Here is a 57,451-nt window from a genome sequence, read left to right on the forward strand (position 1 = left end):
CTCGCCGGCGGCGTCCACCGCCTCGACGGCCAGCTCATGGTCGTCCTCGATGTCGATCGCGTGCTCGAACTGATGCCAAAGACAGCCGCCGCGGCGTAAGCGACCGCGGCGATTAATAAGGAGGCCAACACATGAAGACGTGCCTTGTTGTCGACGACTCCGGCGTGGTGCGGAAGATCGCCCGGCGTATCGTTGAGGGAATGGGGTTCGCCGTCGTCGAAGCGGAGGACGGTGAGAAGGCGCTGGAAGCCTGCAAGCGCGCCATGCCGGAAGCCGTGCTGCTCGACTGGAACATGCCGGTGATGGACGGTTACGATTTCCTCGTCCATCTGCGCCGCATGCCCGGTGGCGATCAGCCCAAGGTGGTGTTCTGCACCACCGAGAACGGCATCGACCACATCTCGCGCGCGCTGAATGCCGGCGCCAACGAGTACATCATGAAGCCGTTCGACAAGGACATCGTCGCCGCCAAGTTCCAGGAAGTGGGCCTCGTCGCGCTCGATGCGCCGAGCGAAGCCTGAAGCCATTTCGAATCCTTGCTGCTGAGAGGCTCCCGTGACGCCCCCCGACTACGAGTATCTGCGTAAGCTGCTGAAGGACCATTCCGGTCTCGATCTGTCTGCGGACAAACAGTATCTGATCGAAAGTCGCCTGCTGCCACTGGCGCGCAAATGCGGCCTCAACGGCATCCCCGACCTGGTGGCGAAGGCGAAGGCCGGTTCGTCCTCGCATATCGTCCAGGTGGTCGAAGCGATGACCACCAACGAGACCTTCTTCTTCCGCGACAAGGTGCCGTTCGATCACTTCCGCGATACGATGATGCCGGAGATCCTGAAGGCCCGCGCCGCGCGCAAGAGCCTGCGGATCTGGTGCGCCGCCGGTTCGACCGGCCAGGAGCCGTATTCGCTCGCGATGTGCCTCAAGGAAATGAGCGCGGCGCTCACGGGCTGGCGGGTCGAGATCGTCGCCACCGATCTGTCCCAGGAGGTGCTGGAGAAATCGAAGGCCGGCATCTACAGCCAGTTCGAGGTGCAGCGCGGACTGCCGATCCAGATGCTGGTCAAGTACTTCAAGCAGTCGGGCGAATTGTGGCAGATCAATCCTGAGTTGCGGGCGATGGTGCAGCACCGCCAGCTCAATCTGCTGCACGACTTCTCGCAGCTCGGTGCGTTCGACGTGATCTTCTGCCGCAACGTGTTGATCTATTTCGATCAGGACACCAAGATCGCCATCTTCAACCGCCTCGCCCGATCGATGGAGGCCGACGGTTTCCTGGTGCTGGGCGCCGCGGAAACGGTTGTCGGGCTGACCGACACGTTCAAGCCGGTCCCCGAACGGCGCGGCCTGTACCGGCCGAGCGGCGTTCGTTCACCCGCGACCGCGATCGCCATGCCCAAGCTCGCGGCAATGGCGGCGGGACGGTGAGTAATGGTGGAAGACGGCAAACTCGTCGAGCGCGTGACGTTCAGCCGAGGCATTGACGTCTGCATCATGGCCATCGATGGCACCTGGCGGCGGGATTGCGTGCTCAACGCGATCTCCGACAATGATGCGGAGCTCACGGTGGAGGGGTCGATCCAGGGACTCAATCTGAAGGAGTTCTTTCTGCTGCTGTCATCGACCGGTCTTGCCTACCGCCGCTGCGAGCTGGTCCGCGTCAACGGTACCGAGATGGACATCAGCTTCCTGAAGGCCCGGCCAGGCAAGAAGCGACCAGCATCGGCCGACGTGGAGCGGATGGCCTGACCGGGCCGCGCGCTGCGATCGCCTTTTTTTGTTCCGCGGCAGCGAGGTCTTCGCACGATGTCGGAGAAGCGGCGGAACCGATCGTCATCTGGTGGGTTGGGCGTGATCGGCGCTGAGCCGATCGACCCCTGAAGGCTGGTCCTGCCTGTTGCGGATCAGTTGAGGGTACGCGCCGGTGCCTCCGAATCCAGCAACCGGCCGAGCGCGGTGTCGAGGCCGGCGTCGCAGGCCTTCAGGGCGCCCGACGCCGCGACGTAGCGCGGCGTGACGTCGTCCAGCACGACAACGTTGTTGGCGGCGTCCTGCTCGGCGAGCAGGGCTTCGCGCGCGATCGCGGCCTCGATCAGTCGCAGGCTCGCCCGGACGTGCCCGATCAACGCAACCAGGTCGCTCACGATTATGGTATAGGGATCATTGCCGTCGTCCGAGCCCACCGCAGCGCTATGGGCCGCTGCATTTACCATGCATGTTTCTCCACTGGCTCCCACTTTTAGGGAATGCGTTGCTACTTGTGCGTTAAGCTGACCTCCCGTACAAATACGGGTCCATTGATCGATACGGTCGAGATGTCTTGTTGTGCGGTCAGGCGTGACGCTTCACCAGTGATGGACGATGCATATGGCTGAGAATGGCTCTTCCCGCGGGGAGATTTTCGTAGTCGACGACGATCCTGCCGTTCGCGATACGCTATCGATGGTGCTCTCGGCGGCCGGCTACAAGGTGATCTGCTTCGCCGATGGCGCAGCACTGCTGTCGGTCGCGCGGACCAGAACGCCGGCCTGCATCCTGCTCGACGTGCATATCCCCGGCAAGTCCGGCCTCGACATCCTGCGGGAGCTGCACGGCGAGGACTATCCGGCGCCGATCTTCATGATCTCGGGTCAGGGCGATATCGCGATGGCGGTCAGCGCCATCAAGAACGGCGCGCTGGATTTCATCGAGAAGCCGTTCCGCGGCAGCGAGATCGTGAACCGGCTCAATGAAGCGATCGATGCCTATACGCGGCGCCAGGCCGAGAACTCGGCCTCGCGCGTCGCCTCGCTGCACTTCCCCGGGCGCGAGCCGCTGACGCGCCGGGAGCGCGAGGTGCTTGAGCAGTTCACCTCCGGCGCCTCCAACAAGGAGGCCGGGCGCCAACTCGGCATCAGCCCGCGGACGATCGAGGACCATCGCGCCAACATCATGAAGAAGCTCGGAGCGCGCAACGCCGCCGACCTCGTCCGCATCGTGATGACGGCGCAGCGCCAGGCCTGATCTTCTCGGTTACGCGGATTTTCGAGCTTCGCGCCGTCATCCCCGGGGTGACGGTGATGAAGCCGAATGCGTTCTCTCCGCCGTCATTGCGAGCAATGTGAGCAATCCATCTCGCCGCAAGTGGAGGGATGGATTGCTTCGTCGCCTCGGCGCAAAATTGCTTTGCGATTTGGTCGCGAGCTGCTCGCAAGGAGAGACCATGGCGCAACGCTCTAATCCGCGAGTGCCTTGCGGATCATCGCGGCCAGCTCCGATTTGCGATAAGGCTTGGGCAGCAGCAGCACGCCCTCGTCGAGCCGGCCGTGATGGATGATCGCATTCTCGGTATAGCCCGAGGTGTACAGCACCCTCAGCTCGGGCTTCATCGTGAAGATGCGCTCGGCCAGCTGGCGGCCGTTCAACCCGGGCATGATCACATCGGTGAACAGCAGGTCGAACGGCGTGCCGGCCTCGACGATCGCCAGTGCTTCCTTGGCATTGGCCGCCTCCAGCGTGACGTAGCCTAGCCCGTGCAGCTGCGCGAGCACGTAGTCGCGGACCAGCTTGTCATCCTCGACCACCAGGATCGTCTCGTGGCCGCCCTCGAGGTCCGACGGTGCTGCGGCCTCGGCGACGGTCGCCGCGCCTGAGGCGGGTGGCAGATACAGCCGGATCGTGGTGCCGTGTCCCTCCTCGCTGTAGATCTTGATGTGTCCGGCGGACTGCTTGACGAAGCCGTAGACCATGCTTAGCCCGAGGCCGGTGCCCTTGCCGGGCCCCTTCGAGGTGACAAACGGATCGAACACCTTGTCGAGCATGTCGGAGGCGATTCCGACCCCGGTGTCGCTGACCGCGATCATGGCATAGGGGCCGGGCCGCACATCGCCGTGCAGGCCGGTATAGCTCTCGTCGAGCAGGACGGACGCAGTCTCGACCGTGAGACGGCCGCCGTGCGGCATCGCATCACGGGCGTTGAGCGCGAGGTTGAGCAGGGCGTTGGCGAGCCGGTTCGGATCGACCACAGCGAGGCACTTCTCGTCCTCGAACGAGGTACGGATGTCGACCTGTTCGCCGAGCGTTCGCCGCAGCAGCTTGGCGGTGTCGACGATCAGCGTATTGATATCGATCTCGCGCGGCTCCAGCGGCTGCTTGCGGGCGAACGCCAGGAGCTGCTGGGTCAGGTCGGCGCCGCGCGAGGCGGCCTCGTCGATCATCCGCGTGATCGCCGCGAGCTGCGGTTCGTTCTTCACGGCGTCGGCCAGGATCTCGATCGTGCCGGTGATGACGGTCAGGATATTGTTGAAGTCGTGCGCGATGCCGCCGGTGAGCAGGCCCACGGCCTCCATTTTCTCCGATTGCCGAATCCGGTCCTCGGCGGCGATCTTGTCGGTGAGATCGCGGATGAAGCCGTTGAACACGAAGCCGTCGCGGGTCTTCAGCGCCGTGATGCTGAGCTCGGCGGTGAACTCGGTGCCGTCGCGCCGCCAGATCTGCACCTCGCGGCGTGGTTGGCGCACCTGCTCGCCGCCGGACTGCAGGAAGCCCGCGAGCGCGGTGCGCAGCGGTCCGCCCGGCCGGCCCATCAGTTCAAAGACGTTGCGGCCGATCGCCTCGTCGCGGCTCCAGCCGAACATCGTCTCGGCCTGCGTGTTCCAGTCGCGGATCACACCGTTCTGGCTGATCTGCACGAAGGCATCGAGCGCGCCGTTGATGATGCCGCGCGCGAGCTGCGCGCTTTCGCGCAGCCTTTCCTGCGACTTGCGGCTCTCGGTCATGTCGCGGCCGACCAGGTAGAAGCGCTTGACCGGTTCGGACCAGACACCGAGCCAGGACAGCCACACCTCGCGGCCGCTCCTGTGAACGCAGCGCGCATCGGAGATCTTTGGTTGCTGTCCGCGCCGCAGCGCACGTATATCGGCCTGCGAACGTTCCAGATCGTCGGGATGGATGAAGTTCGCGCCGCTCCGGCCGATCAGGTCCTCGGGCCGATAGTCCAGGATGTTCTTGCAGCTCGGGCTGATCTGGACTACCTCGCCGCGGGAGTTCAGCACCATGATCAGGTCCTGCGACGTTTCGAAGATGCGCCGCCGCTCCTCGGCCTGTTGCCATAGCGCCTGTTCGTTGCGGTTGCGCTCGCTGATGTCGCGGGCGGTCTTGGAGATCCCGATGATGGCACCCGACATCGCCTTGATCGGCGATACACTGAGCGAGACCTCGACCGGCGCGCCATCCTTGCGCATCAGCACGGTCTCGTTTTGCTCGATCCGCTCGCCCCAGCCGATACGGCGCATGATGTCGCCGATCTCGGCCCGCCGGTCTGGCGGCACGATCAGCGCAACGTTCTGGCCGACGGCCTCCGCTTCGCTGTAGCCGAACAGTCGTCCGGCGGCCGGGTTCCAGCCGCTGATGGTGCCGTCGAGCTGTTCGGTGATGATGGCATCGTTGGAGGATTCCACCGCCGCCGTGAACAGGCGCTCGCGCTCGGCATGGTGGTCGCGCGCTACCTCGGTGCGGCGGTGCTCGGCGACCTCGCGCTCGAGCGCCACGGTCTTGGCATTGGCCTCGTCCATCACGCGCGCGAATGCACGGGCCAGGACGCCGGTCTCGCCGAGAGCGTTGACCGGAATGGCCGCCGTGCCCTTCTCGGTGACGCGCTCGACGGCGGCGGTCAACCGCGTGATCGGCCGGGTCAGCGATCGCGCGATCAGCCAGGCCAGTGCTGCCGCACCGAGCACCGCCAGCGACCCGACCAGGATCGTGCTGTTGCGGATCGCGGTTGCCGGCGCCATGAACACGTTGTTCGGCACGACGTCGATCACGGCGACCCATTCGCGTCCGGCCAGCAGCGTCGGCGCAAGCGCGACAACGCAATCCTCCCGTCCGGCCTGACCGTCCACGATCTTCGCGACGCCTTGCGTGGTGCCGAGCGCCCCGGCCAGATTGGGCATGTCGTGCCGCCAGTCGGTCGGGGTGCCGAGTTGCGCTCCGAATTCGCGCGCGCGGTCTGGGTTGACGAGATAATTGCCGCCGGCGTCGACGACATAAACGCGTTCGCCAGGACGCGCCGATTCGCGGACGCTTTCGAGCGTCGATCGCATGTCGGCATTGATGATGACGATCCCGAACGGCTTGCCGTCGGGAGTCCTGACCGGCTTCGCGACCATCATGGTCGCGACATGCGGTGTCTCGACGACGCCGTTCTCTTCGTTCAGGCCGATCGGCGAGACGTAGATACCCTCGGGCGGCAGATTGATCGTGTTGCGGAAATAGGCCGCGTCGCCGACCTGCTTCAGCTCCTGCTCGGGCACGATCCGCACCGCGCCACCGGGGCCGAAGCGGTCGACCCGCGCAATTTCGCGATGATTGTCGGCGATACCGACGAAGCGCAGCGAATAGGCCGGCTTGAGTGCCAGTTGCGCGGCGAGCTGGGTCTCCAGCCGCTGGCGCCAGACGGCTTCCGTGAGGCCGTCAACGGGGTCGACCCCGTTATTGAGCCGCGCCCGCATCAGGCCGCTGACCGCCGGCAGGGCCTGGAGGATCGTGATGTCGCCGGGCGTGGTCCGGGCGCGGGCCTCTAGGGCGGAGGCGGCGAAGCGAACCTGCGTTTCGATCCGGTCGAGCACGCGCGGGGCGAGCGCCTGTTCGAGGCTGCGATAGCTGAGCCATCCGACCGCGGAAACCACGATGGCGACGAGGGCGATCATCGCGAGGGCAAGCCTGGTCGTCAGCGTCATCGATCTGTTCGCAGCTTTCCGCCTGCCCTGAAGGGTTCCGGCACGCGGGGGGATGGGGCCGAGCTTGACTGCCATGGTCAAGCGATCCAGAAACGGAAACACCGGCGTATGCAAGCAATTTCGACAGCGATGGGGCCTCCATGACCACCCAGAAGTCCAAGACCCCCGATCAGTTGCGCAGCGCTCGCTGGTTCGCGCCCGACGATCTGCGCGCCTTCGGACATCGCTCACGCGCGATGCAGATGGGCTACGCCCCGGAGGAATGGCGCGACCGCCCGGTGATCGCGATCATCAACACCTGGTCCGACGCGCAGCCCTGTCACATGCATTTCAAGAGCCGGGTCGACGACGTCAAACGCGGCGTGCTGATGGCCGGCGGGTTCCCGATGGAGCTCCCGGCGCTGTCGCTGTCGGAATCGCTGCTGAAGCCGACCACGATGCTCTACCGCAACATGCTGGCGATGGACGCGGAGGAACTGCTGCGCGGCCATCCGGTCGACGGCGTGGTGCTGATGGGCGGCTGCGACAAGACCACGCCGGGGCTGCTGCTCGGGGCCACCAGCATGAACCTGCCCGCGATCTATCTGCCGGCCGGCCCGATGCTGCGCGGCAACTGGAAGGGCCGTACGCTCGGGTCGGGTTCGGATGCCTGGAAATACTGGGACGAGCGGCGCGCCGGAAAGATCTCCGACAAGGACTGGGTCGACATGGAGGCCGGCATCGCCCGCAGCTACGGCACCTGCATGACCATGGGCACGGCCTCGACCATGACCGCGATCGCGGAAGCGATCGGCATGACGCTTCCCGGCGCCTCCTCGATCCCCGCCGCCGACGCCAGCCATATCCGCATGAGTTCGGAAGCCGGCCGCCGCATCGTCGAGATGGTCTGGGAGGATCTCACTCCGCAGAAGATCCAGACGCGACGTGCGTTCGAGAACGCGATCACGGTCGCGATGGCGATGGGCTGCTCGACCAACGCCATCATCCACCTGATCGCGCAGGCGCGCCGGGCCGGGCAGGACATTTCGCTTGATGATTTCGAGGAGGCAAGCCGCAAGGTGCCCGTCATCGCCAATGTGCGGCCGAGCGGCGACCTCTATCTGATGGAGGATTTCTTCTATGCCGGCGGGCTGCCCGGCCTGATGGGCCGCATCAAGCAGCATCTGCATCTCGATTGCATGACCGTCACGGGCCAGACGCTCGGCCAGAACATCGCCGGCGCCGAGGTCTACAACGACGACGTCATCCGATCAGTCGCGAATCCGATCTACAAGGAGGGGGCGCTCGCCGTGCTGAAGGGCAACCTCGCGCCCGACGGCTGCGTGATCAAGCCGTCGGCCTGCGATCCGCGCTTCCTCAGGCACACGGGACCCGCGCTGGTGTTCGACGATTATCCCGCGATGAAGAAGGCGGTCGACGATCCCGATCTCGACGTCACTGCCGATCACGTGCTGATCCTGCGCAATGCCGGCCCGCAGGGCGGTCCGGGCATGCCGGAATGGGGCATGCTGCCGATCCCCACAAAACTCGTGAAGCAGGGCGTGCGCGACATGGTGCGGCTGTCGGATGCACGCATGAGCGGCACCTCCTACGGCGCCTGCATCCTGCACGTCTCGCCGGAATCCTTCGTCGGCGGCCCGCTCGCGCTGGTCAGGAACGGCGACCGCATCACGCTCGACGTTGCCGCGCGCAGCATCAATCTCGACGTGCCGGAGGCTGAGCTCGCCAGGCGCCGCGCCGAATGGAAGCAGCCCGAACGGCGCTTCGAGCGCGGCTATGGCTGGATGTTCTCAAAGCACATCAAGCAGGCCAATGAGGGCTGCGACTTCGATTTCCTCGAGACCGGCTTCGGCAAGCCGGTGGGCGAGCCGTCGATCTACTAGTCACTGCACCGTCGTTCCGGTTTGCTCGCTGCCGCGAGCGCCGCGGAATTGCAATCGGGATGAATCACATGTCCAGGCTCAGCGACACCACCCGCAACAGGCTCAAGACCGTCTCCACCGCCACCGTCGCAACCGCGCTGTTCAAGCGCGGCTTGCGCATTCAGTGCATCCAGGACGTTCATCCGTTGAGCCCCGGTCAGCCCACCATGGTCGGCGAGGCCTTCACGCTGCGCTACATGCCGGCGCGCGAGGACCTCAACACCATCGACGTGTTCCGCGACCGCGCGCATCCGCAGCGCAAGGCGGTCGAGGAATGCCCGGCAGGCAGCGTGCTGGTGATGGACAGTCGCAAGGATGCGCGCGCGGCGTCCGCCGGCGCGATCCTGGTGACGCGGCTGATGAAGCGCGGCTGCGCCGGCGTCGTCACCGACGGCGGCTTCCGCGACGCCGCCGAAATCGCAAGGCTCGGCTTTCCGGCGTTTCATCACCGGCCGAGCGCGCCGACCAACCTGACCCTGCACCAGGCGATCGAGATCAACGTTCCGATCGGCTGCGGCGACGCACCGGTGTTTCCCGGCGACGTGATCCTCGGCGACAGCGACGGCGTCATCGTGATCCCCGCCCATCTCGCGGACGAGATCGCCAACGAAACCTTCGAGATGACCGCCTTCGAGGACTTCGTCACCGAGGAGGTCCACAAGGGGCGCAGCATCCTGGGGCTCTATCCCGCCACGGATGAGCAGACGCTGAAGGATTTCGCCGTGTGGCGGAAGGCGAAGGGGAGATAGCCTCTTCGCTTCGCTTCCTCCGGGCTAGCCGATCGCTACACGTCGGCCTTCTCGGCCATCCCGACCGCCCACAACGCAAATGCGTAGACGATCGCGACTTCGTCGAGCCGGTTGAAGCGGCCCGAGGCGCCACCGTGACCGGCGCCCATGTTGGTGCGCAGCAGGACCGGGCCGCCGCCGGCCATGGTGGCGCGCAGCCGCGCGATCCATTTTGCGGGCTCCCAATAGGTGACGCGAGGATCCGTAAGCCCGCCCATCGCAAGGATCGGCGGATAATCCTTTGCGGCGACGTTATCGTACGGCGAATAGGACAGGATGGTGCGGAAGTCCTTCCCGCTCTCGATCGGGTTGCCCCATTCCGGCCATTCCGGCGGGGTCAGCGGCAGCGTGTCGTCGAGCATGGTATTGAGCACGTCGACGAACGGCACCTCGGCGACGATGCCGCCGAACAATTCGCCGGCGCGGTTGGCCACCGCGCCCATCAGCATGCCGCCGGCCGAGCCGCCATGCCCGACGATGCGCTTCTGGCTGGTGTATTTCGCCTCGATCAGCGCGCGCCCGGCGGCGGCGAAATCGTCGAACGTGTTGGTCTTCTTCTCGCGCTTGCCGTCGAGATACCAGCCCCAGCCCTTGTCGGCGCCGCCGCGGATATGCGCGATCGCGTAGACGAAGCCGCGGTCGACCAGCGACAACCGGTTCGCGGCGAAGGAAGCCGGCATCGCCATGCCGTAGGAACCGTAGCCATAGAGCAGGAGCGGCGCCTTGCCGTCACGGACGAGGCCCTTGCGATGCAGGATCGAGACCGGCACCTGGGCGCCGTCGTGCGAGGTCGCCATGATGCGCGTGGTGACGTAGTCGGCCGGGTCGTGGCCGGACGGAATCTCCTGCCGCTTGCGCAATACCCGGGTGCGGGTCGCCATGTCGTAGTCGTAGACCTCCGACGGAGTGGTCATCGACGAATAGGCGAAGCGCAGATTTGTCGTCTCGAACTCGTAGCCGCCCATGGTGTCGAGCGAGTAGGCGGCCTCGTCGAAGGCGATCGGGTGTTCTTCGCCCGTCTTGAGGTCGCGGATGATAATTGCCGGCAGCGCATTCGATCGCTCCAGCCTCACCATGTGACCGGCGAACAGCTCGACGTCGAGCACATAGATGCCCTCGCGATACGGGATGAAGTCGCGCCAGCTGGCGCGCCCGGGCGAGGCGAGCGGCGCAGTCATCACCTTGAAGTCAATGGCGTCGTCGGCATTGGTGAGGATGTAGAGCTCATCGCCGCGATCGGCGATCGAGTATTGCACGCCCTCCTCGCGCGCCGCGACCAGGCGCGGCGGTGCGTCCGGGTTGGCGAGGTCGATCAGCCGCTGCTCCGAGGTCTCGTGGTCGCCGCCCGCGATCACGCAGAAACGGCCGCTTGCGCTTTCATGCAGATGGGTGAACCAGCCGGAATCCTGTTCTTCATAGATCAGGATGTCGTCCGCCTGCCTGGTGCCGAGCTTGTGCCGCCATACCTGCATCGGGCGGTGGTTGTCGTCGAGCTTGATGTAGAAGAAGCTCCTGGAGTCCGCGGCCCAGACCACGCCGCCGTCGGTCTCCTCGACGCAGTCGTCGAGATCGCCGCCCGTTGCCCAGTCGCGCACGCGGATCGAGAAATATTCCGAGCCCTTGGTGTCGGCGCTCCAGGCGTGCAGGCGGTGATCGTTCGAGTGCCGGCTGCCCCCGAACTTGAAATACTCATGGTTCTTCGCGAGCTCGTCGCCATCAAGCACGACATGCGCCTCGCCGCCGCCGCGCGGCGTGCGGCAGAACTGCTCATGCTGGCCGTCCTCGCGGAACCTGCGGAAATAGGCGAACGGGCCGTCCGGCGACGGCACGCTGGAATCGTCCTCCTTGATCCGCCCGCGCATCTCCCTGACGAGTTGCTTCTGCAACGTGTCGGTGTGGCCGAGCAGGCTCTCGGTGTAGCCGTTCTCTGCTTCCAGATATTTGCGGATATCGGGATCGAGGATCGCGGGATCGCGCAGCACCTCCTGCCATTTCGGATCCTTGATCCACGCATAGTCGTCCGTCACCGTGATGCCGTGCCTGGTGAACGAATGCGCCCGGCGCGGCGCTACGGGCGGGGATGTCCTGGTGGCGGAATTGGTCACACGATCCTCATTGTGCAGGGTGCACCGCTTATATCGGGATCAATGTGGCGATTGCCAGACGGGAATGCCCGTCGTTTCCGTTCGATCCCCGTCGTTGCGAGGAGCTCGCGCCGCAAAATTGCAAAGCAATTCCGCGCTGAAGCGACGAAGCAATCCATGGCTCCGCATATGCCGGAGCATGGTTTGCCTCGCTTTCGCTCCAATGACACGGCTGGCCCAGCGCGAACCGGTCGAAAGCCGTCGCGCAGGCGCTTTGCCTACGCCTTCACATTCTCGCCGAGCCACTGCACCGCGGCGTCGACGCCGCCCCTGCCGTGCGGGATCTTCAGCGCGTTGAGCGCGACCTCGACGACGCCCAGCGTGCCGAGCACCATCGGCGCGTTGACGTGGCCCATATGCGCGATGCGGAAGGCCTGGCCCTGCAAATCGCCGATGCCGGTGCCGAGCACCACGCCGCACTTCTCCTTGCAGTAATGCTGGATCGCGGCGGGATCGGCGCCCTTCACGGTCACGGTCGTCACCGTATTGCAGCGCTCGGTCGGCTCGACGATGTTGAAGCCGATCACCTGGCCTTCGGCCCAGACGGCAACGGCGCGGCGCACGGTCTCGCCGAGCAGCCGATGACGCTCGAAGGCGTTCTCGAGCCCTTCGGCCTGGATCATGTTGATCGCCTCGCGCAGCGCGAACAGCAGATGCACCGGCGCGGTGCCGGCGTATTTGCGGTAATGCTCGCTGCCCTCGCGCTCGGTCCAGTCCCAATAGGGCGTGCGCAGATCGGCCTTCTTGTGCGCCTCCCAGGCGCGGTCATTGGCGGCGACGAAGCCGAGGCCGGGCGGCGTCATCAGCCCCTTCTGCGAGCCGCTCATCGCGACGTCGATGTACCATTTGTCCATCTCGAACTGCGTGCAGGCGAGCGAGGCCACGGTGTCGACCATGAACAACGCCGGATGGCCGGCCGACTTGATCGCCTTGCCGATCGCCTCGATGTCATTGTAGACGCCGGAGGCGGTGTCGACCTGCACGGCGAGGATCGCCTTGATCTTGTGTTCCTTGTCGCGCCGCAGCCGCTCCTCGACTTCGGCCGGTCGGATGGCGCGGCGCCAGTCGCCCTTCAGGATCTCGACGTCGGCGCCCATTGCAGCCGCCGCCTGCCCCCACCCCAACGCGAAACGGCCGCTCTCCAGCACCAGCACCTTGTCGCCGCGCGACAGCACGTTGGAGAGCGTCGCCTCCCAGGCGCCATGGCCGTTGGAGATGTAGATGTAGGATTTGCCCTGGGTGGCGAACAGTTTCGAGAGGTCGCGCAGCAGGCTCTCGGTCAGTTCAACCATCTCGCTGGAATAGATGTCGAGCGCCGGGCGATGCATCGCCTGCAGCACCTGATCAGGCATCGTGGTGGGCCCGGGGATGGCCAGAAACTCCCGGCCCGCGCGAACGGTCATCTTCTTGTTCCTTATGGGTAAAACGCGGAATCAAGCGTGTGAGGGATCAAGCGCGCAACATAAGCGATTACGCCCGTGATTGCGAGCATTGCAGAGCAATCCAGAGCTTCAAAAACTGCGGAGCAGTTGCCTTATTTGCCGATTGCCTCGACCACTGCGTGCCACACCTGGTCCTTGAATTCGGTCGCAGCCGGGCTTGCGATCTGCTCGACCGCGCCCTCATGCTTGCGGCAGGCCTCGACCAGCCGCAGCACCCAGATCTCGCCGTCGGTGAAATAGGGATCGCCGCCTCCATTGCGCCCCGACAGCGTCGGGCCGACGCCGGTCACCTGATATTTTGCGGTGACCATGCCTGACGTCTCCAGATCGCCGGCGAGCACGGCGCGTTCCGCATCGAGGTCGGCTGCGATGTGGTGGGTCACGGCACCGGTGTAGTGGCTGATGCCGACGCTGCGGTCGAGTGTCGCGGCACCGAGCCACACCGGGCGCTTCTCCTCGCCGGAATCGAGCACTTTCCAGAGCCGCACATGGTTGCGGCGATCGGCGCTCGATCCGACCGGCTTCTCGAAGGCGAGGTCCTCGCGCCGACCGAGATAGAACAAATTGCTGACCGGCGCATCCTTGTAGGGACGGTCGAGCAGCACGCTGCCGACGATCGCGATCGAGGATCGCAGCGTGATCGGGTCGGCCGGATACCAGCCGGCTTCATGCATCGCGCAGACCACGTCCTTCTCGTTGCCGATCAGGCCGACGTTCATGGGATCACCGGGAATGCCCTGCGCCGTGCGCGTCACCATCGGCAAATCGGCGAGGCCCTTCTGGTGCTCGTAATGCTTCCAGATCTCCGGGAGCAAAAGATAGGCCGCCAGCAGATAGGTCGTCAGCACGAACAGCAGCAGCAATTCGACGCGCCTGATGCGGTCGCGCCGTCGCGCCATACGCGGATTGATCCCGATGTCGGTCACGGCACGTCCTGATGCGAAGATTGACCGGACTTAGCGCCGCGTCTCGCGGCAGCCGGCGGCCTCGGCTTCCTCGACCGAGCAGAACCAGCGCGTGCCCTTGGAAATCTTCATCTCGATTCGCGCATACCAGCGGCTGGTCGGCTGGTGAAAGATGCATTCGCCGGAGCGGTTGACGTTGCCCTTTATGGTGCAGTCGGGCGAGGGCGCGACCGGGCCGGAGGCCGATGCGAGCAGGATGGCGTGAGCGCCCTCCGGCGGCTTCACGGCGCCGAGCACCGGCGTCTTCTTGTTGCGCACGCGCCAGTCCCACGGCGCGATGAAGGCGCCCTGCCACATCCCGGCCTTGGCTTCCTTCGCGGCCTTCTCGTCCGCCTCGTAGTCGTGCGAGATGCGGGTGAAGGCGAGCGCCCAGCCGTTCTGCACCATCCATTTCTGGATGTCCTCGCCATCGACCTCGCAGCGCGCGATGGTGCGGCCGCGGCGATCGACCGAGCGGGCGTGGCAGGTCCAGCTCCTGTTGCCGGCGTGCTTGACGAGTTCGTCGCGCGCGGCAGCGCCGCAGGTCCAGCGTTCGCCCTTGGTGTTGAGGCAGAGCTGGTCGGTCGACGGCGCGTCGATGCCGCCGAGCCGGATGCGGGTCGAGCCGATCATGACCTGGTCGCCGTCGCGGATCTTCGGCACGCCGGTGATGTCTGCCGCGAACGCCAGCGTCGGCAGCGAGAGCATGAGGCCAGCGGTGAGCAGCGTCTTCAACATCGGTGATCCCGGCTAAGGGTTATACGTGCGAGTATAAAGGCTGACGGATCGTACGGGCAACGTGTCATTGGGAGATCCGAATAGCGGGTAGCGAATGGCGAATAGGGAACGATAGCGGTTGCGCGGTCTCCTTCCCCATTCGCTACTCGCTACTCGCTACTCGCCATTCGCCGCCTCGCCAGCGTCAGCGCCATCAGCACGAAAGCAGATGTCACCTCCGGGCCGCCGACCAGGATGCGCGTCGGGGTCTTCATCTTGTTCCACTCATAGGCATTGTAGGGGCCGTTGCGGCCGCCTTCGCCGATGCTGTGCACGATGCAATGCAGCGCCGGCGTGAAGGTCGCGACGTCGGCGTTCAGATGCGCCAGCGCCATCAACGCCAGCGCGGCGTCGAAGGCGTTCATCTCATGGGTGATCAATTCGCCGGTGACGTAGCCGAGCACGCGGGAGCGGATCAGCGCGAACACGTTGCCGGGATCGATGATGCGCTGGGCCGCCAGCGGCAGCGCGACGAAGGCAGCGTAGCATCGTCCGAAATAGGCGGAATAGAGCTCCGGCAGATAGTAGATATGCGAGCGGGGATTCCTGAACGCGCCGCTTTCGACGAGGTTCATCTGGAAGGCGATGATGCGATGCACCGTCTCCAGACGCTGCGGTGTCTCGATCACCTTCCAGCGCTTGAGGTTGCGGAACGTGACCTCGAGGATGTCGAGGTTCAGGGTCGGATCGAGATCGTTGCCATAGGGCCGGTCGCCGTTGAGATTGTCGATCCAGGTGACGACGCCGCCGTCGTAGTCGACGTGGTCGTTGAGCGGCACGGTGACGACCGGCTCGTTGGCGCCCGATCGCACCTGGTAGCCGCGGTAGAAGTCGAGCAGTGGCTGGTCGAGGATCGGATCATCGGATCCGGCCTGGGTCGCGGCCGAGAACGCACAGGCCGTGGTATCGCAATCGGGCACATAGATGCCGAAGCCGAGGTTCTGCCTGATCTGGGCGAAGAAGCGCGAGAAGCGCGGGTGCGGCCCCGGCGCCAGCGCGGTGATCACCTTCACGATGGAACCGTCATGCGAAGGCACTTCCTCGGCGCTGGTCCTGAGACAAAACGCGACCATGTCGGAGATCGCCCGCTGCGCCGCGGCGGCTTCGTCCACCGAGGCGAGCCCGGTCTCGGCGAAAGAGAGCAGCGCCTCGGTGAAGAACGCATCATAGTAGGCCGAGCGGTGACGGATCTGCACCGGCTCCCACATCGGCTCGGCGATCCCGCGCCATGGCGGGTTGATCAGCGCGCGCGCCGGCGAGCGCGCGATGAAGATCCGCGCCAGGCTGAAAAGCAAGGTCGAGTTCTTGTAAGCGCGGGCGTTCAGCCCGGTCAGCGCCATCAGCAGCTCGCGCCCGCGCATATCGGCATCGCCGAGCAGGTTGAAGGCGGCATAGGTCGGGATGAAGCCGTTGGTCGCGAACGAGCGCAGCAGGTGCGCCGCCGTGGTGCGGATTGTCTGGTCGATCTCGGCCATCGCAGGCGCACGCACCGGGGCGGTCGCCGGCGGCGGCTGCGGGTGGCGGACGTCGATATCATCCATCAGTTCGGCGATGGGGGCGCCGACCGCGGCCCAGTCCGGGGTCGTCTCGTCGCGCGCTGATATCAGCGCGGCGCGGAGGCGAGCGAGGCGGTCTGCGTCCTTCAGCGCCGGCAGGCCGGTACGGCGGAGCAGCGGCCGCAGCGCCGGATTACCGAGCGCGGTCCGGTAGAATTGTCCGAGATGGGCATTGCCGCCGCGATAGCCCAGCAGCACGCCGTCGCAGACGTCGTAGAGCGACGGGCCGTCCTTTTTGGCCGTCAGCGCACGGCACACCGCGCCGGCGATCCCGTGAAGACCCATAAATCCCCTTCCGCAGGAGAAACTCTTGTCCATGGAACCGGTTAACGCGTCAGTGCGACGTCGTTTCCTGGAGATCGCCCAATTCCTGCAAGCCGTTGGAAAGCTACATAAAACCGTGGGAAATACAAATGTGACATAGGTCACGTAACTGGATCTTAACGCAGTCAATAGTCTTTGCCGCCCGGACGCATGCATCAGGCCGGGTTGCCTCGGGGGCTCCATCGGGTTAAGGGAATGTTTGTTGCGGTGCCGCAAATTGAGGTCGATCGAACCGGCACCCCATTGGACAACTCCATTACCTGACCGTCTCTGACACGACGAACCGGCGCGGCCGTGATTGTTCGCCCCGGGGAAAACGATTGGGACAAGGAACGTTATGAACCTGAGGCAGCTTCGCATTTCCCGCCGCACGATTGCGGTCGCCGTGGCGGTGACCGGCACGGTGTCGCTGGCGATCGGCGCCCATGCCGCGCTCAACAAGCGTTCGCTCGACGCCGCCAAGGCGATCGCCACCGAGCAGACCGGCTCGATCGCGCAGGGTGCCTCCCGCGTCGCCCTGATCATCGGCAACGGCCATTACCCGGACGCATCAGCCCCGCTGGCCCAGCCGATCAATGACGCCCGGACGCTGTCGGGCACGCTGCGCCATGAAGGTTTTGACGTCGACGTCGTCGAGGACGCCACCCGCGACGACATGGTTCGCGCGGTGGAGCGGATGAAGGCGAAGATCCGCCCCGACACCGTCGTGCTGCTGTTCTTCGGTGGCTATGGCGTGCAGGTCGGCCGCGACAGCTACATGATCCCGGTCGATGCCGCGATCTGGAAGGAATCCGACGTCAAGCGGACAGGTGTCAGCGTCGAGTCCGTGCTCGACGTGATGAAGGAGCAGGGCGCCAAGGCCAAGCTCGTCGTGCTCGATGCCTCCAGGCGCAACCCCTATGAGCGCCGCTTCCGCGCATTCTCCCACGGCCTCGCCCCGATCTCGCCGCCGGAGAACACGCTGGTGTTGAGCTCGGCGACGCCGGGCAAGGTTGCCGACGACTCGATGACGCCGAACAGCGTGCTGGTGTCGGAGCTTGTGAACAACCTCAACGCCCAGGCCGGCGCGGCAAGCGCCTTCAACAAGACCCGCATCGCCATCGCCCGCGCCTCGGAAGGCGAGCAGGTGCCGAGCGTGTCGTCGTCGCTGCTGGAAGACATCAAGCTCGGCGGCTGAGAGCCGTTTCGGTTTGCACCACTGCGCTCCCTCGCCCCGCTCTTGCGGGGAGAGGGTTGGGGTGAGGGGCTGGGCGAGGAAATCGCCCTACTTCACCTCGGCACTCCCCATTACCGGCCGCACCGGATCGCCCTCGCGCAGCAGCGCGCCGGCACGGGCGACCACGATGTCGCCCTCCTGCACGCCCTCGCGGATCTCGACCTGCCCGGCCGACATCAGCCCGGTCTCCACCCGCCGCGTCTCGACCCGGCCGCCGCGCACCACCTGCACCACGGTGCCGGCGGTGGAATAGAGGATCGCGGTCAGCGGCACCGCGACGCCGCAGCTCTGCCCGGTCTTGATCTGGGCGCGGCCGGAGGAATTCACCAACAGCCGCCGGCTGGTGGAGATGCCCACGAACACCTGGCCGAGCTGGCTGTTCGGCTCGACGGTCGGCGCGATCCGCCGCACCTTGCCCTCGAGATTGCCGGCGCCCAGGATCGTGATCTGGGCGGTCTGGTTCGGCTGCAGCTTGGCGATATCGCGCGTCGGCACCAGGCCGACCAGGTCGTATTCGCTCTTGGCGATGATCGAAAACAGCGCCTCGCCCTTGCCCGAGGCCGGTGCGCCTATGACCGCCGTCGACGCCGCGATCGTGCCCGCGACAGGCGCGGCGACGTTGATCGAATTGTTGCCGTCGGTCAGCCGCGCCAGCAACTGCCCCGCCGTGACGCTGTCGCCGGGATCCGCCATCACGTCCGCCACCTTCAGCCCGAACCTTTCAGGCCGAACCTGCTGCTCGTCGCGTGCCAGCACCAGCCCCGAGACCTCGACGATATTGCCGAAGCAGAATTTCGACGCCTTCAGCACAGTGACCGCAGCACCCTTCGGCGTTGCCTCGGTATCGCCCGCGGCAAGCGCCGGCGAAGCTGCGAGCAGAAGCAGCACAGTGGCGGCCATGGCGGAGGATTGCGGAAATCGCGGCGTCATCGGCGGATCATTCCAAAATATGCGATCCCTGATTAGCAGATGGCCGGGAGCGCGGCCAGCGGAGAGGGTGTCGGCCTTGGGGCATGGGACGTGCTAACCGGCCCTCGTCGTTGTGATTGTTAGGCCTCACGGTGCCGCGCATCGTCCATGCCCGTGGATTGACCCGTTGCCACCTCAATCTGTGGTAGTAGCTTCGGGAGGAAGAGGAAACCAGGAAGGCGAGCAATGCTTCGACTGTGCCTCATTGTTTCATCCATTTTCGTTCTCGCCGATGAAGCGAACGGCTCCTGTATTTGCCGCTGCGTGGATGGAGAGATGCAGCCGATCTGCAGCAGCACCATCGACATTGCGCCGATTTGCCCGGCGACGGCTTGCGCGATCGTGCCGCCGTCCATTGCACCGATCCGGTCAATGCCGGTGGCGCCACCTGGTACAACCGAATGCGCGCAGCGCCAGGTTTGGGATCCTGCGACGCGGCGATACGAGTGGCAGACGGCGTGCGAGTGAGTTTGACGACAATTCCGATTTTCGGAAATATCCTTGACTCAACCCCCAAATCACCCGTACAACTTCCCTCGTCCCGCCCGGCAAGAGGGGCGTATCGCGATCGTCACGAACGCGCGGCGGGATGCGATGGACGCTGGTGGCGCGCGAGACGAGTGCGCTTGCAGGCGGACGGCGAAATCGTGTGGTTCGGGCGCCCCAGTGGCAGGTGCCCCGGCGCAGGATGCGAAAGCATCTCGCGAAGGCGGTGACAACAAAGCCTGGTCTCACCGCGAAGAGCGCGAGATAAGCCGTAACACCATTGCGCAGGGAAGGCCGGATGTTTCCGGTTTCACCTGTGGTCCTACCCCCGTGCTTCCTGTTGCACGGGACCCGCGGGTGCGATCGGCGCCCGGCCTTCCCTGTGCCCTCTCCTTCGATGAGGGTGAGATGATCGCACGGCTCGGGCGCGATGGCGTCGCGAGAATGCGGACGTGTATCCCGATGCTGTTTGACAATTGAATCAGGACATCACCCCCGTCATTGCGAGGAGCGTACGCGACGAAGCGATCCATGGTCTGTCATCGGGCGCGACCCGCTGGCTCGCAATGACGAGGTGAAAGAGCGCCGTCGATGCTTTCAAAATTGCCGCACGCGTGTCGCGCGGCGCTATCGCACGATCCGCTTCACGCGCCGCACGGCTTTCTTCGCCGGCGCGTCGGCCGCAGTTGCCGCCTCGCCTTGCGATCCCTCGGCGTCCCTTGCCTCGCGAAGCGCACGCAGCCGCTCCATGTTCTTGCGCACGGCGATCGCGTCGCGCTCGACTTCGGCCATGGCGCGGGCGCCCTCTTCGGCGGCAAGCCGCTGGCGCTCTGCTCGCGCAAGGCTTTCGGGCGAGAGATCGAGCTTCTTGATGGTCATGTCATCCTGCTGTTTGGCGCATCCGCGCGATCACGCGCAAAGGGCAATCATAACGCAAAAGCCCGCCCAACCGTTGCGATCGAGCGGGCTGCATCGTCACTCCAGTACATCCGTGGAATGACGCGAAAGCATGTTCCTCGCCTGCGCGGAGATCATGCTCGAAGCGGAGACTCACACCAGCGAGAGATTCTCTGCGCTGGTCTTGCCACGCATTTTGTCGGTCTTCAGCTCGAACGAGACCTTCTGCCCCTCTGCGAGGCCGGTCAGGCCGGCGCGCTCAACCGCGCTGATGTGAACGAACACATCCTTGCTGCCGTCGCTCGGCTCGATGAAGCCAAAACCCTTCTGACCGTTGAACCACTTCACAGTGCCTGTTGCCATTTTCTCTTCTCCAAAGCGCATCCGCGCGTGTTGCTGCGAAAACCTTCGCATATCCATTCAACCGGCGATGTCTCTGGAAGAGGGCCGCTTTGACCATTCAACAAGGCACAACGGCTAATCGAATGACACGAATATACACACTTATTCCGAGAAAAACAAGGCGCGCGCCGGCCGCGTTCCCGCCAGCGGGCCGCGCCGGCGGCTGCGCTTGCCTCAAACGGCGTCAATGCAGGTGCAGCCGAAAAATCCCTCGTCGGGATTGTGCAGCTTGACGCACATCACCTCCGGGGCGCCGTCGCAGCCGCCGATGCATTCGCGGCCGTCGTCATTGCCCTCGCACACGCGGAACGTCTGATCATCGGGGAAATCCGGGAATGCGACGCGGAGGTTCCTCAGCTTGTCCTGCCAGGTCGCGGGCACAACAAACTTCTTGCCCTTGCCCTCGCGGATGAAGAAGCCGAATGGAAATCGCACGTCGCCGAGATTGACTGCGCTCAGGGCTTTCACCGCGGGATTGCTTGGGTCGCGGGCCTCCGTTGCGGTCAGAAAGGAGATGCCGTTGCGTATCGTAGCCATGGTCGCCTCCATTGCAGGTGCGCAGATGCTACCAAACACGCGAGGGTTGCTTTGTTAATGTGTTCACAGTTTGAAACAAAGTGGGTGGGCGGGAGGTGAAGCGGGAGCGGAGACCACATCCGCGTCCCGGCTTTCGCCGGAAAGCCAGATGAGAACGTCGCCTCGCCGCTACTCCGCCGCCGCCTCCGCGCTCGGCTCGCCCTTCCAGCGCAGGATCTCGGCGGCGAGGATCGGGTGGTTGAAGCCCTTGACGGTCAGGTCGTCGATGGCGCGGCCCTCGACGTAAGGCTCGACCATGCCGTAGACGCGGCGGCTCACCACGATCTGGCCCGCCTTGGCCTCGCCGCAGAGGCGGGAGGCGAGGTTGGTGACGCTGCCGATCGCGGCATATTCCAGCCGCTGCTCGAAGCCGACCTGGCCGAGCGTGGCGTAGCCGAGCGCGATCCCGATGCCGAAGCCGAGGCTATGCCCGCGGTTGCGCCACTTCTCGGTCAGGGCGCCGATGGTGTCGCGCATCTCCACCGCCATCTTCACCGCGCGTGCGGTGTGATCCTCGAGCTGGATCGGCGCGTTGAACAGGATCATCACGCCGTCGCCGGCATAGCGGTCGAGCGTGCCCTCGTACTTGAAGATCAGCTTGCCGAGCGCTGCGTGATATTCGCGCAGCACGTTCATCGCCTCTTCCGGCTCGGTCGCCTCGGTGAAGGCCGTGAAGCCGCGCAGATCGCAGAACACCACCGTGACCTCGCGACGGTGGCTGTCGAGCAGCCCCTCATGCCCGTCGGAGGAGGCAATCAGCTGCGCCACTTGCGGCGCCAGGAAGCGCTCGAGCTTGCGGATGCGCTCGATCTCGCCGAGCTGGGTCTCGACCCGCGCCTCCAGCGACTTGTTCCAGTCCCTGAGCTCCTCGGTCTGCCGTTTGAGCTTGTCGGCCTGCTCGCGCACCGTGGTGTTGGCCTGCTCCAGCGCGTGGCTCTTGTGATCCACCTCGGTGAACAGTCGCGCATTGCGCATCGCGAGCACCGACTGGTGCGCGAAGGTCTTCATCAGGCCGATCAGGTTGGCCGGGAAATCGCCGGCGAGCTTGCGCAGCACCACCAGCGCGCCGAGCACGCCCTGCTGGTCGACCAGGGGCACCACCAGCACCGCGTGGAAGCCGGCGCCGACCACGACGTCGCGCAGTGGCTGATCGGGCGAGGCGGCCAAGTCGGGGAAGGTGAGCGGCTCGCCCCTGGCGGCAGCCTCGCCGAGCGGGCTGTTGGCCTCGTTGATCGCGCGGTGACGGCCCTCGGCGTTCTCGTCGATGCCGATCGATTGCGTCAGCTCGAAGGTGCGGCTCGGCGCGTCGTAACCGTAGATCAGCACGGCGTCGGCGTGGGTGATCTCGAGCGCGCGGGCGGCGACCGTCGGCAGCACGGCATTGAGGTCGAGCGAGGAGGCGACCGCGCGGCCGACCTCCTCCAGCACCTTCAGCTCGTTGATCGATTGCGCGAGGTCCCGCGTGCGCTCGCTCACCTTGGCCTCGAGGCCGGAATAGGTCTCGGCGAGCTGGGAGGCCATGCTGTTGAACTGGCCCGCGAGTTCTTCCAGCTCGTCCGATGTCTTGACGTCGATGCGATGGCCGAAATCGCCGGCGCCGAGGCGGCGAGCGCCGGCGCGCAGTGCTGTGATCGGCACCAGCATGCGCCGCGCCAGCACCGTGCCGGCGATGATCGCGACCACGAGGCCGAGCGAGATCAGGAGCGCGATGCGCACCAGCTGGTCGCGGATCGGCGACAAGGCCTGCGCGGTCGGCTGTTCGAAAAACACGTGCCAGCCGAGCTTCGGGACTGAGGTTGCGGTGCTCAGCACGGCGTCACCGTCGATATTGGTGCCGGATGCCACCGGTGTGCCGTCGGAGGCGAGCAGGGCTGCGACCTGGGGAAGGCCGGAGAGGTCGCGGCCGACGGGGGGGCCCTTGGACGAAGATGCCAGCACGCGGCCCTTGGGGTCGACGACATAGGCATGCGCGAGGCGGCCGACCTGGGAATCGCCGAGAAAATCCGCCAGGAAGCCGAGGTCGATCTCGGCCACGGTGACGCCGGCATTGAAGCCGGAATGCTGTTCGCCGATCGACATGAACGGCCGCTCGTCGCGAAAATACGCGGGCGCGTAGGCGGTGCCGAGGTTCAGCGTCTCTGTGAAGCGCAGGTCACGGGAGAAGTCGGCGTTGGAGTTGACCGTCACGGTCTGGCGCGACAGTCTGAGCTCCTCGCGGCCCTGGCCGTTGATGTAGGTGAGCTGGCTGACTGCGGGCACCTGGGCGAGCAGCTGGGTGTAGTCGGCGCGGCGCATCGCCAGCGTGTTCGAATAGGCCCGCGTCGCCCAGGAGATCTGGCGGTCGAGGTCGGCGATCGACTGCTCGATGCGCTTGGCGGTGGCATCCGCCTTCTCGCTCATCGCGTCCCTCAGCGTGGTCTTGATGCCGCGGTAGCTGATCCAGGTCTCGAGCGCGCCGTTGACCGCGAGCACGAACACGACAAGGCCGACCAGCGCGAGGACGTATTTGGCGAACAAGCCTCCGCGCAGGAACCAGACCTTGTCCTTGACCCCGTTCATCCAGCCTCGTCCGCCCCTTCAAATGTACCGGGCGCGTCGCAGTATCGTGAGGATGTTTAGCACGGATCGAGGGGCCAAGGCGGTGCCTCGGGCCGCATGGTTAGCCCTGGCGTCTGGCGGAGGCGGTTCGGGGTGGTCAGCGGTTGAACAGCCGCCGCAGCACGTCGTTCATCGCCGGATTGTCCTGCTGGGCGGTATCGGCCGGGGGCTGGTCGGCGGGCGCCGGCGGGGCGGGCTGGTCCGCGGTGGGGGCTGCGGGCGCGGCCTGATCGAGACCCCGGCTGCCGTGGGGCGTGTTCTGATTGAGACCGGAGAGGCCCTGCTGCAGCAGGTTGCCGATGGTCTCGCCGAGCTGGCCGCCAGATGCGCCACCCGTGGCCCGGTCACCGGTGCCGGGCGAAGTGTTGGTTCCATTGCCCTGCGCGCCGTTGAGGAGGTTGGTCAGGCCGCCAAGACCCTGATTGAGACCCTGGTTGAGGCCCTGAGTCAGCCCTTGCCCGTTCGGTCCGAACAGGCCCTTGCCCATCTGCTTGAGCCTGGCATAGGCGGCCTCGGGGTTGTCGAGGATGCCCTGCATCTCCGGATAGATCCGCGGGGCGATCCACGGCCCCTCGATCATCACGGGAATGCCGAAGCCGACCGGATTGCCGGCCCGGCCCTGGCCTTCGGTCGTCATCACGAGCTGTGGCTCGACCCGGAACCCGATCTGTCTGGTGTTGATGTCGACGGTGCCGACCCCGGTCATCTTCACCAGCGGGCCGACCAGATTGAGGTCCGTGGTGACGGCCTGGCCCTGGTCGATCTTGAAGGAGGCGGAGAGCTGGCTGAGATCGGTCGACTGCTCCTGGCTCTCCTGCCAGCCGGAGAGCGTGCTGGCGGTGAGGTTCCGGATCATCTGCGCGACATTGAGGCCGATGATCTTGCCGTCCTGGAACACTGCGAAGGCGGTGCCGCCGAGACCCGCGACGATGGCACGCTCGCTGGTGCCTTGCGATCGCAGCGAGATCTTTGCCTGCATGCGGCCGTCGAGCTTGTCGAACCCGGCGAGGCTCTTCAGGACCGGCAGCGCGCGCACGCCGTTGAGGTCGAGCCCGAGCACGTAAGCCGGATTGGCGGTCGAGGCATCGATGGTGAGATCGGCATTGGCGTTGCCGTCATAGGCGCCGAGATTGGCCAGGCGGGCCTTCAGCACGCCGCCGTTCAGTTGCGCATCGATCGCCGCCGGTGCGAAGCGGCCGTCGCCGATCACAAGTTCCGCTGCGGAGATTTTCGCCTGCGCGTCGACATAATTCAGCCCGCCGAGGTCGATCGAGGCGTTGCTCCAGGAGGCGCCGGAGGCCTGCGCCGCCGCATCCGGCACGCTTGCGATCGCGATGCGCTGGAAGTCGAGATCGAGCTTCACCAGCGGCTTGTTGCTGGCGAAATCGACCGAGGCCCAGCCGGTGAAGCCGCCGTCGCCGAGCATGCCGGAGACGCCGTTGAACATCGCGACCGTACCGTTCAGCCGCAGCTCGGCATGAGCCTTGATCGGTCCGGGCAACAGGCCGGGCGCGTCGAAGTTGAAGTCGGCCGGCACGTTCTGCCGCTCCAGCGGCTGGGTCGGCGCCGTGGCCCGGATCTCGAACTTCAGCGGCCTGTCGCCGGCGCGCGCATTGCCGGAAATCACGATCTTGCGGTCGTCACCGACGCTGGCGGCGTTGAGCGTCTCGATCCGGTCCTCGACCCGGTCGCGGACATTGGCGAACACGATGGTGGCGCCCGTGATGCTGACATGGTGGATGGCAAAGGCGCCGGCGTCGCCCGAGGTCGCGGATTTCGCCAGCGGGTTGTCGTCCCTGATACGCTCGCGCTGCAGCGGCACATTCACCACGGGCCGGACGATCACGAGGTCGCTGATATCGGGATGCCCCGACCACAGGCTGGACAGCGTCGTCTCGGCCTGGATGCTGCTCGCGGTGAAGCGGTTGTTGACCTCCTGCTCTTTCGGGTCCTGCAGGGCAACGTCGCTCAGCGTCAGGTTGACGGTCGGCCAAAGCCTGATCTTGGCGCCGCCATTGATCGCGAGCTTGTAGCCGGTCTCACGCTCCACCCGCTGCTTGATCGCCGAGGTCAGGAAGGAGGACGGGATCCCGACCGCCGCCAGCAGGACGATGATCACGATCATGGCGGCGATGGCGAGCCCGGCGAATTTCAATGCTCTCATGTCGTCGTTCCAGGGCCGGCAAGGCGGCAATCGATCGGTTCAGCGGCGGGCGGCCGTGTCCGGTCGCCCGAGACTATCCCGGAAACGCAGGTTCGCTCCAATGGCCGGAAAAATAATCCGTTACCGGCATGAACTTATGTGACGCACGACACACTCCCATCAGGGTGAACTTTGCTAACCGGCAGGGGCGGGACGCGTTTGGATCGATTTGGAAGGCACAGGATGAGCAAACAGGCCGAATTTGCGGTGATTTTGAAGATGAACCCGATGTTCGCGGATCTCGGCGCGGACCAGTTGCAGCGGCTGTCGAGCCTCTGCCACACCCAGCAGCTGTCCTCGGGCGAGGTGCTGTTCCAGAAGGGCGATGCCGGCGATGCCCTGTTCGGGGTCCGCCGCGGCCAGATCCGGATCGAGACCGGCGCCCCCGATGGCAGCCGGCTGACGCTGAACTTCATGGGGCCCGGCGACCTGTTCGGCGAGGTCGCGGTGCTCGACGGCCAGGACCGCACGGCGGATGCGACTGCGGGCGAGGCTAGCGAATTATTCGTGCTGCGACGCGAGGATTTCCTCACCTTCCTGGAGCGCGAGCCCAAGGTCGCGGTGCGGCTGATCGAACTGCTCTGCCAGCGCATCCGCTGGCAGAGCGAGCGCATGGAGGAATCCGTTCTGCAGCCGCTTCCGGTGCGGCTGGCGCGGCGGCTGTGCGCGCTGGCGGAGGATTTCGGATCCGAGGTCCACATCTCGCAGGAGCAACTTGGCGTGTTCGTCGGCGCCGCGCGCGAGAGCGTCAACCGCCAGCTGCAGACCTGGCGCAAGGACGGCATTCTCGACCTGCAGCGCGGCCGCATCCTGCTGCACAACATGCCCAAGCTCACCGCGGTGGCCCGCAACGACTAGGGCCGCTACCTGCAACGCGGGCGCGAAGACCCGATCGTCTCGCGCACATATTTTCGTATACCTACGTATACCGGGCTGCTCAAAAGACTTGCTTGCGGGAACCGCGCGGCATCGCTTTGATTGTCGGCGCGGGTCCTTGGGGTGACACCCAGCCTTGCTGGCCTCACGCCATCCACCTGGAAACCCCTGCGGTCCTCCCGTTGACCGCAGGGGTTTTGATTCCTGATATTTGCCGTCCATCGCTAGGCTGAGATGATCTCCTTCAGTTGAGCTGTATCGGTGAATTCAACCAGCTCCGCGACCTTTCCGTTCTCAAACCTGAAGAGGTCGACCAATTCGGTGGTGAAGGTGCGGTCCTTGGGAACGAAGCGGATCTTCAGCCTCGAGTGCACGGCGGCGCGATCACCATCGACGAGAAAGCTCGTGATTTCGCGCTCGAGGAACTCGAAGTCCGTGGAAAACTGCTTCAGCGCCTGCTTGATGTTCTGGTGACCGCTGATGGTACAGGTGATGGGGAGCGTCCTCTTGTCGCCGAACAGCTCGAAGGTCGCATCGGATCCAAATGCTTCCATGAGCTCTTCGACCTGCCCCCTGCTGCGAGCGGCATAAGCCTGGTTGACCAATCGCTGTATCGCTTCCCGGTCCATGTGCGCGTCCTCCTGCCCTAAAGGAGAGCACTCTACCATATGGGGAGAAAGATTCGATCGACAACTTTCGAGCGTTGCGCTTCGGCTCTACTCCGCGGCAGGCGACATCGTGGCTGGCGGCCCCTTCTTGGCCGGCTCTGATGGATGCTCGCCCGGCGTCAGCTCGTGATCGGCATGCGAGACCACGAGTCGCTTGCCGATGCGCCAGGTCAGGGCGCCGATGTCGTCCATCACCATGAACATCGCGGGCACGAACACCAGCGACAACATCGTCGAGAACAACAGGCCGCCGATCACCGCGAGCGCCATTGGCGAGCGGAATTCACCGCCGGCGCCGAAAGCGAGCGCCGACGGCATCATGCCGGCGACCATCGCTACCGTGGTCATCACGATCGGGCGGGCGCGCTTCATGCCGGCGTCGATCATCGCCTCGTCGCGCCGCTTGCCGTCGCGGATCGCCTCGATCGCAAACTCCACCAGCATGATGGCGTTCTTGGTGACGATGCCCATCAGCATCAGGATGCCGATCCACACCGGCGTCGTGAGCTGCTTGCCGGTCAGCAGCAGCGCGCCGATCGCACCGCCGATCGAAAGCGGCAGCGAGAACAGGATGGTGATCGGCTGCAGGAAGGTGCCGAACAGCAGCACCAGCACCGCATAGACCATCATCAGGCCGGCGGTGATCGCGGTGGCGAAGCCGTCGGACAGCTCGTTGAGGCTTTCGGCGTCGCCCGACGGGGAGACCTTCACGCCCTTCGGCAGGCTCTTCATGACCGGCAGGTCGTAGATCAGCTTGGTGGCGTCGCCGAGCGCGGCGTTGCCGACGAGGTCTGCGGCGACAGTGGCTTGCCGCTCGCGGTCGTAGCGGTTGATGCTGGTCGGCCCCTGGTCGAGCTGGATGTCGGCGACGACGGACAGCGGCACGCCGCCTTTTTCGCCATGCAAGCCGAGCGGAACCCGCAGCTGTTGCAGCATCTGCAGGTCGCTGCGCGCATTGTCCTCGAGCTGGACGCGGATCGGAACCTGGCGGTCGCCTGCGTCGAACTTGGCCAATGCCGGCCCGACGTCACCGATGGTGGCGACGCGGATGGTTTGCGACAGGCTTTCGGTCGACACGCCGAGCCGGGCTGCAAGTTCAGCTCGCGGACGGATGCGAAGTTCCGGTCGATCCAGAGCCGTCTCCGAGATCACGTTGGCGATGATCGGGATCCGTTTCATCTGGATCGCGAGCTCGCTCGCGACATTGTTGACGATGTTGCTGTCGTTGCCGGTGACGACAAGCGAGATCGCACGCAGGCCGTTCTCGTCGAGGAACCAGAAGCGGATATCGGGAACGTTCTCCAGCTCCTGGCTGATCGACAGCTCGAGCTCGCGCTGGGTGATCTTGCGATCCTGCTTCGGCGTGTAGTTGATGATCAGCGCCGCGCGGCGAACCTCCTGGATGCCCGGCGGCACGCGGCCGCCGTCGACGAACACGCTGCGCACCTCGGGCCGCTTGCGCAGGCGTGCGACGATCTCTTCCGTGACCTTCTCGGTATAGGCAAGCTGCGAGCCGGGCGGCAGCTCCATCGCGAGCAGTGACCGCGCGGTGTCCTGCGCCGGCAGGAAGCCCTGCGGCAGCAGCGTGATGCTCCAGATCGAGGCGGCGAACACCGCAAAGCCGATCAGCACGGTGATGTAGTGATGTTTCACCGACCAGGTGACCAGGCTGTGATAGCCGCGCAGGATGCGGCCGGGCGGCGGCTCGTCATGCGCCTGGTGCTTGAGGAAGTAGGCGGCCAGCATCGGCGTGACGAAGCGCGCGGCGAGCAGGGAGAAGAACACCTGCACCGACACAGTGATGCCGAACTGCTTGAAGAACTGGCCGGCAATTCCGGACATGAAGCTGGCAGGCGCGAAGATCGCGATGATCGTGAGCGAGATCGCGATCACCGCAAGGCCGATCTCGTCGGCGGCTTCCAGCGCCGCACGGTAAGGCGTCTTGCCCATCCGCATGTGGCGGACGATGTTCTCGATCTCGACGATCGCGTCGTCGACCAGGATGCCGGTCGACAGCGTGATCGCGAGGAACGAGACCAGGTTGAGCGAGAAGCCGAGGATGTCCATCGCCCAGAATGCCGGGAAGATCGACAGCGGCAGTGACACCGCGGCGATGATCGTGGCCCTGATGTCGCGCAGGAACAGCAGCACGATGATGACGGCGAGGATCGCGCCCTCAAACAGGGTCGAGATCGCGGCCTCGTAATTGCCCTTGGTGAATTCGACCGAGGTGTCGATCAGCTTGAGGTCGACGTCCGGATAGGCCGTCTTCAGCGCCTCGATGCGCTTCTGCACGGCGGCCGCGACCACCACGTCGCTGGCGCCCTTGGAACGCTTGATGCCGAGGGCGACCACCGGCTCGCCGTTGAAGCGGGCGAAGGTGCGGCGGTCGGCGATGGTGTCGGTGACGGTGCCGAGATCGTCGAGCCGCACCTCGCCGCCGCCGAACAGCGGGATCATGGTGCCGGCGAGCTCGTTCAGCGTCTTGGCGCCGGCAAGCGTCCGGATCGCCTGGTCATTCTTGCCGATCTCGGCGCGGCCGCCGGCGACGTCGACATTGGTGCCGCGCAGAATCTGGCTGACATTGACCGCGGTCAGCCCGACGGCTTGCAACTTGTCGGGATCGAGCGAGACCAGGATCTCGCGCTCGACACCGCCGATGCGCTCGACTTGCGCAACGCCGCGCACGCCCTGCAGCGCGCGCTTGACCACGTCGTCGACGAAGTAAGAGAGCTGCTCCGGCGTCTTGCCGGGCGAGATCGCGGCATAGGTCACGATCGGCAGGCCGATCACGTCGACGCGCTGGATCAGCGGCTCGGTGACGTTCTGCGGCAGGTTGGCGCGCACCCGGGTGACCGCGTCCTTGACGTCGTTAAGCGCGCGGTCGGTGTTGGTTTCGAGCGCGAACTGGATGGTCGTGACCGAGAGGCCGTCGGTGATCGAGGAGGAGATGTGGCGCACGCCCTCGACGCCGGACACGCCGTCTTCGATGGTCTTGGTGACCTGGGATTCAAGTTCCGAAGGCGCTGCGCCGAACTGCGAGACCGCGACAGAGATCACCGGGATGTCGGCGCTCGGCAGCCGGGTCACCGCGAGCTTGGTGAACGAGATCCAGCCCAGCGCGAGCAGGATGATCGAGAAGACGATCGAGGGAAGCGGGTTCCGGATCGACCATGCCGAGATGTTCAAAGCCATTAGCGTGCCCGCGTGCGATCGAGGTCTTCGGCGAACACGGTCTTGATCTGGTCGCCGTCATGCAGCGAGGTACCAGCATCGGCCACGACGGTTTCGCCGGCGTCGAGACCATCAAGGATTTCGGTCAAGGTATCGTTGGTCAGACCGACGCGCACCCGGCGCGTCTCGACGGTGTTGCCCTTCACGACCTGCAGCGTGAGGCGGTCGATCGCGGTGCGCGGCACGGCGACGTTGCAGGAGCGCTTGGCGTCGATATTGGCGCGCGCGAACATGCCGACCTTGAGGGTGGGATTGTTGTTCAGGGAGATGCGGACATGCCCGAGCTGGGTGGTGCGGTCGATCTGCGGCGAGATCTGGCGGACCTTGCCGACCATGTCGGGCGCGTCGTCCCGGCTGATCCGCACGGTGGCGCCGGGATTGAGCTTCAGGAGCTGGAAGCCCGGCACTTCGGCGTCGAGCTCGATCTCGTTGCCAACAGAGATGCGGAACATCGGACCGGCCTGCGGCGAGGCCGGCGCGCCGACCGCAGTGCGCACCTCGGTGACGAGGCCGGCTGCCGGCGTTCGCAACGAGATCGGCCGGGCGTTGGCTTGAGCGGCCTGCTGCGGCGGCGGGGTCAGCCGCGCCAGTTCCTGGTTCTCGGCGACCATGTCGCCTTCGCGGACGAGAACGTCGGTGACCCTGGAGCCCTCCTGGTCGACGTTCACCTGGGCCTCTCGGCGTGGCACGATGAACCCGGTGACGCGGACCATGTCCGAGAAGCAGGCCTGGGTCGATTTCGTCACCACGACCAGGGCCTGGCCCGGTGTCTCCTTCTCCTCCGGACGGGAGCGATGCTCGAACGTGTAATAGGCGACGCCGAGCGCGACGAAGAAGACGGTTCCGAGTGCGGGCCTGAGGTATTGGGTAAAGTTCATCGCCGGATCAATCCAGGACTGGAGCTGCCTCCGTTCCGATGGGATCGGAACGGAGCTCTCGATTCTTGTGTTGAGGCGTTTTCTTCGCGCGGGATCCACTTCGCGTGAAAACGCTTTAGCCGCGTCATGTGCATCGGTCGGAAGGTCATCCTGCTCGCCATCTCACTGCTTGAGCATGCGGACGCCAGGCGCCCATTTCGAAGATCATGCTCTGACGTCATGTGAAGCAGTCACGCAAGGGCTGCCTTTGGGGCTGTCCCAAAAGCAAATGCGTCCCGCCAGGGTGCGGGACGCATTCTAGCCGCAAAAACAGGCCACGCCACGTCCATCACTTGGACGCGGTCGCCTTGTTTTCCATGTTCACGACCTGCACGCGGCGGTTCACGTCCGCCATCGGCTGGCTCGGATCCTTCAGCTTGCTCTTGCCATAGCCGACGGTGACGAGATCGCTGCTGGCGATGCCGTATTTGTCGACCAGGTAGCGCTTGATGGCGTCGGCGCGGCGCTCGGAGAGGCCCTGGTTGTATTCCTCGCCTCCGGCGGCGTCGGTGTGGCCGGCGACCACGAAGGTCGAGCCCTTCAATTCGGGATTGGTCAGCGCGCGGCCGAGCGCCTGCACCGAGGGCATCGATTTCGCGCTGATATCGGCGGAGTTGTAGTCGAAGTTGATCTCGAGATCGATCTTCGGCTTGTCCTGGACGATGGTCGCGATCTCCTCGCGCTCGGCGGTTGACAGCGAGCGGGTGGCGCGGCCGCGGACGCTCTGCACGAACTTGGTCTGATCGGCGTTCAGTGCGGGTGAGGATTGCGGGCCGACCGACAGGCCGCGGGTCAAGGGCTTCTTCTCCGGCGTCAAGGCCCTGACGATCTGGTCCTCGGTGACGTCGTCGCCGGCGCGCGCGGCCAACATGCCGAACGACAGCGCGGCGGCGACGGTGCTGATGGCAAGGATCGCCGCCAGGTTTCCGGACGGTCTGAACATATCGGTCCCTCCTGCGCGAGACCCGCGCGGTTCCAATGACCACTCAAATCGACCGCCGGCGCCCGGCGCCGGCGCGCACCCTGTGTTTTAGTCTGCGTGTTCCCGTCGTGGTTCGAGCAAATGCCGCAGGCAGGGCCTCAAATACGGCTCATTGTACACCGTATTCGGCGAATTCCTTCACGATATTGGGGTCCATCGCCTTGGCGTTGGCGATGTCAAGATCGCCTTCCGCGATCGAGCCGTTGCGCTTTTTGGCGAGGCCCCGGCCATACAGCGATGAGGTCAGCCGCGGGTTGATCTTCAGCGCGGCATCGAAATCGGTGATGGCGTTCTTGTTCTGCCCGGCCTTCAGGTTCATCAGGCCGCGGCTGTCGAGTGCATCGACGAAATTCGGGCGCAGCCGCAGCGCCTCGTTGCAATCCTTCAGGGCCGCCTGGAGGTCGCCGATCACGGTGCGGACCCAGCAGCGGTTGTTGTAGGCCTCGACGTCCTTCGGATCCAGCCGCAGCGAGCCGGTGAAGTCCTTGATCGCGAGATCGTAGGCGCCCTTGCTGGCATAGACCTGGCCGCGCCGGTACAGCGCCGCGCCGTCGTCCGGGTTCTTGTCAAGCTTCTCGTTCAGGGCCTTGATGGTGGGGTCGTCGCCAAGCGCCACCGTCGGATTGGGAATTGGGGTCGGCGTCGGCTGAATCACCGTCGGCGCCTGTGGGGGCGGTGGCGGCAGGGCGATCTCGGGCGGCTTGGGTGGCGCTGCCGGTGGAGCGGGTGGTGGCGGTGCAGGGGGCGCCGTCGGGGCCGTGGCGGTTTGAGTGGGCGGCGCCGGCGGTCGGGCCGGGGTCTGAGCCGGCGGACTCGGCGGAGGCGTGGCGGGCGGCGTCATCGCCACGTCGGCCGGTGGAGGTGCAGGCGTCGGGCTCGCCGGCGGCGGCGCGCTGCCCGGAATGAAGGAGAAATCCTCGGCCAGCGAGGAGGAGATCCACGGCACCTGCTCCTGGCGCGAGGCGCGGGTGACGCCGACGCGGGTGCGATTCAGTGTTTCCTCGGCCATCAGGTCGGGGGTGCGGATTTCCTTGAGCAGTTCCCGCACGAACAGGCTGTGATCGCTGCCATTGTCGGAGACGACCGACGACAGCGCGGCCGAGTACATCACCAAAGTACCGTTGGGGGCGATCACCGGCGCGAGGCCGGCCGAGAAGCTGCGGAAGCGCCGTTCGAACGGATTGCGCCGCGACGCATCGAGCAGGGCGATCTTCACCCCGGCGCCGCGGTTGTTGATCTCGCCGAGCACGGTCTCCAGGCTGAAACCGTCGCGACGCACATCGGCCTCGGTCCAGATCTGCGCATCGACCGGGATCATGTAGCTCTGCCGGTTCGACTGGATGCCGTAACCCGAGAAGAAGATCAGCGCCACTGAGCCCGGCTTGATCTTGCCATAGAGCTTGTCGAAGGCGCGGCGCATTCCGTCGCCGGTCAGGTTCTCGCCGACATCGACGGTGAAACCGTCGCGCTTGAGCTCGTCGGCGACATCCCGCGCGTCGTTGATCGGCTCCTTCAACGGCGCGTCGGCATCGGGATATTTGGCGTTGCCGATGACCAGCGCGAAACGATCACCGGCGGCAGACGACGGGGCGGGCGCCGCGATCGACAAGATCAGCGTGGCGAGCAGTGCAAGGCGGATTTTCATGATCGCGGCAACCAACCCAGAGCGCGGCATTCCAAATCGAATGGCGCCGATTCCAGCTTGCGCCTCGGCGACCTTAACCGAGCGAAAACCCATTATCAAACCGCCTGCATACCCCGTCAACCGCATGCCGCGCCGTCGCTAATTGTGACGACGGATCGCATCGCGATCAGGCCGCGTGTCCGTGGTGCAAGTTCGCACAGTCAGCTAATGTGACCGCACTCACAGAGGCTGTGGCCACCCGCCATGCGCCCTTCGCCCTCGCGCGCGGTTTGACCTTTGCGCGGGGCGATGGCTTGGTGTGTGGTCCGCAAGGCCATTCAAACAAGAGCGAAACCGATGGGAAACGCCTACGAGATCTATGCCCTGCGCTATGCGACAATGTCGCCGCGCACGCCACATTTGAACTTCCTGGTGCCTGATCCGCACGACACCACCGCGCAGGACCTCGACTACTTCGTCTGGCTGATCCGCGGGCCCGGACGCGACATCCTGGTCGACACCGGCTTCAACGCGGAAGAGGCCAAGGCGCGCGCCCGCAAGCTGACACTTAACCCGGTCGACGCGTTGGCCGGCTTCGGCGTCAGCGCGGATGCGGTCCGCGACGTCATCGTCACCCATCTGCATTACGATCACGCCGGCAATCTCGATCGCTTTCCGAACGCCAGATTCCATCTGCAGGAGCGCGAGATGAGCTACGCGACCGGTCGCTGCATGTGCAACGGCATGCTGCGCCATCCATTCTCCGTTGAACATGTCACGCAGATGGTGCGCCATGTCTACGGAGAGCGCGTCACCTTCCATTCCGGCGACGGCGAGATCGCGCCAGGCATCACCGTGCATCGCGTTGGCGGCCATTCCGACGGCCTGCAGGTGGTGCGGGTCGAGACCGCGCGCGGCCCGGTCGTGCTGGCGTCGGATGCCGCGCATTATTACGCCAACCTGCACAGGCGCAGCCCGTTTCCGATCGTCTACAATGTCGGCGACATGGCGCAGGGCTGGGAAACGGTCGAGAGGCTTGCCGGTCATCCGGATCGCTTCATTCCGGGCCACGATCCGATCGTCAGCGAGATCTATCCGCGCGCCAGCGACAAGGTCGATGCGTTCGCCCTGCATCTCGCGCCGTCACGGTCGTTCGCGAAATAGTCTCGCCCGTCCGGGCGATCCGGACCAAATCAAGAAACGTCAAGAAGAAGAGTTGATATGACTGACACCAATACCCTCGGCTTCATCGGTCTCGGCGTGATGGGCGAGCCGATCTGCCGCAACCTCGTCAGGAAAAGCGGCAAGCGCATCGTCGCATTCGATCTTGCGGCCGAGCCGTTGCAGCGACTGCGCGCCGACGGCGCCGAGATCGGCCTTTCGGTGGCCGATGTCATCAGGCAGAGCGATCTCCTGTTTCTCTGCCTGCCCAGCGCAAGGCATGTCCGCGCGGTGTTCGAGGGCGACGGCATCCTGAAGAATATCAGGAGCGGCCAGGTGGTGGTCGATCTCGGCACCTCCTCGGTCAGCCAGACCCGCGACTTCGCCGGGCAATTGCAGGCCAAGGGTGCGGCCTGGGTGGATGCGCCGATCGCACGCACCCGGCAGGCGGCGCAGGATGGCACCCTCAGTGTGATGGTCGGCGCGTCACATGCGCTGTATGCCGCGATCGAGCCCCTGATCCGCTGCTTCGCCACCGAAGTCACCAATTGCGGCGACGTTGGCGCCGGGCAGGTGACCAAGATCCTCAACAACATGGTGCTGTTCGAGACGGTGAACGCGCTGGCCGAGGCCGTCGCGGTGGCCAGGCACAATGGGGTCGATCCGAAGCTGCTGCTCGAGACGTTGTCGAAGGGCTCCGCCGACAGCTTTGCGCTGCGCAACCACGGCCTGAAGGCGATCGTGCCGGGCGTGTTTCCGGAGCGCGCCTTCTCGACCGAATATGCGCTGAAGGATCTATCCTACGCGCTGGAGCTCGCGGCCGACGCCGGCATCAGGATCCGCGGCGCGGAGCTGATCGGCACGATCCTGCAAGAGGCGATCGAGCAGGGATCGAAGGACAATTATTTTCCGGTCATCGCGAAGCATATCGACAGGGCGTGACGGTCTGCCGTACCGAGCGACGAACCTACTCCGCGTGGTCCCGGCGAAGGCCAGGACCCAGAACCACCACCGCTGATTGTTGCGCTCGCGTCCATGACTCGGGCCGCGGAGTATGGTCCTGGTCTTCGCCGGGACGACACTTGGAAAGAGCGAGGGCTAGTACGCGTCCTTGGCATCCGCCTCCTCGCTGGTCTGCACCAGCTCGAGGCTCTTCTCGACCTTGCCGAGCAGGCGTCCGAGGTCGCGGCGCTCCTGGGCCGAGAGACAGGCCAGGATCTCCTGCTCCTTGCGCAGAAGGCGCGGGATCAGCTCTTCGTACAGCGCCTGCCCCTTCTTCGTCAGTTGCAGGCGGAATTCGCGGCGATCGTCCTCGTTCTCGACGCGCTCGACGACCTCGCGCTCCATCAGTGCCGAGACAGCGCGGCTGATGGTGGATTTATGCGTGCGGGTGCAGTGCGCGATGTATTGCGCGCTGCAGGCGCCGTTGCGGAAGCCGAGCGTTGCGAGCACGCGCCATTCCGGAATGTCGAGGCCGTAGCGTTCTTCATATTCGACCGCCAGCGCGGAGCTGACCTCGGCCGCGAGCCGGTTCAGCCGGAACGGCACAAAGTGGAACAGATCGAGGCGCTTGCGCCGTGGCGCGACATCGTCGCGCAGTTCGGCGTCCCCCGCGGGGCGTGGGCGGAGCGGAGGCTGGCTTGAGGTCCTGGCCAAATAATTCCTCCAATTTGAGTTGACGGCGGGCCCGACTGGGAGTTTAAGATAGTTGCAAGTGAGACTAATTTAGCAAGGTCGCGGACCGGTCGCAAGCTTGTCATACAAGACCAAGGTCCAAGAAATCGTCCAAGAGCCGGTCCAAGAACCGGCCTTGGTACCGGCCTTGGTACCGGCCGCAGGGAACAACCAGGGTCACGCAATGGCACAAGCCAACACGGCACAGGCCAAAACCCAGTTCGGCTATCGTCGCCACCCCGATCAGGACCGGGCGGGCGCGAAGATGGCGGAGCATCCGGTCGTCGTGGTCGGCGCCGGCCCGGTAGGTCTCTCGCTCGCCATCGATCTGGCGCAGCGCGGCCAGCGCGTGGTGCTGCTGGACGATGCCGACCGGATCGGCGAAGGCTCGCGAGCGATCTGCTTCTCCAAGCGTTCGCTGGAATTCTGGGACCGCCTTGGTGTCGGCGACCGCATGGTCGACAAGGGCGTGGTGTGGAGCGTCGGCAAGATCTTCCATGGCGCCTCGCAGCTCTATCAGTTCAACCTGCTGCCGGAGGAAGGCCACAAGCGGCCTGCCTTCATCAATCTCCAGCAATTTTATGCCGAGGCCTATCTGGTCGATCGGGTCGAGCAGCTGCCTGGGATCGATCTGCGCTGGCGCAACAAGGTGATCGCGCTGGAGAGCCGCAATGACGGCGTCGCGCTGACCATTGCGACACCCGACGGTTCCTACCAGGTGCATGCCGGCTTCGTCGTCGCCTGCGACGGCGCCCGTTCGTCGCTGCGGCAGATGGTCGGTGCTGATTTCGCCGGCCAGGTGTTCGAGGACCAGTTCCTGATTGCCGACGTCAAGATGACCGCGGCGTTTCCGACCGAACGCTGGTTCTGGTTCGATCCGCCGTTCCACGCCGGCCGCTCGGCGCTGCTGCACAAGCAGCCGGACGACATCTGGCGCATCGATCTGCAGCTCAATCCGGACGCCGATCCGGTGGCCGAGAAGCGGCCGGAGAATGTGCGGCCACGGATCGAGCGCATGCTCGGGCATGACAAGTTCGAGTTCGAATGGATCTCGCTGTACAAGTTCCAGTGCCGGCGGATGGCCAAGTTCATCCACGGACGGGTGATCTTCGCCGGCGATTCCGCGCATCAGGTCTCGCCGTTCGGCGCGCGCGGCGCCAATTCCGGGCTCGAGGATGCCGAGAATCTGGCCTGGAAGCTTGACCGCGTGCTGCGCGGGATCTCGCCGGAAGGGCTGTTGGAGAGCTATCACGTCGAGCGCAGCGCCGCGGCGGACGAGAACATCCGCGAATCGACCCGCTCGACCGATTTCATGGCGCCGGTGACGCGGCAGGAGGCGCGGCTGCGTGAGGCGGTGCTGTCGCTCGCCAGGGACACCGAGTTCGGCAAGCGCATGGTCAATGGCGGCCGGCTCTCGGTACCCTCGATCTATGACACGCCGCTGTCGACCGGGGATCAGGACCAGTGGCGCGGTGGCCCGCGGCCCGGCGCCTCGATGCCGGATGCGCCGATGACGTCGCGGGACGGCGGGTCCACCTATCTCACCGAGGCTTTCATCAGGCAGGGAACGCGCTTCACGCTGCTCGCGTTCAGCAATGGTGCTGACGTCGCCGTGCCCGATGGTGTCGGCACGATCCGTGTCGGCGGCGACGACGGGCTGGTCGACGCCAAGGGATTGGCCGGCCGGCGCTACGACGCGGTGCCCGGCACCGCCTATCTGCTGCGGCCGGACGGCTATGTCGCTGCACGATTCCGGAAAGCCTCGCGGCCGGCGCTCGACGCTGCGCTGGCGCGCGCATCCGGCCAGAACTGAGGTGTCGCCGATGGCGCTGTCGACCAGCTCGAACTTCGCACGGCCCGACGATGCGTTCCGCGCCGTCGTCGAGGCGCATCGCGGCCTCACCGACGCGCAGAGCGCCGATCTGGACGCCGCGCTGGTCCTGGTGCTCGCCAACCATATCGGCGACATCGACGTGCTGCGCGAGGCGATCGCGCTGGCGAAGCGGCGCCTGCTAGACGCCAGCCAGCAGCAACAACAGCAACAGCAATAGCGACAGACAGGATTGAACTGATGGCCAAAGGTTTTGCCTCGACCACCGACCTCACCGAGAAGAAGGTCACCTTCTCCGAGATCGGCACCGATCTCTATGCCTTCACTGCGGAGGGCGATCCCAACACCGCCGTCATCGTCGGCGACGACGGCTGCCTCGTATTCGACGCACAGGCGACGCCTGCGATGGCGAACAAGGTGATCGAGCGCGTGCGCAAGGTGACCGACAAGCCGATCAAATACGTCGTGCTGTCGCACTATCACGCCGTGCGCGTGCTCGGCGCGTCCGCCTACAAGGCGCAGGGCATCGTCGCCTCGCAGGAGACCTATCGTCTGATCCAGGAGCGCGGCCAGCAGGACTGGGATTCCGAATATGGCCGCTTTCCGCGGCTGTTCCAGGACGCCGCCAGCATTCCCGGCCTGACCTGGCCGACCCTGACCTTCGAGGGCGAGATGTCGATCTATCTCGGCAAGCGCGAGGTGCGGCTGATGCAGCTCGGTGCCGGCCACACCTCCGGCGACATCGTCGCCTGGGTGCCGGACGCCGAGGTGATGTTCTCCGGCGACCTGATCGAATACCACTCGGCCTGCTATTGCGGCGACGCGCACTTGCGCGAATGGCCGATGACGCTGAACGAGATCCGCGCCTTCAATCCGAAGGCGATCGCGCCCGGCCGCGGTGATGCGCTGACCGGCCTCGCCACCACGCGCGAAGCGATCGCGATGACCCGCGACTTCGTCAACACGCTCTATGGTGCCGCGGAGGCGTCGGTCGCCAAGGGCCGCAGCCTGAAGGAATCGATGGCTGCGACGCGCGAAGTGATGGATCCGAAGTTCTCGAGCTTTGCGATCTACGAGCACTGCCTGCCGTTCAACGTCTCGCGCGCCTATGACGAGGCGTCCGGGATCGATGACCCCGTGATCTGGACCGACAAGCGCGACCAGGAAATGTGGGCCGCCCTGCAAGGAGGAGGATAGTCATGAACATCAACGCCTCGCCTGATCAGATCGTCCGCAGCTCCGGACAGGTGACGCCGGGCTACATGTCCGGCTTCGGCAACAGCTTCGAGACCGAGGCGCTGCCCGGCGCGCTGCCGATGGGCCGCAACTCGCCGCAACGCTGCGCCTACGGTCTCTATGCCGAGCAGCTCTCCGGCTCGCCGTTCACCGCTCCGCGCGGCACCAATGAGCGTTCCTGGCTCTATCGTATCCGCCCGTCGGTGCGGCACTCCGGCCGCTTCGCCAAGGCCGATGCCGGGTTGTGGCGCACCGCGCCGTGCCACGAATACGAGATGCCGATCGCGCAGCTGCGCTGGGACCCGGCGCCGATCCCGAAGGAGGACATGACGTTCCTGCAGGGCGTGCAGACCATGACCACGGCGGGTGACGCCAACACCCAGGCCGGCATGGCGGCGCATATCTATCTCATCACCAAATCGATGGTGGACCAGCATTTCTACAATGCCGACGGCGAGATGATGTTCGTGCTGCAGCAGGGAAACGTGCGCTTCGTCACCGAGTTCGGCCGCATCGATGCCGAGCCGGGCGAGATCGTGGTGATCCCGCGTGGCGTCAAGTTCCGGGTCGAGATCCCGGCAGGGCCGGCGCGCGGCTATCTCTGCGAAAACTACGGCGGCGCGTTCACGCTGCCGGAGCGCGGCCCGATCGGCGCCAACTGCCTCGCCAATTCGCGCGACTTCCTGACGCCGGTCGCTGCCTATGAGGACAAGGACACCCCGACCGAGCTCTTCGTGAAGTGGGGCGGCGCGCTGTTCAAGACCACGCTGCCGCATTCACCCATCGACGTGGTGGCATGGCACGGCAATTACGCGCCGTACAAATATGACCTGCGCACCTTCTCGCCGGTCGGCGCGATCGCCTTCGATCATCCCGATCCGTCGATCTTCACGGTGCTGACCTCGCCATCGGAGACCGCGGGCACCGCCAATATCGACTTCGTGATCTTCCCGGAGCGCTGGATGGTGGCCGACAACACCTTCCGTCCGCCGTGGTACCACATGAACATCATGTCGGAGTTCATGGGCCTGATCTACGGCGTCTACGACGCCAAGCCGCAAGGCTTCGTCCCCGGCGGCATCTCGCTCCACAATTGCATGCTGCCGCACGGCCCCGACCGTGAGGCGTTCGAGCATGCCAGCAACAGCGAGCTGAAGCCGGTGAAGCTGACCGGCACCATGGCGTTCATGTTCGAGACCCGTTTCCCGCAGCGCGTGACCGAGCACGCGGCGAAATCGTCGACGCTGCAGGACGATTATTCGGACTGCTGGAAGGGACTCGAGAAGAAGTTCGATCCGAGCAAGCCGTAGTCTTGTCACCGCCTGCGAGACCGCTATGGCCGGGTTCGGCCATGGCGGCGTAAACCGGAGGAAATTGTGCCCCACCCGAACGATCCCAAACTCCGCTCCTTCATCGACGTCGCGCCCACCTCCGACTTCCCGATCCAGAACCTGCCCTATGGCGTGTTCTCGTCGAAGGACGGCCTCGCGCCGCGGGTCGGCGTCGCGATAGGCGATTATGTGCTCGATCTCTGGGAGCTCGAGCAGGATTCGCGGCTCGACGTCGGGCCGCTCGGCGTGTTCTCGCAGCCGTCGCTCAACGCCTTCATGGCGCTCGGACCCAAAGTATGGTCAGCGACGCGGGCGCGGATCAGCGAACTGCTGCGCTCCGACCATCCGGAGCTGCGCGACAACAGGGAATTGCGGGCGCGGGCGCTGGTGCCGATGGCTGACGTGAAGCTGCACATGCCGTTCACGGTCGCCGGCTACACCGATTTCTATTCATCGAAGGAGCACGCCACCAATGTCGGCGTCATGTTCCGCGGCAAGGACAATGCGCTGCAGCCGAACTGGCTGCACATGCCGATTGGCTACAACGGCCGCGCGTCGACCGTGGTGGTGTCGGGCACCAGGGTGCGACGCCCGCGCGGGCAGCTGAAGCCGCCGGCTGCCGAGGTGCCGAGCTTCGGCCCGTGCAAGCGGCTCGATTTCGAACTCGAAATGGGTGTCGTCGTTGGACAGGCGTCAGCGATGGGCGAGATGCTCACCGAGAAGCAGGCCGAGGAGATGATCTTCGGCTTCGTCATCCTCAACGACTGGAGCGCGCGCGATATCCAGCAATGGGAATATGTGCCGCTCGGTCCGTTCCAGGCCAAGGCATTCGCGACCTCGGTCAGCCCATGGGTGGTGACGCGCGAGGCGCTGGAGCCGTTCCGGATGCAGGGGCCGGCGCAGCAGCCCGAGCCGCTCGCCTATCTGAAGCAGGCGCAGCCGAACAATTACGACCTCGCGCTCGATGTTGCGCTGCGCGGCGGCGCGATGAACGAGGCGAAGACGATCTGCAGCACCAATTTCAAGTACATGTACTGGTCGTCGGTGCAGCAGCTCGTGCATCACGCTTCATCTGGCTGCGCGATGAATGTCGGCGACCTCTTGGGGTCCGGCACCATTTCCGGGCCGGAGAAGCATCAGCGTGGCAGTCTTCTGGAGATCAGCTGGAACGGTACCGAGCCGGTCGAGCTTGGTGGCGACGTCAAGCGCTCGTTCCTTGAGGACGGCGATTCGCTCGCGATGCGCGGCTGGTGCCAGGGCGACGGCTATCGTGTCGGATTCGGCGAGGTCGAGGGAACGATCGTCGCGGCGGAATGATCAATGACAGGGGAGGAGCTCAACGCTCCTCAGGCCTGATATCCCTCAGCCGCGCCGAATGCGCCGCGCACTCCTCGGCGCTGTACTTCAGATGCACTCGCTTGTCTGACGGCGGTTGCCTTGCCGTGCACACGCCCGTCCGCCATTCCTTCGCCGGCCGGATCGGGCGAGGCGCAAAGCCGCCGCCGCAGTTCGGGCAGACATTGCCGAGCTTCTGTTCCGCGCACTCCGCACAGAACGTGCATTCATACGAACAGATCCGCGCATCCGTTGCACTTGGCGGCAGGTCCTTGTCGCAATACTCACAGTTCGGTCGCAGTTGCAGTGCCATGGTCGTTCCTCTTGTCAGGGCGATGATGGCAAATCACGCCGCACCGGCGAATGGCGTATTTCCCTCGATTTGCGCCACTACCCCGGCAGGACCTTGAGCGGCAGTTTCGAGCTCTCCTTCAAGCGATCCAGCACGATCGTTGAACGCACATGGGCGACGCTCTGGTGCGGCATCAGCACGTTGTTGACGATGTCGGACAGGCTCTTCAGATCGCGCAGCATCACCTTGAGCACGTAGTCGGCATCGCCCGTCAGCGCGTAGGCCTCCTGGATCTCGTCGACGCGGTTGACCAACTCGCGAAACCGCTTGGCGTTGTCGGGCGAATGGGTCGCCAGCGTGATGTGGATGAAGGCAATCAGGCCGAAGCCGAGCGCCTCGCCGGCGAGGTCGGCGTGGTAGCCGGAGATCACCTTCTCTTCCTCCAGGCGCATCCGTCGGCGCGAGCATTGCGAGGCAGAGAGGCCGACGAGGTCGGCCAGCTGCTGGTTGGTCAGCCGGCCGTCGTCCTGCAGGGCGGCGAGCATTTTGAGATCGAAGGCATCAACTTCGGTCATGCGTCAAATGTCCATATCATGCACAAAGCGTGCATGATTCTAGCAAAATGCGGGTCATTTTGCACGCACATTGCGTGCAAAACGGCGGAAATTGACCCCAGCCAAATCAGGGAGAGTCCGCCATGGGTCCGTTTCCGCACGATGCACCGCCGGCCGAAATCAGCGCCGACAATCCGATGGGCACCGACGGCTTCGAGTTTGTCGAATATGCCCACCCCAACCCGGAAGAGCTGCACGCGCTGTTCAAGCTGATGGGCTTCGTTCCGGTCGCCCGCCACAAGAGCAAGGCGATCACCGTCTATCGCCAGGGCGACATCAACTATCTCGTCAATGAAGAGCCGGGAACGCACGGCTACGACTTCGTCGCAGCGCACGGACCGTGCGCGCCGTCGATGGCGTTCCGCGTGGTCGACGCGCAGTTGGCCTATCAACGCGCAATCTCGCTCGGTGCCGAGCCGGCCGATGCTTCGTCGGCGCGGAAGACGCTCGATGTGCCCGCGATCAAGGGCATCGGCGGCAGCCTGCTCTATTTCGTCGATCGCTACGGCGCCAAGGGCTCCGCCTATGATGCCGAGTTCGACTGGCTCGGCACGGCCAATCCGCGGCCCGCAGGATCCGGGCTGTATTACGTCGACCATCTCACCCACAACGTCCATCGCGGCCGCATGGATGTCTGGACCGGCTTCTACGCCAGGCTGTTCAATTTCCGCCAGATCCGATTCTTCGACATCGAGGGCCGCGCCTCGGGCCTGTTCTCCCGCGCGCTGACCAGCCCGGACGGCAAGATCCGGATTCCGATCAACGAGGACGCCGGCGATTCCGGGCAGATCGAGGAATATCTCAACACCTATCGCGGCGAGGGCATCCAGCACATCGCCTGCGGCGCGCGCGACATCCACCGCACGGTCGAGACGCTGCGCGAGGCCGGCCTTCCGTTCATGCCGTCACCGCCCGGCACCTATTTCGAGCGAATCGATGCGCGCCTGCCCAAGCACGGCGAGGACGTCGCGCGGCTGCAGACCAACGGCATCCTGATCGATGGCGAGGGCGTGGTCGACGGGGGCCAGACCAAGGTGCTGCTGCAGATCTTCTCGGCGAACGCGATCGGGCCGATCTTCTTCGAATTCATCCAGCGCAAGGGCGACGATGGATTCGGCGAAGGCAATTTCAAGGCGCTGTTCGAATCGATCGAGGAAGACCAGATCCGCCGCGGCGTGCTCAAGGTCGATCACGCCGCGTAAGAGGGTTTGGCTTGCGAAGAGCGCGTGCGGGTGGGGTTATTTCCCCACCGCCAGCTCCGTGTGCACCAGCTTCACCCAATAGGCCGCGCCGAGCGCAAGGATCTCGTCGTTGAAATCATAGCCGGGCGTGTGGACGTTGTGGAACGAGCCGTCGGCCGCCACGCCATTGCCGATGATGATGAAGCCGCCGGGCTTCGCCTCCAGCATGAAGGCGAAATCCTCTGAGCCGGTGGCCGGCGGAACGTTGCCGTCCACATGGTCCGCGCCGACCAGGTCGGACGCCGCTGTGATCGAGATGTCGGTCTGCTCGGCATGGGTGATGAGCGGCGGATAGCGGCGATTGTAGATCACCTCGGCGGTGCAGCCGAACGCCGCCGCCTGCGACTGCGCCAGCGCCGTCAGGCGCGCTTCCAGCAGATCGCGGATATGCGGCTTGTAGGAGCGCGCGGTGCCGGTGATCGTCACCTTTGAGGGAATGATGTTGGGCGAGCCGGGATCGCCGCCCATGATCGAGCCGACGCTGACGACGGCCGTCTCGATCGCGGGCACGTTGCGGCTGACGATGGTTTGCATCGCCATGATGAACTGCGCCGTCGGCAGCGTGGGGTCGGTCGCCAGGTGAGCGCCGGCGCCGCCATGGCCGCCGGTGCCGTGGAAATTCACTTCCCAGCTGTCGCTCGCCGCCAGGAACGGCCCGATCCGGGTGCCGAAATGTCCGACCGGGACGCCTGGGAAGTTGTGCATGCCGTAGACGGCATCGACCGGGAATTTGTCGAACAGGCCTTCCTCGACCATGACCTTGCCGCCGCCGAGGCCTTCCTCCGCGGGCTGGAAGATGAAGTTCACGGTGCCCCCGAAGTCGGGATTTTCCGAGAGATAGCGCGCGGCGCCGAGCAGCATCGCAGTGTGGCCGTCATGACCGCACGCATGCATCTTGCCCGATACGGTCGAGCCATAGTCGCGCCCCGGCACTTCCTGGATATGCAGCGCGTCGAGATCGGCGCGCAGCCCGACGGCGCGCTGGCCGGGCAGGCGGCCCTTCAGCGTGGCGACCACGCCGGTCTTGGCGATCCCCTCGGTCACCTCGAGCCCGAAAGATCGCAGCTTGTCGGCGACCAGGGCTGCGGTCTTGTTTTCCTCGAACCCGACTTCGGGGTTGCGGTGGATCTGATGGCGGATGTCGATCATTTCCGCCTCATGCGCCCTGAGCGCGGTCACCAGGGGATGTTCTGTCATGGCGAAGCTCCTGCTCGAGTCAGTTCGATGCGCCGGCCAGCGCAGCGGTCGGCTTGGAATCCTGCGGCTTGCCTTTCAGCGTCTCCGGCACCTTGATCGCCAAGGTCCCGATCACGCTGATCACGCTCATGATGATCACGTACCAGACCCACGACAGCTTATCGCCGGTGGCGGAGATGATCCAGGTAAACACGATCTGCGCGGTGCCGCCGAAGATCGTCACGCCCAGCGCGTAGGCGATCGAGAGCCCCGCGGTTCGCACGGCGGAGGGGAAGATGATCGGAATGAGAACGATGCCGGCGCCGGAGGCCATGGCGTGGAGCGTCATCAGGCTGGCGGCCACGATCACGAAGACCAGCGGCGAACCTGACGAAATCACCAGATGCAAGGCCGGGTAGAACAACAGCGTCACGATCAGGCGCGGGATGATGGCGATCGATTTCACACCGTATTTGTCCGCCAGCGCGCCGCCGACCAGCGAGAAGATCGCTCCGCTCACGGCCGTCGCCAGGCTCGCGGCCATCGACCAGCCCTGGCTGTAATGCAGCGTGCTGATCGCGTAGGTCGCCGTGTACAGGAAGAAATACTGGGAGATGGTTCCTCCGGAGATCAGCAGGATGCAGAGCAGGATCTTCTGCCAGTGGTTCGCGGCCAGGTCAGATAGCACCTGCCCCATGCTGCCATGGGCCTCCTCGGCATCCATCGTCTCGTCGAGGTTGCGCCTGATGTAGTAGCCGACCGGCGCGATCAGGATGCCGAGCAGGAAGGGCACCCGCCAGCCCCAGCTGTCGGTGGCGCCGGGCGTGATCATGAGCGCCAGCGCCAACCCGACCAGGCCCGAGATCACGCCGCCCAAATTCTGGCTGGCAAGCTGCCAGCTGCCGAAGAAGCCCTTGCGGTGCGCGGGCGCACTTTCCAGCAGGTAGGTCGTTGCGGGCCCCATCTCGCCGCCGGCGGAGAAACCCTGCAACAGGCGCGCGAACACCAGCAGGATCGGCGCGAGCACGCCGATCTGCTGATAGGTCGGCAACAGCCCGATCATGCCGCTGCCGAGCGCCATCATCCAGATCGTCAGCGTCATCGCGGGTCGCCGGCCGAACCGGTCGGCATAGGCGCCGATCAGGATTCCTCCGAGCGGACGGGCCACGAACCCGACGCCGAAGGTTGCCACCGACAGCAGCAGGCTGGTGCTGGGATTTTCCGCAGGGAAGAATGCCTTGGCGAGCCAGACCGCGAATGCCGCGTAGACCGTGAAGTCATAGAACTCCAGCGCATTGCCCAGGATCGCAGCGCCGACGCGCATGGCTTGCGACGGAGGTGGACGGTCGTCTGGCATAGTGTTCATTGGCATACGGTCCCTGATGCGCTTCTTGTCATCCCACTGACAAGAAGCAAGAGGTTCGCCGTAATGCAATGGTCTTTCGCGCGCTAAATGGGCAGTGCGCCTGCCGGATTCTCCGACAGGTGCGCCCGCCGCCTCTAGCCCTTGGCCTTCCAGGCGCTGGTCACGTCGCCAATGCTTGCCATCTCGGGCTCGCGGATCGCGGATGGGGTGCGCGAGAAGCGCGGCGCCGGCGCCGGCTGGGTCACCCCGTGGCGTTCGACGAACACGTTCCGTGCGGCCATGTGCGGATGCTTCGGTGCTTCCTCCATGGTCAGGATCGGCGCGAAGCAGATGTCGGTGCCTTCCATGATCTTGCACCAGTCCGCGCGGGACTTGCTCTTGAAGACCTTGGTCAGCTTCTCCTTCAGCGCGGGCCACGCCTTGCGGTCCATCTGCGCGTCGAAATCGGCATCGGTCAGGTCGGCGTGCTTGCGCAGCAAGGCGTAGAACTGCGGCTCGATCGAGCCGATCGAGATGAAGTTGCCGCAGGAGCACTCATAGACGCCGTAGAAATGCGCGCCGCCGTCGAGGAAGTTCTGGTCGCGTCCGCCGCTCCAGCGGCCGCTTGCACTCATGTCGTAGAACATCGACATCAATGACGCTGCGCCGTCGCACATCGCGGTGTCGACCACCTGGCCCTTGCCGGACTTCTGCGCTTCGAGCAGCGCGGCGAGCACGCCGACGACGAGATAGAGCGCGCCGCCACCGAAATCGCCGACCAGGTTGAGGGGCGGCACCGGCTTCTCCTTGGTTCCGATCGCGGCCAGGGCGCCCGTGATCGAGATGTAATTGATGTCGTGGCCTGCGGCGTTCGCCAGCGGGCCTTCCTGGCCCCAGCCGGTCATGCGGCCATAGACCAGCCTCGGATTGCGCGCGAGCACGACGTCGGGGCCGAGCCCGAGCCGTTCCATCACACCGGGGCGAAAGCCTTCGATCAGCGCATCGGCGTGGCTGAGCAGATCGAGCACTTCTGCGATCGCAGCCTTGTTCTTGAGGTCCAGCTCGATCACCTTGCGGCCACGCGTCGCCACCGCCTTCAGGTTCTTGCCGGCGCCGATGCGGTCGAGCGTGATCACCTCGGCGCCCATGTCGGCGAGCAGCATGCAGGCGAACGGTCCGGGCCCGATGCCGGCGAATTCGACGATGCGAAAGCCAGAGAGCGGACCGGACGCGCGGACGGCGGCTTGGGAGGCTGGTTTATCGAGCACGTTGTTGTTCCGTTGGTTGCTGGGGTTTGGCGGCGTTTCCGAACCGCCCGCGGGACGGTATTTTTAATTAGCTGATTAGCTAAATTGTCTCGCCGAATGCGGCATGTGGCAAGCATCTTTTGCCGGAAACTGCCGGTAAAACGCGAACGGCGCGCATTGCTGCGCGCCGCTTGGCTACTTGTGTCTAGGCGCTGCCGGAGCGTCTTCAAGCGAAGCGGATACCGGTTCGCGTGAAGAAAACGCGTCAAGCAAGAAGACAGAGCTCCGTTCCGATTGCATCGGAACGGAAGTAGCTCTAGCCGGCCGCGGCCACCGCGCGCTGTCCCATCACCTTCACCAGGTTGGCGCGGTACTCGGCCGAGCCGTGGATGTCGGCGAGCAGTCCGTTCGCCGAGATCGTGACACTGTCGAGCGCGCCGGGTGACCAGTTCGCCTTCAGCGCCTGCTCGATCGCGGGCACCCGCATCACGCCGCTTTGCGACGCACCGGTCGCCGCGGCGCTGACGTCGCCCGCCTTGGTTCTGGCGACGAACACACCGGTCAGCGCGAAGCGCGAGGCCGGGTGCCGCATCTTGGCGTAGCCGGCCTTCGCCGGCACCGGGAATGCGACAGCAGTGATGATCTCTCCATCCTCGAGCGCTGTTGAGAACAGGCCCTTGAAGAAATCGCCGGCTGCGATCGCCCGCTTGTTGGTCTTGATCGTCGCGCCGAGTGCCAGCACCGCCGCCGGATAGTCCGCCGCCGGATCGTTGTTGGCGAGCGAGCCGCCGATCGTACCGCGATAGCGCACGGCGGGATCGCCGATCATCGATGCCAGGTTGGCGAGCGCCGGGATCGCCTTCTGCACCGCCTCGCTCTGCGCCACGTCGTAATGCGGCGTGGCGGCCTTGATGGTGACGGTGTCGCCAGATACCTCGATGCCGATCATCTCCTGGATCTTGGAGAGGTCGATCACGTCGGACGGCGCGGCGAGCCGCTGCTTCATCACGGGAAGCAGGGTTTGGCCGCCGGCAAGGAATTTTGATTCCTTGCCCTTGGCGAAAGTGGCTGCGGCGTCAGGGACCGAGGAAGCGCGGTGATAGTTTGTCTCGTACATAGCTCTTCCTCCCTCAACCGTGAATGGCGTGCCAGACGCGGTCGGGCGTCGCCGGCATTTCCAGCTTGTTGTTGCCGATGGCGTCCGTGATCGCGTTGATCACGGCAGCCGAGGCGCCGATCGCGCCGGCCTCGCCGCAGCCCTTGACGCCGAGCGGGTTGCCCGGACACAGCGTCGTGGTGTGCGAGAGCTTGAACGACGGCAAGTCGTCCGCCCGCGGCATGGTGTAGTCCATGAACGACGCGGTCACGAGCTGACCGGTGCCGTCATAGACCGCGCCTTCGAGCAGTGCCTGGCCGATGCCCTGCGCGAGACCGCCGTGAACCTGGCCCTCGACAATCATCGGGTTGATCAGCCGGCCGAAATCGTCGGCCGCCACGAAGTTGACGAAGGAGGTCTTGCCGGTGCCCGGATCGACCTCGAGCTCGCAGATGTAAGCGCCGGCCGGGAAGGTGAAGTTGGTCGGGTCGTAGAACGCCGTCTCCTTCAGCCCCGGCTCCATGCCATCGGGCAGGTTGTGCGCGGTGTAGGCGGCGAGCGCGACCATCGGCAATGCGATCGACTTGTCGGTGCCGGTGACCTTGAACTCGCCGTTCTCGATCACGATGTCGCTCTCGGACGCCTCGAGCGCATGCGCCGCGATCTTCTTGGCCTTGGCCTCGACCTTTTCCATCGCCTTCACGATTGCCGCACCGCCGACCGCGATCGAGCGCGAGCCGTAGGTGCCCATGCCGAACTGCACCTTGTCGGTGTCGCCATGGACGATCGAGACCTGGCTGAGCGGCACGCCGAGACGATCGGAGATGATCTGCGCGAACGAAGTCTCGTGGCCCTGGCCATGGCTGTGCGTGCCGGTGAGCACCTCGATGGTGCCGACCGGATTGACGCGGATCTCGGCCGATTCCCACAGGCCGACGCCGGCGCCAAGGCTGCCGACGGCCTTCGACGGCGCAATGCCGCAAGCCTCGATGTAGCAGGAGACGCCGATGCCGCGCAGCTTGCCGTCGGCCTTCGCCTTGGCCTTGCGGGCCGGGAAGCCGGCATAGTCGATGGCCTTCATCGCAGCATCGATCGAGGCGTTGAAGTCACCGATGTCATACGCCATGATGACAGGCGTCTGATACGGGAACTGGGTGATGAAGTTCTTCTTGCGCAGCTCGGCCGGATCGACCTTCAACTGCCGCGCCGCAGTTTCCATCATCCGCTCGAGCAGATAGCTCGCCTCGGGACGGCCGGCGCCGCGATAGGCATCGACCGGCGTGGTGTTGGTGTAGACGCCCATCACCTCCGCATAGATCGCCGGGATCACGTACTGGCCCGACAGCAGCGTCGCATAGAGATAGGTCGGCACCGCCGAAGAGAACAGCGACATGTAGGCGCCGAAATTGGCGTAGGTCTTGACCCGAAGCCCAAGGATCTTGTTGTCCTTGTCGAACGCCATCTCGGCCTTCGAGACATGGTCGCGGCCATGCGCGTCGGTGAGGAAGGCTTCGGTGCGGTCGCCGGTCCATTTCACCGGGCGGCCAACCTTCTTCGAGGCCCACAGCGCCACCATTTCTTCGGGATAAATGTAGATCTTCGAACCGAAGCCGCCGCCGACATCGGGCGCGATCACGCGCAGCTTGTTCTCGGGCGCGATGTTGTAGAACGCCGAGAGCACCAGGCGGGCGACGTGCGGGTTCTGCGACGTGGTGTAGAGCGTGAAGTGCTCCTCGGCCTGGTCATAGTGCGCGACCGCGGCGCGCGGCTCCATCGCGTTCGGCACCAGGCGATTGTTGGTGAGCTCGAGCGTCACCACATTGGCGGCCTTGCCGAACGCGTCCTTGACTGCGGCCTCGTCGCCGAGATGCCAGTCATAGACAACGTTGCCGGGGGCTTCGGGGTGCAGTTGTGCCGCGCCCGGCTTGATCGCGGCCTTGACGTCTGCCACCGCGGAAAGCTCTTCGTAGTCGACGACGACAGCCTCGGCCGCGTCCCTTGCCTGATTCTTGGTCTCGGCGATCACGACCGCGACCGCCTGTCCGACGAAGCGCACGGTCTCCGGCGCCATCGCCGGCCACGCGCCCATTTTCATCGGCGATCCGTCCTTCGAAGTGATTGCCCATCCGCAGATCAGATTGCCGACCTTGTCGTCGACGATCTGCTGCCCGGTCAGCACTGCGATCACGCCGGGCATCTTCATGGCCTCGGCTGAATCGATGCCCTTGACCTTGGCATGTGCATGCGGGCTGCGGATGAAGTGAGCGTAGCTCATGCCCACCATCTTGACGTCGTCGACGTAACGCCCTTGTCCCGTTATGAAGCGGCGATCTTCCTTGCGCACGACGCTTGCGCCAATTCCTTCAACACCCATTGTCTAGTCCTCCCGACCGGAGATTTCGTTTTCCCGCCGTATCCATCGAGCCGGCGGTGATGAGCTTGATTCTGTGTGGCCTGCAGGCAGCTATTCGGCGGCCTGCGCGACCTTCATGCGGCCTGCGGCATCGAGCACGGCCTTGACGATGTTGTGGTAGCCGGTGCAGCGGCAGATATTGCCCTCGAGCTCGTGGCGGACGGTTTCCTCGTCGAGCTTGCCGCCATGGCGGTGCACAATATCGACCGCGGACATGATCATGCCGGGCGTGCAATAGCCGCACTGCAGGCCGTGATTGTCGCGGAAGGCCGCCTGCATCGGGTGGAGCTCGCCGCCCTTGGCGAGGCCTTCGATGGTGGTGACGTTCGAGCCCGCGGCCTGGCCGGCGAGCATGGTGCAGGATTTGACCGCCCGACCGTCGACATGGACGACGCAGGCACCGCACTGGCTGGTATCGCAGCCGACATGGGTGCCGGTCAGGTTCAGGTTTTCGCGCAAGAGATGCACGAGGAGGGTCCGGTCCTCAACGTCGACCGAGACCGCCCTGCCGTTTACCGTCAGTTTGACTGTAGACACGCGTTCCTCCCAAAGGTCTCATTAACGGCCCACTAGAGCACGCTTCATGGGGGGCGTAACCGCGATCAAAGTCGTAGTCGTGACCTTGTCACGAAGCGCGCCGGGCCTTGTGTTTCGATCCTAGCAGGCAGCTCTTGAATGGGCAATTTGCAAGCGCGGACGGATGGTCAGGCGCGCGGGATTCTCGGTGCTCGCGATCGCCGGACTGCACGCGTGACGCGCCGCATTCCCGTCGCCACGATGGCTACTACCTTCCGCCTATAACGACCAAAAAGTGTTGCTGTCATCTTCGTTGCCGATGCAGCGACGCAAGATCGCGCGTTCATGAAAATTGGGTAGCGAGCCACGTCCGCGATGCACGCATCGCGGCAACGAAACCATTTTGTCTGGAGGAAGCAATGAAGCCTAGGAGCGGGATTTTCTTTGCCGGCGCGTCGCTGGTCGCGATGCTGATCGCAGGTGTTGGCGCGTCGAGGGCCAATGATTCAGTCATGAAGGCGGAGTCCGATCCGAATGGATGGGCGGTCGCCGGCCACGACTACGGCAATACGCGCTTCAGCCCGTTGAAGCAGATCAATTCCGAGAATGCCGGCAAGCTGCAGCTGGTTTACTCGATGTCACTGGCCTCGTTGCGCTCCAACGAGTCCTCGCCGGTCGTGATCGGCAAGACGCTCTACGTCTCCACCTCGTGGGGGCCGAAATACGTCTATGCGATCGATGCCGCCACCGGCGCCCGCAAATGGACCTGGCAGCCGGATATTCCCGATGACGTGCTTCAATACGCCTGCTGCGACGTCAACAGCCGCGGCGTGTCCTATGCCGACGGCAAGATCTTCGTCGGCCGGCTCGACGGCAAGCTGACGGCGCTCGATGCCGACACCGGCAAGGAGCTCTGGACCTCGACGGTTGTCGACTACAAGCAGGGTTCGGTGATCACCTCGCCGCCGCTGGTCGTTCGCGACAAGGTCATCACCGGTTTCGGCGGCGGCGAGTACGGCGTTCGCGGCTCGTTGCAGGCGTTCGATCTCAAGACCGGCAAGCTGCTCTGGCAGACCTTCACCGTGCCGGCGCCGGGTGAGCCCGGCAGCGACACCTGGAAGGGTGATACGGGCCTGCACGGCGGCGGCGCCGCCTGGCTGGTCGGCTCCTACGACGCCAAGAGCGACACGGTCTATTGGGGCACCAGCAATCCGGGACCGTGGAATACCGGCGTGCGCTCCACCGGCGACGGCAATTTCGGCAAGCTGACCAACCTCTATACCGCCTCCACGCTCGCGATCGATCCCAACACCGGCAAGATCAAGTGGCATATCCAGGGCACGCCGGCTGACGCCTGGGATTATGACGGCGTCAACGAGCTGCTGCTCGCCGACCTCAAGATCAAGGGGGCGGAGACGCCGGTGCTGATGAAGGCCGACCGCAACGGTTTCTTCTTCGTCGCCAACCGCGAGACCGGCAAGGTGATCTCGGCCGAGAAGTATGTCTTCGCGAACTGGGCCAAGAAGTGGGACATCAACACGATGCGCGCCGAAGAGGATCCCGACAAGCGTCCGGGTCCCGGCCATCCCGCCAAGGACATCTGCCCGAACTTGATCGGCGGCAAGAACTGGCAGCCGATGTCGTTCAACCCCGGGACCGGTCTCGTCTACATCCCGACCAACAATGTCTGCATGGACTGGTCGGTCAGCGACGTGAACTACAAGCGCGGCGTGTTCTATCTCGGCGCCGAATTCCCGACCAAGGAAGGTCCCGGCGGCTTCCTCGGCGAACTCGTGGCCTGGGATCCGATCGCCAACAAGAAGGTGTGGAGCATCAAGGAAGACCTGCCCTTCAATGGCGGCACGCTGACGACAGGCGGCAATCTCGTGTTCTCCGGCAATCTGCACGGCGACTTCCGCGCCATCGATGCCAAGAACGGCAAGGTGCTGTGGAGCAAGAACCTCGGCAGCGGCATCGGCGCCGGCCCTGTGACCTATTCGGTCGACGGCAAGCAGTATGTCGCGATCGTGGTCGGTCGCACCGCGGCCCTGCCGGCCTTCCTCGGCGACATCGGCAAGAAGATGGTTGCGGCAGCACCCGAAGGCGGTTCGCTGTTCGTGTTTGCCCTGCAGTAACCGAAACGGAGGCAACGATGCCCGTGATTTGCATGACCCGAAACGAAGTGCGTAATGCGCGGTTGGGACGAGCGATCCGGACCGTCTTGCTTTCCGCAATGCTGCTGGCGCCGGCCGTCTCGGCCGGCGCCGAAGAGGCAAAACCGCTGCGGCTCTGCGCCGATCCGACCAACCTGCCGTTCTCGAGCGATGATCCGGGCGAGCCGGGCCTCTATCTCGAGATCGGCCAGGCGGTGGCGAAAAAGCTTGGCCGCACCGTGAGCTACAACTGGTACAAGTCGTATTTCGGCAAGCGGACGGTGCGGGAAACGCTGCTCAGCCGGCAATGCGACGCCATGGTCGGCTTGCCCCTGGTCGACGATTTCATGGGTCCGTCGGTGATCTTCTCGAAACCGATCGCCCACGAGGGTTACGCGCTGGTCGCCGCGAAGGATCGCAAGGTCGCCGGCATCGACGATCTCAAGGGATTGCGGGTCGCCGTGCAATATCAGTCGACGCCGCAGAACCTGCTCGCGATGCGCGACGACATCCAGAAGGTCACCGTGCTCAGCCCCGAAGAGGGCATGACGGCGCTCGACCAGGGCAAGGTCGACGTCGCCTTCATCTGGGCGCCGGTGGCGGGCTGGCTCAACAAGACCGCCTATGGCGAAAAGTATCAGGTCGTCTCGACCGAAGGCGACGGCCTGCTGTGGCAGACCGCGATCGGCTTCGCCAGGGCATCCGGCGCGCTGCGTGACGAGGTCGACGGCGTGCTGCCGTCGTTGCAGGCGGAGATCGCGTCCCTGTTTGCCAAATATGGCGTACCGAACGGAACGCCGGTGAAGTTCGGGCAGGCCGACCAGGCCGTGACATCCTCCACCGGAGCGAGCGAGCCCGTGACCGTGGGGCAGGCGACCGCGACCGAGAAGCCGGTCCAGACCGCCGCGGTCGCCGGAGATGCCGCAGCCGGCCGAGAGACGTTCAACGGCACCTGTGCCCATTGCCACGGGCCCGATGCGGTCCAGGCGGAGCGCAAGATCAATCTCAGGCTCCTGAAGCAGCGCTATGCCGACGACATGGAAGCAACGTTCTGGAAGACGGTCCATGACGGGCGGCCGGCCAAGGGCATGCCGGCGTGGAAGGACGTTTTCAGCGACGATGAGCTGAAAAACGTATATGCCTATCTGCAGAGCGTGCAGGAGACCGGCGGGTCGAATTAGCTGCAGGTATTCGAAACATCCGTGCGAGGGTCCTCATGATGGGGTTCCTGATCATCGACGATCACCCATTATTCGGCGAGGCGCTTGGCAATGCCATTCGCATCTCGCATCCGGACGCTCGCGTCTATGAGGCCACCTCGATCAAGGGCGCGCTCAGCATCCTCGCGACCGAGCCGAACATCGACCTGGCGTTGCTCGATCTGCTGCTGCCAGATGTCGTCGGCTTCTCGGGCTTTCAGAAGATCAGGGACCGCTATCCCAGGCTGCCGATCGCCATCGTGTCGAGCGAGGAGGACAAGCATACGATCCGCGAGGCGCTGGAGATTGGTGCGGTCGGCTACCTGCCGAAATCGACCTCGCTCGGCGAGCTCTCGCAGGCGATCGCGCGCGTGCTGAGCGGTTCGGTCTCTGCGCCGCGCGACTTCGTCGCGGCCGGCGCGCTGGAGCAATCGGAGACCGCGCGGACCTTGCGCGAACGGATCCAGAAGCTCACGCCGCAGCAGATCCGCGTCCTGCACCTGATCACGCGCGGCCTGCAGAACCGGGAGATCGCGGCGGAGCTGAAGCTGGCGGAGTCCACCGTCAAGGCGCATGTGACGGAGATCCTGCGCAAATTGAAGCTGTTCAGCCGCAACAAGGCGATCATCGAGCTCGGCAAGATTCCGCTTCCGGTGCCGGATGCCGGTGCCGGCGCGAAACCGGAGAAGACCTCGTAGCTCGTTGCGCCGCAAGGCCGCATCGAGCGCCGGCCTATGGGATGAACCCCGACTTTGAGATAACGTCGTGTCCACGATGGCGGTGATGAGCAACCCGGGAGAGGACGGCGCAGCGGTGACCACGACAGCGCCCTTGGACGGACCAGCGGTTGGCAAGGCGGGGTCGCCCCGGCTCCTGATCGTCGAGGATCACCCGCTGTTCCGTGCCGCGCTGATCGGCGTGATCGGCGCCGAGTTTCCCGAGGCCGAGGTGCTGCAGGCAACTTCGATCGACGGCGCGCTGGATATCGTCGCCGCGCGCGACGGTCTCGACCTGATCCTGCTCGACCTGTCGATGCCGGGGACGACGGGCCTGCTGGGCGCCTATCGCGTACGGGCGGCCGCGCCGCGCAGTGCGCTGGTGATCGTGTCGGCGCATGACGATTCGCGGATCATCGGCAGCGCGATCGCGCTCGGCATTTCCGGCTATATCCCGAAGTCGACGCCGAAGTCGGAACTGGCACGGCTGTTGCGCAACATCCTCGAAGGCGGCATCTCGCTGCCGACACGCTTCCGCGATGCCGCCGCCGCACGGAAGGGCCAGGCCGATACGCGTGAGCTGATCCAGCGTCTGGGCCAGCTCACCTCGCAACAAT

Annotated in this window: 47 protein-coding genes and 2 pseudogenes (1 of these 49 cut by a window edge); 21 read left to right on the top strand and 28 right to left on the bottom strand. The window is 65.0% G+C overall.

Annotated features, from left to right (window positions below):
• The 4 genes and pseudogenes from JQ586_RS40560 to JQ586_RS20795 form a co-directional block, all read left to right on the top strand.
• A pseudogene (locus JQ586_RS40560) lies at positions 1-99 on the top strand (chemotaxis protein CheW); the annotation flags it as partial.
• A 32-nt stretch (positions 100-131) separates the two neighbouring features.
• Positions 132-521 carry a PleD family two-component system response regulator gene (locus JQ586_RS20785; protein WP_212396472.1) on the top strand — a complete coding sequence of 130 codons (390 nt, stop codon included), beginning with the start codon at positions 132-134 and terminating at the stop codon, positions 519-521.
• 34 nt (positions 522-555) lie between these two features.
• Positions 556-1,425 (top strand): protein-glutamate O-methyltransferase CheR, encoded by an 870-nt coding sequence (locus JQ586_RS20790; RefSeq protein ID WP_212396473.1) that lies wholly within the window; start codon positions 556-558, stop codon positions 1,423-1,425.
• 3 nt (positions 1,426-1,428) lie between these two features.
• Positions 1,429-1,746 carry a PilZ domain-containing protein gene (locus tag JQ586_RS20795; RefSeq protein WP_212396474.1) on the top strand — a complete coding sequence of 106 codons (318 nt, stop codon included), beginning with the start codon at positions 1,429-1,431 and terminating at the stop codon, positions 1,744-1,746.
• Between the two features lie 155 nt (positions 1,747-1,901).
• Here the strand turns inward: JQ586_RS20795 and JQ586_RS20800 are convergent, their stop codons facing one another.
• On the bottom strand, positions 1,902-2,210 hold the full coding sequence (locus JQ586_RS20800) for a hypothetical protein (protein WP_212396475.1): 309 nt from the start codon (positions 2,208-2,210) through the stop codon (positions 1,902-1,904).
• Positions 2,211-2,364: 154 nt separating this feature from the next.
• On the opposite strand from JQ586_RS20800, the gene JQ586_RS20805 reads away from it, so the two are divergent.
• Positions 2,365-3,000, top strand: a complete 636-nt coding sequence (locus JQ586_RS20805; RefSeq protein ID WP_212396476.1) for a response regulator transcription factor — start codon at positions 2,365-2,367, stop codon at positions 2,998-3,000.
• Between the two features lie 212 nt (positions 3,001-3,212).
• Here JQ586_RS20805 and JQ586_RS20810 read toward each other — a convergent pair whose 3' ends face one another.
• The gene (locus JQ586_RS20810) at positions 3,213-6,713 is read right to left on the bottom strand and encodes a PAS domain S-box protein (RefSeq protein ID WP_212396477.1); all 3,501 of its coding nucleotides are present in this window, start codon (positions 6,711-6,713) and stop codon (positions 3,213-3,215) included.
• Between the two features lie 140 nt (positions 6,714-6,853).
• Between JQ586_RS20810 and araD the strand changes: the two genes are divergently transcribed.
• The gene (araD, locus tag JQ586_RS20815) at positions 6,854-8,596 is read left to right on the top strand and encodes an L-arabinonate dehydratase (protein WP_212396478.1); all 1,743 of its coding nucleotides are present in this window, start codon (positions 6,854-6,856) and stop codon (positions 8,594-8,596) included.
• 68 nt (positions 8,597-8,664) lie between these two features.
• Positions 8,665-9,384, top strand: a complete 720-nt coding sequence (locus JQ586_RS20820) for a ribonuclease activity regulator RraA (protein WP_212396479.1) — start codon at positions 8,665-8,667, stop codon at positions 9,382-9,384.
• 35 nt (positions 9,385-9,419) lie between these two features.
• Here the strand turns inward: JQ586_RS20820 and JQ586_RS20825 are convergent, their stop codons facing one another.
• The 5 genes from JQ586_RS20825 to JQ586_RS20845 all read right to left on the bottom strand — a co-directional run bounded on the left by JQ586_RS20825 (position 9,420) and on the right by JQ586_RS20845 (position 16,571).
• Positions 9,420-11,528 (bottom strand): S9 family peptidase, encoded by a 2,109-nt coding sequence (locus JQ586_RS20825; protein WP_212396480.1) that lies wholly within the window; start codon positions 11,526-11,528, stop codon positions 9,420-9,422.
• 257 nt (positions 11,529-11,785) lie between these two features.
• The gene (locus JQ586_RS20830; RefSeq protein ID WP_212396481.1) at positions 11,786-12,970 is read right to left on the bottom strand and encodes an alanine--glyoxylate aminotransferase family protein; all 1,185 of its coding nucleotides are present in this window, start codon (positions 12,968-12,970) and stop codon (positions 11,786-11,788) included.
• A 131-nt stretch (positions 12,971-13,101) separates the two neighbouring features.
• Entirely contained in the window at positions 13,102-13,908 is an 807-nt protein-coding gene (locus JQ586_RS20835; protein ID WP_212396573.1) for an LssY C-terminal domain-containing protein, read from the bottom strand.
• Between the two features lie 57 nt (positions 13,909-13,965).
• On the bottom strand, positions 13,966-14,691 hold the full coding sequence (locus tag JQ586_RS20840) for a thermonuclease family protein (RefSeq protein WP_212396482.1): 726 nt from the start codon (positions 14,689-14,691) through the stop codon (positions 13,966-13,968).
• A 149-nt stretch (positions 14,692-14,840) separates the two neighbouring features.
• Complete coding sequence (locus JQ586_RS20845) at positions 14,841-16,571, bottom strand: hypothetical protein (protein ID WP_212396483.1); 1,731 nt, start codon at positions 16,569-16,571, stop codon at positions 14,841-14,843.
• A gap of 376 nt (positions 16,572-16,947) precedes the next feature.
• Between JQ586_RS20845 and JQ586_RS20850 the strand changes: the two genes are divergently transcribed.
• Positions 16,948-17,787, top strand: a complete 840-nt coding sequence (locus tag JQ586_RS20850) for a caspase family protein (protein WP_212396484.1) — start codon at positions 16,948-16,950, stop codon at positions 17,785-17,787.
• A gap of 87 nt (positions 17,788-17,874) precedes the next feature.
• Here JQ586_RS20850 and JQ586_RS20855 read toward each other — a convergent pair whose 3' ends face one another.
• From JQ586_RS20855 to JQ586_RS20885, 7 genes are all read right to left on the bottom strand, one after another.
• Positions 17,875-18,756, bottom strand: a complete 882-nt coding sequence (locus JQ586_RS20855) for an efflux RND transporter periplasmic adaptor subunit (RefSeq protein ID WP_212396485.1) — start codon at positions 18,754-18,756, stop codon at positions 17,875-17,877.
• A gap of 119 nt (positions 18,757-18,875) precedes the next feature.
• Positions 18,876-19,151: a hypothetical protein gene (locus JQ586_RS20860; protein ID WP_212396486.1), complete on the bottom strand. Its 276-nt coding sequence runs from the start codon at positions 19,149-19,151 to the stop codon at positions 18,876-18,878.
• Positions 19,152-19,908: 757 nt separating this feature from the next.
• Positions 19,909-20,160 carry a hypothetical protein gene (locus JQ586_RS20865; RefSeq protein ID WP_212396487.1) on the bottom strand — a complete coding sequence of 84 codons (252 nt, stop codon included), beginning with the start codon at positions 20,158-20,160 and terminating at the stop codon, positions 19,909-19,911.
• Between the two features lie 171 nt (positions 20,161-20,331).
• A complete protein-coding gene (locus tag JQ586_RS20870) occupies positions 20,332-20,541 on the bottom strand; it encodes a cold-shock protein (protein ID WP_212396488.1) in 210 nt (69 codons plus the stop codon).
• A 213-nt stretch (positions 20,542-20,754) separates the two neighbouring features.
• Positions 20,755-21,117, bottom strand: a complete 363-nt coding sequence (locus JQ586_RS20875) for a hypothetical protein (RefSeq protein ID WP_212396489.1) — start codon at positions 21,115-21,117, stop codon at positions 20,755-20,757.
• 168 nt (positions 21,118-21,285) lie between these two features.
• The gene (locus tag JQ586_RS20880; protein WP_212396490.1) at positions 21,286-23,715 is read right to left on the bottom strand and encodes an adenylate/guanylate cyclase domain-containing protein; all 2,430 of its coding nucleotides are present in this window, start codon (positions 23,713-23,715) and stop codon (positions 21,286-21,288) included.
• Positions 23,716-23,851: 136 nt separating this feature from the next.
• Complete coding sequence (locus tag JQ586_RS20885; RefSeq protein ID WP_212396491.1) at positions 23,852-25,918, bottom strand: AsmA family protein; 2,067 nt, start codon at positions 25,916-25,918, stop codon at positions 23,852-23,854.
• Positions 25,919-26,140: 222 nt separating this feature from the next.
• On the opposite strand from JQ586_RS20885, the gene JQ586_RS20890 reads away from it, so the two are divergent.
• Positions 26,141-26,815, top strand: coding sequence for a Crp/Fnr family transcriptional regulator (locus tag JQ586_RS20890; protein ID WP_212396492.1), 675 nt, complete (start codon positions 26,141-26,143; stop codon positions 26,813-26,815).
• A 242-nt stretch (positions 26,816-27,057) separates the two neighbouring features.
• On the opposite strand, the gene JQ586_RS20895 is transcribed toward JQ586_RS20890, so the two are convergent.
• From JQ586_RS20895 to JQ586_RS20915, 5 genes are all read right to left on the bottom strand, one after another.
• Positions 27,058-27,462 (bottom strand): nuclear transport factor 2 family protein, encoded by a 405-nt coding sequence (locus JQ586_RS20895; RefSeq protein ID WP_212396493.1) that lies wholly within the window; start codon positions 27,460-27,462, stop codon positions 27,058-27,060.
• 87 nt (positions 27,463-27,549) lie between these two features.
• Positions 27,550-30,696 carry an efflux RND transporter permease subunit gene (locus JQ586_RS20900; RefSeq protein WP_212396494.1) on the bottom strand — a complete coding sequence of 1,049 codons (3,147 nt, stop codon included), beginning with the start codon at positions 30,694-30,696 and terminating at the stop codon, positions 27,550-27,552.
• Complete coding sequence (locus JQ586_RS20905) at positions 30,696-31,613, bottom strand: efflux RND transporter periplasmic adaptor subunit (protein WP_212396495.1); 918 nt, start codon at positions 31,611-31,613, stop codon at positions 30,696-30,698. The genes JQ586_RS20900 and JQ586_RS20905 overlap by 1 nt, the downstream gene beginning before the upstream one ends.
• A 328-nt stretch (positions 31,614-31,941) precedes the next feature.
• The gene (locus JQ586_RS20910) at positions 31,942-32,595 is read right to left on the bottom strand and encodes an OmpA family protein (protein WP_212396496.1); all 654 of its coding nucleotides are present in this window, start codon (positions 32,593-32,595) and stop codon (positions 31,942-31,944) included.
• A 148-nt stretch (positions 32,596-32,743) separates the two neighbouring features.
• Entirely contained in the window at positions 32,744-34,279 is a 1,536-nt protein-coding gene (locus JQ586_RS20915) for a caspase family protein (RefSeq protein WP_212396497.1), read from the bottom strand.
• A 336-nt stretch (positions 34,280-34,615) separates the two neighbouring features.
• Between JQ586_RS20915 and JQ586_RS20920 the strand changes: the two genes are divergently transcribed.
• The gene (locus JQ586_RS20920; RefSeq protein ID WP_212396498.1) at positions 34,616-35,422 is read left to right on the top strand and encodes an N-acyl homoserine lactonase family protein; all 807 of its coding nucleotides are present in this window, start codon (positions 34,616-34,618) and stop codon (positions 35,420-35,422) included.
• A gap of 54 nt (positions 35,423-35,476) precedes the next feature.
• Positions 35,477-36,361: pseudogene (locus JQ586_RS20925) on the top strand (NAD(P)-dependent oxidoreductase); the annotation flags it as partial.
• A 156-nt stretch (positions 36,362-36,517) separates the two neighbouring features.
• Here JQ586_RS20925 and JQ586_RS20930 read toward each other — a convergent pair.
• Positions 36,518-37,075: a MarR family winged helix-turn-helix transcriptional regulator gene (locus tag JQ586_RS20930; protein ID WP_212396500.1), complete on the bottom strand. Its 558-nt coding sequence runs from the start codon at positions 37,073-37,075 to the stop codon at positions 36,518-36,520.
• 202 nt (positions 37,076-37,277) lie between these two features.
• On the opposite strand from JQ586_RS20930, the gene JQ586_RS20935 reads away from it, so the two are divergent.
• The 5 genes from JQ586_RS20935 (at position 37,278) to fahA (ending at position 42,808) form a co-directional block, all read left to right on the top strand.
• Positions 37,278-38,906, top strand: a complete 1,629-nt coding sequence (locus JQ586_RS20935; RefSeq protein ID WP_212396501.1) for an FAD-dependent oxidoreductase — start codon at positions 37,278-37,280, stop codon at positions 38,904-38,906.
• Positions 38,907-38,916: 10 nt separating this feature from the next.
• Positions 38,917-39,144 (top strand): DUF2783 domain-containing protein, encoded by a 228-nt coding sequence (locus tag JQ586_RS20940; protein WP_212396502.1) that lies wholly within the window; start codon positions 38,917-38,919, stop codon positions 39,142-39,144.
• 20 nt (positions 39,145-39,164) lie between these two features.
• Complete coding sequence (locus tag JQ586_RS20945; RefSeq protein ID WP_212396503.1) at positions 39,165-40,121, top strand: MBL fold metallo-hydrolase; 957 nt, start codon at positions 39,165-39,167, stop codon at positions 40,119-40,121.
• A gap of 2 nt (positions 40,122-40,123) precedes the next feature.
• Positions 40,124-41,470 (top strand): homogentisate 1,2-dioxygenase, encoded by a 1,347-nt coding sequence (hmgA, locus tag JQ586_RS20950; protein WP_212396504.1) that lies wholly within the window; start codon positions 40,124-40,126, stop codon positions 41,468-41,470.
• A 66-nt stretch (positions 41,471-41,536) separates the two neighbouring features.
• Positions 41,537-42,808: a fumarylacetoacetase gene (fahA, locus tag JQ586_RS20955; protein ID WP_212396505.1), complete on the top strand. Its 1,272-nt coding sequence runs from the start codon at positions 41,537-41,539 to the stop codon at positions 42,806-42,808.
• A gap of 19 nt (positions 42,809-42,827) precedes the next feature.
• Here fahA and JQ586_RS20960 read toward each other — a convergent pair whose 3' ends face one another.
• Positions 42,828-43,139, bottom strand: a complete 312-nt coding sequence (locus JQ586_RS20960; protein WP_212396506.1) for a DUF1272 domain-containing protein — start codon at positions 43,137-43,139, stop codon at positions 42,828-42,830.
• 77 nt (positions 43,140-43,216) lie between these two features.
• Complete coding sequence (locus tag JQ586_RS20965) at positions 43,217-43,693, bottom strand: Lrp/AsnC family transcriptional regulator (RefSeq protein ID WP_212396507.1); 477 nt, start codon at positions 43,691-43,693, stop codon at positions 43,217-43,219.
• 122 nt (positions 43,694-43,815) lie between these two features.
• Between JQ586_RS20965 and hppD the strand changes: the two genes are divergently transcribed.
• The gene (hppD, locus tag JQ586_RS20970) at positions 43,816-44,934 is read left to right on the top strand and encodes a 4-hydroxyphenylpyruvate dioxygenase (protein ID WP_212396508.1); all 1,119 of its coding nucleotides are present in this window, start codon (positions 43,816-43,818) and stop codon (positions 44,932-44,934) included.
• 36 nt (positions 44,935-44,970) lie between these two features.
• On the opposite strand, the gene JQ586_RS20975 is transcribed toward hppD, so the two are convergent.
• The 6 genes from JQ586_RS20975 to JQ586_RS21000 all read right to left on the bottom strand — a co-directional run bounded on the left by JQ586_RS20975 (position 44,971) and on the right by JQ586_RS21000 (position 52,787).
• Positions 44,971-46,170 carry a M20 aminoacylase family protein gene (locus tag JQ586_RS20975; protein ID WP_212396509.1) on the bottom strand — a complete coding sequence of 400 codons (1,200 nt, stop codon included), beginning with the start codon at positions 46,168-46,170 and terminating at the stop codon, positions 44,971-44,973.
• Positions 46,171-46,189: 19 nt separating this feature from the next.
• Positions 46,190-47,515 (bottom strand): MFS transporter, encoded by a 1,326-nt coding sequence (locus JQ586_RS20980; protein WP_212396510.1) that lies wholly within the window; start codon positions 47,513-47,515, stop codon positions 46,190-46,192.
• A 134-nt stretch (positions 47,516-47,649) separates the two neighbouring features.
• A complete protein-coding gene (locus JQ586_RS20985; protein WP_212396511.1) occupies positions 47,650-48,762 on the bottom strand; it encodes a CaiB/BaiF CoA-transferase family protein in 1,113 nt (370 codons plus the stop codon).
• A gap of 295 nt (positions 48,763-49,057) precedes the next feature.
• Complete coding sequence (locus JQ586_RS20990; protein WP_212396512.1) at positions 49,058-49,858, bottom strand: xanthine dehydrogenase family protein subunit M; 801 nt, start codon at positions 49,856-49,858, stop codon at positions 49,058-49,060.
• A gap of 13 nt (positions 49,859-49,871) precedes the next feature.
• Positions 49,872-52,211 carry a xanthine dehydrogenase family protein molybdopterin-binding subunit gene (locus JQ586_RS20995; protein ID WP_212396513.1) on the bottom strand — a complete coding sequence of 780 codons (2,340 nt, stop codon included), beginning with the start codon at positions 52,209-52,211 and terminating at the stop codon, positions 49,872-49,874.
• A gap of 90 nt (positions 52,212-52,301) precedes the next feature.
• Positions 52,302-52,787 carry a (2Fe-2S)-binding protein gene (locus JQ586_RS21000; RefSeq protein ID WP_212396514.1) on the bottom strand — a complete coding sequence of 162 codons (486 nt, stop codon included), beginning with the start codon at positions 52,785-52,787 and terminating at the stop codon, positions 52,302-52,304.
• 398 nt (positions 52,788-53,185) lie between these two features.
• Between JQ586_RS21000 and JQ586_RS21005 the strand changes: the two genes are divergently transcribed.
• The 4 genes from JQ586_RS21005 to JQ586_RS21020 all read left to right on the top strand — a co-directional run.
• Entirely contained in the window at positions 53,186-54,901 is a 1,716-nt protein-coding gene (locus JQ586_RS21005; protein WP_249147861.1) for a PQQ-dependent dehydrogenase, methanol/ethanol family, read from the top strand.
• A 32-nt stretch (positions 54,902-54,933) separates the two neighbouring features.
• Entirely contained in the window at positions 54,934-56,100 is a 1,167-nt protein-coding gene (locus JQ586_RS21010) for a c-type cytochrome (protein ID WP_249147863.1), read from the top strand.
• Between the two features lie 35 nt (positions 56,101-56,135).
• Positions 56,136-56,816: a response regulator transcription factor gene (locus JQ586_RS21015; protein WP_212396516.1), complete on the top strand. Its 681-nt coding sequence runs from the start codon at positions 56,136-56,138 to the stop codon at positions 56,814-56,816.
• 85 nt (positions 56,817-56,901) lie between these two features.
• On the top strand, positions 56,902-57,451 hold the 5' portion of the coding sequence (locus tag JQ586_RS21020; RefSeq protein WP_249147865.1) for a response regulator transcription factor. 215 nt of this gene lie beyond the right edge of the window; the window shows 550 of its 765 coding nt (coding positions 1-550); the start codon lies at positions 56,902-56,904; its stop codon lies beyond the right edge, outside the window.

It is taken from the genome of Bradyrhizobium jicamae (genome assembly GCF_018130215.1).
Classification (GTDB): domain Bacteria; phylum Pseudomonadota; class Alphaproteobacteria; order Rhizobiales; family Xanthobacteraceae; genus Bradyrhizobium; species Bradyrhizobium jicamae_A.

What these genes read in the sequence shown, in the direction of transcription:
- JQ586_RS20905 (WP_212396495.1), bottom strand. Translation starts at nt 31,613, where the DNA reads ATGAACTTTACCCAATACCTCAGGCCCGCACTCGGAACCGTCTTCTTC.
- JQ586_RS20850 (WP_212396484.1), top strand. Translation starts at nt 16,948, where the DNA reads ATGAACCTGAGGCAGCTTCGCATTTCCCGCCGCACGATTGCGGTCGCC.
- JQ586_RS20855 (WP_212396485.1), bottom strand. Translation starts at nt 18,756, where the DNA reads ATGACGCCGCGATTTCCGCAATCCTCCGCCATGGCCGCCACTGTGCTG.
- JQ586_RS20965 (WP_212396507.1), bottom strand. Translation starts at nt 43,693, where the DNA reads ATGACCGAAGTTGATGCCTTCGATCTCAAAATGCTCGCCGCCCTGCAG.
- JQ586_RS20975 (WP_212396509.1), bottom strand. Translation starts at nt 46,170, where the DNA reads ATGACAGAACATCCCCTGGTGACCGCGCTCAGGGCGCATGAGGCGGAA.
- JQ586_RS20800 (WP_212396475.1), bottom strand. Translation starts at nt 2,210, where the DNA reads ATGGTAAATGCAGCGGCCCATAGCGCTGCGGTGGGCTCGGACGACGGC.
- hmgA (WP_212396504.1), top strand. Translation starts at nt 40,124, where the DNA reads ATGAACATCAACGCCTCGCCTGATCAGATCGTCCGCAGCTCCGGACAG.
- JQ586_RS20920 (WP_212396498.1), top strand. Translation starts at nt 34,616, where the DNA reads ATGGGAAACGCCTACGAGATCTATGCCCTGCGCTATGCGACAATGTCG.
- JQ586_RS21005 (WP_249147861.1), top strand. Translation starts at nt 53,186, where the DNA reads ATGAAGCCTAGGAGCGGGATTTTCTTTGCCGGCGCGTCGCTGGTCGCG.
- JQ586_RS20940 (WP_212396502.1), top strand. Translation starts at nt 38,917, where the DNA reads ATGGCGCTGTCGACCAGCTCGAACTTCGCACGGCCCGACGATGCGTTC.
- JQ586_RS20835 (WP_212396573.1), bottom strand. Translation starts at nt 13,908, where the DNA reads ATGGCGCGACGGCGCGACCGCATCAGGCGCGTCGAATTGCTGCTGCTG.
- JQ586_RS20870 (WP_212396488.1), bottom strand. Translation starts at nt 20,541, where the DNA reads ATGGCAACAGGCACTGTGAAGTGGTTCAACGGTCAGAAGGGTTTTGGC.
- JQ586_RS20785 (WP_212396472.1), top strand. Translation starts at nt 132, where the DNA reads ATGAAGACGTGCCTTGTTGTCGACGACTCCGGCGTGGTGCGGAAGATC.
- JQ586_RS20995 (WP_212396513.1), bottom strand. Translation starts at nt 52,211, where the DNA reads ATGGGTGTTGAAGGAATTGGCGCAAGCGTCGTGCGCAAGGAAGATCGC.
- JQ586_RS20980 (WP_212396510.1), bottom strand. Translation starts at nt 47,515, where the DNA reads ATGAACACTATGCCAGACGACCGTCCACCTCCGTCGCAAGCCATGCGC.
- JQ586_RS20915 (WP_212396497.1), bottom strand. Translation starts at nt 34,279, where the DNA reads ATGAAAATCCGCCTTGCACTGCTCGCCACGCTGATCTTGTCGATCGCG.
- JQ586_RS21010 (WP_249147863.1), top strand. Translation starts at nt 54,934, where the DNA reads ATGACCCGAAACGAAGTGCGTAATGCGCGGTTGGGACGAGCGATCCGG.
- JQ586_RS21015 (WP_212396516.1), top strand. Translation starts at nt 56,136, where the DNA reads ATGATGGGGTTCCTGATCATCGACGATCACCCATTATTCGGCGAGGCG.
- JQ586_RS20890 (WP_212396492.1), top strand. Translation starts at nt 26,141, where the DNA reads ATGAGCAAACAGGCCGAATTTGCGGTGATTTTGAAGATGAACCCGATG.
- JQ586_RS20820 (WP_212396479.1), top strand. Translation starts at nt 8,665, where the DNA reads ATGTCCAGGCTCAGCGACACCACCCGCAACAGGCTCAAGACCGTCTCC.
- JQ586_RS20860 (WP_212396486.1), bottom strand. Translation starts at nt 19,151, where the DNA reads ATGGACGGCGGCACGATCGCGCAAGCCGTCGCCGGGCAAATCGGCGCA.
- araD (WP_212396478.1), top strand. Translation starts at nt 6,854, where the DNA reads ATGACCACCCAGAAGTCCAAGACCCCCGATCAGTTGCGCAGCGCTCGC.
- JQ586_RS20875 (WP_212396489.1), bottom strand. Translation starts at nt 21,117, where the DNA reads ATGGCTACGATACGCAACGGCATCTCCTTTCTGACCGCAACGGAGGCC.
- JQ586_RS20805 (WP_212396476.1), top strand. Translation starts at nt 2,365, where the DNA reads ATGGCTGAGAATGGCTCTTCCCGCGGGGAGATTTTCGTAGTCGACGAC.
- JQ586_RS20830 (WP_212396481.1), bottom strand. Translation starts at nt 12,970, where the DNA reads ATGACCGTTCGCGCGGGCCGGGAGTTTCTGGCCATCCCCGGGCCCACC.
- JQ586_RS20990 (WP_212396512.1), bottom strand. Translation starts at nt 49,858, where the DNA reads ATGTACGAGACAAACTATCACCGCGCTTCCTCGGTCCCTGACGCCGCA.
- JQ586_RS20845 (WP_212396483.1), bottom strand. Translation starts at nt 16,571, where the DNA reads ATGGGTCTTCACGGGATCGCCGGCGCGGTGTGCCGTGCGCTGACGGCC.
- JQ586_RS20810 (WP_212396477.1), bottom strand. Translation starts at nt 6,713, where the DNA reads ATGACGCTGACGACCAGGCTTGCCCTCGCGATGATCGCCCTCGTCGCC.
- JQ586_RS20945 (WP_212396503.1), top strand. Translation starts at nt 39,165, where the DNA reads ATGGCCAAAGGTTTTGCCTCGACCACCGACCTCACCGAGAAGAAGGTC.
- JQ586_RS20885 (WP_212396491.1), bottom strand. Translation starts at nt 25,918, where the DNA reads ATGAGAGCATTGAAATTCGCCGGGCTCGCCATCGCCGCCATGATCGTG.
- hppD (WP_212396508.1), top strand. Translation starts at nt 43,816, where the DNA reads ATGGGTCCGTTTCCGCACGATGCACCGCCGGCCGAAATCAGCGCCGAC.
- JQ586_RS20865 (WP_212396487.1), bottom strand. Translation starts at nt 20,160, where the DNA reads ATGACCATCAAGAAGCTCGATCTCTCGCCCGAAAGCCTTGCGCGAGCA.
- JQ586_RS20895 (WP_212396493.1), bottom strand. Translation starts at nt 27,462, where the DNA reads ATGGACCGGGAAGCGATACAGCGATTGGTCAACCAGGCTTATGCCGCT.
- JQ586_RS20900 (WP_212396494.1), bottom strand. Translation starts at nt 30,696, where the DNA reads ATGGCTTTGAACATCTCGGCATGGTCGATCCGGAACCCGCTTCCCTCG.
- JQ586_RS20840 (WP_212396482.1), bottom strand. Translation starts at nt 14,691, where the DNA reads ATGTTGAAGACGCTGCTCACCGCTGGCCTCATGCTCTCGCTGCCGACG.
- JQ586_RS20910 (WP_212396496.1), bottom strand. Translation starts at nt 32,595, where the DNA reads ATGTTCAGACCGTCCGGAAACCTGGCGGCGATCCTTGCCATCAGCACC.
- JQ586_RS20795 (WP_212396474.1), top strand. Translation starts at nt 1,429, where the DNA reads ATGGTGGAAGACGGCAAACTCGTCGAGCGCGTGACGTTCAGCCGAGGC.
- JQ586_RS20880 (WP_212396490.1), bottom strand. Translation starts at nt 23,715, where the DNA reads ATGAACGGGGTCAAGGACAAGGTCTGGTTCCTGCGCGGAGGCTTGTTC.
- JQ586_RS20960 (WP_212396506.1), bottom strand. Translation starts at nt 43,139, where the DNA reads ATGGCACTGCAACTGCGACCGAACTGTGAGTATTGCGACAAGGACCTG.
- JQ586_RS20935 (WP_212396501.1), top strand. Translation starts at nt 37,278, where the DNA reads ATGGCACAAGCCAACACGGCACAGGCCAAAACCCAGTTCGGCTATCGT.